This window comes from Vreelandella glaciei (genome assembly GCF_013415125.1).
Taxonomy (GTDB): Bacteria; Pseudomonadota; Gammaproteobacteria; order Pseudomonadales; family Halomonadaceae; genus Vreelandella; species Vreelandella glaciei.
In genome coordinates this window covers 1-57,005 of record NZ_JACCDE010000019.1, presented here as the reverse complement: position 1 = coordinate 57,005, position 57,005 = coordinate 1, and the positions used below count along the sequence as shown (strand labels likewise).

Here is a 57,005-nt window from a genome sequence, read left to right as displayed (position 1 = left end):
TGGTGGGCTGGGGCGCGCAGATGGAGGTAATCGGCAAAGCGGTCGAGTTAGCCGAAGAGCAGGGCATCGCCTGTGAAGTGATCGACCTACGCTCACTGCTACCCTGGGATGCGGATACGGTAGCTGAATCGGTGTTAAAAACTGGTCGCCTCGTGGTGAGTCATGAAGCGCCGTTAACCGGCGGTTTTGCCGGTGAAATTGCCGCCACTATTCAAGAGCGTTGTTTTCTCTACCTGGAATCGCCCATTGCCCGGGTGACGGGTCTGGATACGCCTTTTCCGCTGGTGCTGGAAAAAGAGTATCTGCCTGATCACCTGAAGATTTTTGAAGCGATTCGCGAAAGCGTCAACTTTTAGCGCCAGGAGAAAAACAATGAGCGATTTTTTACTACCGGATATTGGCGAAGGTATTGTCGAGTGCGAAGTCGTCGAATGGCGCGTCGCTGAAGGCGATCAAATTGAAGAAGACCAGCCTATCGTTGAGGTCATGACCGACAAGGCTCTGGTGGAGATTACCGCCCCCGAAGCAGGTGTCGTGACCAAACTCTATGTGGCCCAGGGTCAAATTGCTAAAGTCCATGCGCCGCTGTATGCCTATCAAGTGGATGGGGCCAGTAACACTATGAGCGAGGCCGAGCCAGAAACTGCGCAATCGGCCTCCAGCGATAAGCCAAAGACGCCGGAACCGTCCACTACTTCAGGTACTTCGGCGGCTGGCCGCTTATATGACAAGGTGCCAGCCAGCCCTGCCGTTAGGCGCCTAGTGCGTGAACACTCGCTACAGCTTACGGAGATCGCTGGCAGCGGCAAAGATGGCCGGGTGTTAAAAGAGGACGTGCTGGCGCATCTTGATCAACCAGCGCAAATAGCAGCGGCACCAAGCCAGGCAGGCGTTAAGCGCTCAATCGAAAGCAAAGCGCCAAGAGTAGAGCCCCTCCGCGGCGTGCGGGCCGTCATGGCCAAGCGTATGGTCGAGGCAGCCAGCACTATTCCGCATTTTCACTACGGCGAAGAGATCGATGTTACCGTACTGCTGGCGCTGCGAGAGCGCTTGAAAGCGGTGGCCGAGGCCCAGGGCGAGCGGCTGACGCTGATGCCATTTTTTATGAAAGCCATGGCGTTAGCTATCGCCGAAGAGCCCATCGTTAATGCCCAGCTAAATGCCGCGGGGGATGAGCTGCACTACTACACCCAGTGCAATATCGGGATGGCGGTGGATAGCAAAGCGGGCTTGATGGTGCCCAATGTCAAAAACGTTGAGCGCTTAACCCTATTGGATATTGCCCGGGAAGTCGGCCGTTTAACAACATCGGCGCGGGAGGGGCGGGTAGATCAGGCGGATCTAAAAGGCGGCACCATTAGTATTTCCAATATCGGTGCACTGGGAGGCACCTACGCCGCGCCGATTATTAACGCGCCGGAAGCCGCCATTGTGGCGATTGGTAAAACCCAATGGTTACCGCGCTTTGATGAGCAGGGTGAGGTGCAGCGCCGCGCGATTATGACCATCACCTGGGCGGGCGATCACCGCTTTATCGACGGTGGTACCATTGCGCGTTTCTGTAATGCCTGGAAGGGCTTTCTGGAAGCCCCAGAGACCATGCTGCTTCACTTGGGCTAGCAGGGCGACTTATGTCCCAGGCACCGCTTCAGCAGTTTTACATACCCGAAGAGCAGTCGGTATATCTGCTGAGTCATCACGATGCCCGCAAGCTTAAAGACTGGGTGGCGCTGTGCCAGGCGCAGCTCTCCCAGTTGGGCTATCAGGGCATCGAGCTCATTGGCAAGGGTGCCTACGGTTTTGTATTTGCTGGCAGCACCGTCCACCAAGGTGCTGTAGCGCACTATGTGTTTAAATTCTCGCGCATTACCCTACCCACGCACTTGCAGGAACGCCTCGAAGAGGAGGCGTTTATGCTCGAGCAGGTGTCCCATCCTCGCATACCAGGTCTCATTGCCTACCAGCGTTCCCGGGGGCAGTCCATTCTGGTGATGGAGCGTGCCCCCGGCTGGAATCTAGAGCAGGTATCGCTTAAACAGGGGCGCCTCTCACCCCGCTTGATTGTGCGCATGGCGGCGCAGTTGGCCGACATCCTGCTTACCCTGCGCCGGGAGTCAGGCTCCCAGGCACGGCCGGTAGTGCATGGCGATATTAAGCCTTCTAACTTGGTATATGACGCCGAGCAGGAGTCTATTGCGCTAATCGATTGGGGCTCATCGGTATTTGCCCAATTGGATGCTCAACTGCAGTTTGTGGGCGCCAACGTCATGGAGCTGATGTCGGATAATCTGCAGCAAACCAATGCCCGACTGGGCGATGTTTACTTTATTGGCGAAGAGCAGTTAAACGGCGCACTGTCATCGCCGCGATTTGATGAGCAGGGCGCAGCAGGCACCCTGTATGCGCTGGCGTCGGCGCAGTCGTGTCGATTTGGCCATCGGGCGATTCCCGCCAGTTCGCTGGGGTTACCGATGGAGTTTGCCCGCACCCTGGATGGAATGCTCGACCCCGACCCTCTGGTGCGGCGCAAAGCAGGCGACTACTTTCTAAACCACATGTCGCGTATGGCCAGAGTCGTAATGATCGATCTGCCCGCATCGCACAATGTACCGCTGGTGCCGGTATGGGCGCGCCCCGCGCATCAGGAGATCGATACCGTGGTCTATAGCTCGCGCAAAGCCTTCCTGCGCGAAGCCTTTTCACAGGAAGAGCATGCTCAAGAAACCCTGAATGATGTCAATGACGTACAACTCGATCGCTATTACAAACAGTTTATGCAGGGTATGGGTGAAACCGAAAAGGCCTTTTTGGCGTCGGTGAGCCGCTTGGGCAAATATCCGGTGGTGGGGGGCTTGGCGGTACGCTGGGAGCGGGAAGGGGTATATATCGACTCGTCGTTAAATTTACACGACCCGACGCTGAAACCTGCGTTTATCGAAGCGGTCAATAATATGGTGCACTTGGCGCGGGCAATTCACCGCCAGGGCGTGTTTAAAAGCTGCTTGTTTAACGCGCGGCAAACACTGCACTTAGAACGAGCTTCCGTGGATGAAGCTTTCGTTAGCGAACCCAGCATGGCGATAGGCTATGAGTTGAGCGCAGTACCGGAGCTCGAGGATCGCACCCGTCAGCACAGCTACTTTGAGGATGGCCCCGACCCAGAAGAGCTGTTGGTACTGCCCGAGGCGATTATGCATGTGCTGCAGCAGCTCAATGATATTCACCATACCGGCATGATCATTTTTGAAGCGCTGCCACAGCACCTCAAAATACACAGCTACTACCGCCTGCTGGATCCGGCTCGAGAGGGAGAGTTCCGCACGCTGCTGGCGCGCATTCTCGCCTCGGTAGACCAAATAGAGGGTCTAGGCGTCTCGGGCTACATGAAGATGCCCTACAAAGACACCCGTTATTTTACTCATCTTGAAAGCCAACCCGAACGCTACTACCCCCGCGACCCGCGGGAGTATGTCCGAAGGGCAACAACGTCCTAATCACGCTGGCTTAGTCACTGCTAGCTTAATCAAGGGGATTAGCTTCCTCCTGATTGGCCAGCCAGTTGACCAGTTCCTCAGCAAGCTCGTCGCTAGCGATACCAAACGCATTAACCACATCAGGTATATCGGTGCTTATTGATTGCGCGCTGGTGGTGAAGCTTTGAGACGCGATTGAAGCGCGGTTTTGAGTGCTGACGAGCTGAACATCGAGCTGAACTTTCACCGTGGGCGGACGGGTAGCGTAGTCGCTCTGAAAGTGACGTAGTTCGCTGAGCAGCAGTTGCTCGGAAGGCAGGCTATCGCTACCCACGCTGGCGAATAGGCGGCTCTGCTGTAACCCAGTGATCAAGCGCGATTGGAGTAAAGCAGGGGCATTCTCTTGCCAGCGGGCAGCTTCGTACACATTAACCACATTACCCTCTGGGTAAACCACAATACGGTTGCTACTCAGTAAATGCCCCGCCTGCGGAGCAGCCACAGCAAGGCGTTGGCGGGTGGTCATAGAATCTGATGTGACGGGCTGTATATCGCTACTGGGCAAACGATACAGCGTCGCTGGCTCACTTTCGGGCAATATTGAACAGCCACTACTCATCAGCAGTACGGCAGTAACGCAGACAACAGAAACGAAAACAGCGGGGCGTAACTTCATGGGCGGAACTCCTCTACCTGATCACGGCCCAGAAAAAAGTCTGTTGGGCTCTCCTCTAGCTGGCGGGTAATACGATCCAATGTATCGAGCGTGGAGCGCAGCGAAGAGAGCGCTGGGGCAATATCTTGCGCGCCCTGCAGGCTGCCCTCGATGGCACCAGCGTTAGTTTCCACTAACTGCTCAATGCGTTGAGCCGCCCGGGCGACATCGCTACTCGCATCAGCGGCGCTCTGCATTACCAGCCGGCCCTCTTGACGCAGCAGCTGTGTCGCTTCCTGGCTAAGTGCGTCGATGCTGCTAAGCGTGTTAGTTGCTTGGCGAGTGGCTTCGCCGAAAAGCGCCATATTTTGATCCAAGGCGTTCTGCTGGGCGGCAATCATCTCGGTAATCTGAGCAATGTTGGTTAAAATATTGCCTGCCTGATCACGGTTATTATCGTCAAACAGCTCGTTAACGTTTTTCAGGATTGAGTTGATGTTCTCGATCATATCTTCGCCTTCATCGAACAGCGTGGCGATGGGCGAAGGGTCTGCGCTTATAAACGGCGCTTCGATATCGGTTTGGTCAATCAGCAGCGGGGCTTCAGGGGTGCCGCCGTGGAGTTGCACAGACATGCTGCCGGTGATGCTGGCAAAGGCAAGTTTTGCCCGCGTGTCCGTCTTGATCGGTGCGTCATCGTAAACGCGGATATGGGCAATCACCTGCCGAGGGTCATCAGGATTAAGGTTAAGCTCGGTGACGTCCCCCACCTCAATACCGTTATATTGCACTCGGCTGCCGACCGATAAGCCGCTAACGCTGCGCTCAAATAGAATGCGGTAAGGCTGGTAGCTACGTTCACCGGCTGCGTAGCTCATCCATAGTGCAAACAGCAGCGCCGCGACGGCGGTTCCCAGTGTGAACAGACCTATCAAAACGTGATGTGCGCGGGTTTCCATCGACCCTCACTCCTGAGTGTAAGCATTCGTTGAAAAGGCGGCATGAGCACGCTGAGCGGCTCGACCACGCGGCCCGTGAAAGTAGTCTTGAACCCACTCGTCGTCGGTATCCGCCACTTTATCAATGGTATCTACGACTAATACGCGTTTTTGCGAGAGTACCGCTACCCGGTCGCAGGCGGCGTATAGCGTATCCAAGTCATGGGTAACCAGAAATACGCTGAATCCCAGCGCATTGCGAAGGGTGACTAGCAACTGATCGAAGGCCGCCGCGCCGATAGGGTCAAGCCCAGCGGTCGGTTCATCAAGGAATAGAATCTCAGGGTCAAGCGCTAAGGCGCGGGCGAGGGCGGCGCGCTTGACCATGCCACCAGATAGCGACTCAGGAAACTGCAGTGCTGCCTGTGGCGGCAACCCGACCAGCGCAAGCTTGACCCTGGCAAGATGCTCGGCGTCTTCACGGGGTAGCCTGGCATGTTCAATTAGCGGTAGGGCAATATTCTCTTGTAGGTTCAACGAGCTAAACAGCGCACCGCGCTGAAACAGCACGCCAAAGCGCCGCTCTATTTGGCTACGTTGCTTGTCGTCTAGCTCGTTAAGCGTATTGCCAAGCACTTCAACCGCGCCGCCATTGGGTCGTTTCAAACCAACGATACTACGCAGAAGCACTGATTTACCGGTACCTGAACCGCCCACAACGCCAAGAATTTCTCCGCGCTTAAGGGTCAAATCCAGGTTTTCATGAACTACATGGGCGCCGAAACGGTTAACTAATCCCTTTACCTGAATCACCGGTTGATCGGGTTGTGGTGTCGATTTAGCTGAATCTATCACCAGCCCATCTCCATAAAGAACAGCGCGGCGACGGCATCAATCAGAATCACCATAAAAATCGATTGAACGACGCTTGACGTGGTGTGTTCTCCCACCGACTGCGCGCTGCCGCTGACCTTAAAGCCTTCAAGGCAGCCAATAACGGCGATCACAAAGGCAAACACCGGTGCTTTGCTAAGGCCTACCAAAAAATGCGTCACCGATACGTCTTTTTGCAACGTGGCCATAAACTGGGTAAGTGAAATATCCAGTGATAGGGAGGTGACCATGGCGCCACCCGCTAAGCCGCTGAGCATACCTACAAAGGCGAGCATGGGCAGGCTAATTAACATCGCCATTACCCTTGGGAGTACCAAAAGCTCGATAGGATCTAGCCCTTGGGCCTGCAGGGCATCAATCTCTTCGTTGGATTTCATGGCGCCGATCTGGGCAGTAAAGGCGCTGGCGGTTCGTCCTGCGAGTAGGATCGCAGCAAGCAGAACGCCGAACTCCCGCAAGAAAGAGAACGCAACAAGATCGATGGTATAAATGGTGGCGCCAAAATCCTGCAAAACGGTAGCGCCAAGGAAAGCCACGACGGCACCCACCATAAAGGTTAGTAGTGCGACGATGGGTACGGCGTTAAGACCGCTCTGCTGAATATGGGCAACGGTGGCCGTTAAACGCCAGTGGCGTGGCCGCAATGCCAGATGGAAGAGGGTGGCCATGACAAGACCAATAAAGGCCAGCAGCTGGTGCTGCTGAGACCAAAGCCCCACCATTTGTTGGCCCACACTGGCAAGCGCTTGGCTAATACGTGAATAGGAAGGAGGAGCAACATCAAGCGGCGCTTCCATGGCTTCGGCAATACGCACAAGCAGTGCCTGCTGCTCTCTCGGCAGCTCTGCTGCCCAGTCGGCTACTGCACGCGCTTTCTCAACGCCAATCAGCTCAACGATGAGTATGGCACCAGCGGTATCAAGGCGCGTGATCGCGTCTAGCGAAACTGTCGCACCCGTTGGCTTGCCGGGCTCTGTGTTAATGAGCTCTGTGTGAATAAGCGCCGTTTTGATATGCCGGTAGTTGGCAAGCGTCCACTCGCCTTTGAGGGTTACTGTTTGATCATGACGCGCTATCCACTCGCTTGGCATCCCCACTCCTTGGCGTTCTTGGTATCGATGCGCTTGCTTAGAAGTCTATGATGCATTCAAACGGGCGTTAGTTAAAGTCTCCCTAGCTTGAATTTACCGTGCCGAGCGGTCTCTTGGCGCTAGTTCCTGCTTAATCTGATTAGCGACTTCCTTGAGACGAGGGCCTAAGTTATTAACCAAGCGGTCGTGATCCAAGCGCAGGCTGGAGCCGCCGCAGTTAATCGCCATGACCTCGGCGCCATCTTCCAAAATCAGCGGCATCGCCACGGCGCTAATATCGCGCTGCCAATCCTGCTCAGAGAGGCAAAAACCGTACTGCGCATAGTCTTTAAAGCTCTGTTGTATACCCGCTTCATAACGCGGCCAGTCACTACCATACTCGCTGGCCAACTCCTGGAGCACCTGCTGGCGCCGTTCGTCAGACAAGCCGCATAGCCAGGCACGGCCAATCGCAGAAGTGGCAATGGGCAGGCGGGAGCCCGTGTCCAGGCGAATGATTAGCGGCCCATGGCCGTGGCAGGTTTCCAGGTAGACCATGTCGCTGCGGTCGGCCCCACCCAGGCTAACGTTACAGTCGGTAGCATCGGCAAATTTCTGCAGATGCGGGCGAGCAATTTCGCGAATACCCATATTGGCAAGAAAGCGATACCCCAAGGCCAAGACACCTGGCCCAAGGCGGTACTTTTCCAGGTGGGTATTGTGCTGGAGATAGCCCAACTGGGTCAGGGTATAGGTTAACCGTGACACCGTCGGGCGAGGAATACTTGTACGGTTGGACAGCTCAGCATTGCCTAAATACTCTTCACCTGCGCCAAAGGCGCGCAGCAACTCTAAGCCGCGCGCGAGCGCAGTCACAAAGTTGCGATCTTTTCCGGGCAACTGCAGGTCGTCAGCATCAGTGTCGGTGGGGTGCATTCAATATCCCAACAATAGGTGGCTTATGGCGCCCAGTATCGCATATCTACTTAGACGCAGCGTTCATGCCTATCAACGAAATAGCGGCTGTTTGACACTAAATCAGCTGTCCAGACGCTCGATAATTGTGGCAATGCCCTGACCGACGCCGATGCACATGGTAACCAACGCATAGCGCCCACCGGTCGTTTCAAGCTGTCGGAGAGCCGTAAGCGCCAAGCGTGCTCCTGAAGCCCCTAGGGGATGGCCAATGGCGATAGCGCCGCCGTTGGCATTCAAGCGTGGATCGTCGACGGAGAGCCCCAACTGCTGCACGCAGCCAAGCACCTGAACGGCAAACGCTTCGTTAATTTCAATCACATCCATCTGCTCAAGGGTAAGCCCGGCACGCGCCAGCGCTTTTTGTGAAGCGGGTACTGGCCCTAACCCCATCACCCGCGGCGCAACACCGGCAACGGCGCTGGCAATAATGCGCGCGCGTGGGGTTAAGCCTACACGCTCACCGGCAGCCTGGGTGCCCACAATTAGGGCGGCGGCGCCATCGTTAAGGCCTGAGGCGTTGCCTGCGGTCACTACGCCGCCCTCAAACAGTGCGCCTAACTTGGCCAGCTTATCTTCGGTGCTTTGCGGGCGTGGATGCTCGTCTTTATCTATCAGCAGGGGTGGCTGTTTGCGGCCTTGAGGCACTTCTACACCAAACATCTCACCGTCGTAGAAGCCGGCTGCTAGTGACTGGGCGTAGCGCGCCTGGGAGCGGGCGGCAAACGCATCGCTGGCATCGCGGCCTATGTTGAGATCATGGGCAATGTTATCGGCGGTTTCCGGCATGCTGTGGCTGCCGTACTCTTTGGCAATCCAGGGGTTGGGGAAGCGTGAACCTATCACCGTGTCGAACATCGGCTGGTTGCGGGCAAAAGGGGAGTCTGCTTTACCCAATACATAAGGTGCGCGGGACATGGACTCAACGCCACCGGCCAAAAACAGCTCGCCTTCACCCAGTCGAGCTGCCCGGGCAGCATCCATCATCGCCGCCAAGCCACTACCACAAAGCCGGTTGACGGTTTGGCCCGCCACTTCAATAGGCAGGCCTGCCAACAATGCACCGTGGCGGGCCACGTTACGGGAGTCTTCACCTGCCTGGTTGGTGCAGCCTGCCAACACCTCTTCATAGCTTTCCGGCGCAAAGGGGTTGCGGGCGACCAGCGCTTTCAGCGTCAGCCCCAGCAGTTCATCGGGGCGAATAGCCGCCAAGCTGCCACCGTGGCGGCCAAAAGGGGTGCGTAAACCGTCGTAAATATAGGCGTCTTGCATGATGGTTTTCCTGTTGTTGTTAAGTTGTTGTTAAGCAGTCGTTAGCGACATTTGCAGAGCGGCACGACGGCGCAGCCATGGGCTAGGGCGATAGCGTGGGTCACCGGTGGCCTCGAGCAGGTTATTGAGTATCGTCATAATACGCGTGGCGCCGTAATGGTCACCCATAAGTAGCGGGCCGAAGGGGTAGCCCAAACCCAGCTCAACTGCGCGGTCGATAGTGGCGGGTTCCGCGACGCTTTGCTGGGCAATCTCGGCACCAACGTTAACGATGCAGGCAACAACGCGTTGAAGAACAAAGCCGTTACTGTCTTGAAGCGTGCTCACCGGGGTGCCGTCGTGGTTGAGTAGGCTTTGCGCTGCTTGAATGAAGGTGTGCTGAGTTATCGGTGTGGTCATCATGCTGCGGCGTTTATCTAGCCCCGCGAGCATATCCACCGCCACGCACTGTTTGGCGTCTAGCCCTTGGCGCAGCGCACAGCTAGTAGCGTCTTCACCAAAAGGCGTCAGCAGGCAGAGCGCTTGCTCAGTGGGCTGTGGGCCGGTCTCTAATGGCCAGCCCGCCGTGTTGACCAATTCAGCGAGTGCTGCGGCGGATTCGGGGTCGTCTTGACTGATCCACACCGGGCAAGGAGACACCTCAGCGATAGCGGGCTCATCCGCCATTTGTTGCTTGCCTTCCACATAGCGGTAAAAGCCTTCGCCGGTTTTACGCCCCAGCAAGCCTGCAGCCAAGCGCTGCCGCGTTAGCGGTGAAGGGCGGAAGCGCGCTTCCTCATAATACTGGTGATACACCGATTCCATCACCGCGTGGGAGACATCCAGTCCGGTAAGGTCCAGCAACGTAAACGGCCCCATTCGAAAACCACCCTGATCAACCATAATGCGATCAATGGTGGCTGGGTCGGTAACGCTTTCGCCTAGAATACGCAGCGCTTCGGTGCCGAAGGCGCGCCCGGCGTGGTTGACTAGAAATCCAGGCGTATCGGTAGCCTGGGCAGTAAAGTGGCCCATGGCTTTGCCCAGAGCATTCACCCGCTGGGTGACCTCATCGGCGGTGCGTAAACCAGGAATGACCTCGGCAATCTTCATCAGTGGGACGGGATTAAAGAAGTGGAAACCAATCACTCGCTCAGGGTGTTGGCAGGTAGCGGCAATGGCGGTGACGGATAGTGAAGAGGTATTGGTCGCTAGCACGGCCTGCTGGCTGACAATCGTTTCTAAATCACTGAACAGACCCTGCTTGGCCTCAAGCTTCTCGACAATGGCTTCTACGACGATATCGCAGGGGGCCAGCGCGGCGAGTTCGCTTGCCTCTGTTAACTGCTCACTATAATGCTGCGCCTGCTCTTTAGTGATGCGCTGCTTATCAGCACTTCTCTCCCATAGGCCGTTAATAAACGTTTTGGCTTCTTTTACAGCACCCTCCTTAACATCGAACAGTATGACCTTTAGGCCTGCTTGGGCCGCCAGTTGAGCGATGCCACGGCCCATGGCGCCAGTGCCGACAATGCCAAGCGTGGTGAAGGGGGAAGGTGTTGATTCGCTAGCCATACGCCAAATCCTCGCTGCAAGTGAGTGCTTTATAGATTTTGATTCTGCATTGCAGAACTGTGTTTCAATTATTGACTGCCATCCTAGGCTATGCAAAAGTGCCTGACAAGAATAGTGAACAATAGTTTTGCTATGCAAAATATGCGCATTGTCCATGCTCAGCGCTACTTCTAATGATAACGCTAACTATAAAACCCGTTGCCACCAGGAGCCGTCATGATTCGCGATCCCGAACTGATTAACCAGCTTGTCGATACCATCGCCCGTTTTGTCCGTGAACGCCTAATTCCCAATGAGGCGAGACTGGCAGAGGAGGACGCGGTACCGCCGGAAATCCTTGCTGAAATGAAAGAGATGGGGCTGTTTGGGCTTTCGATTCCAGAAGAGTACGGCGGCCTGGGGCTGACCATGGAAGAAGAAGCGTTGGTGGCGATGGAGATAGGTAAAACGTCGCCCGCCTTCCGCTCGGTGTTTGGTACTAACAACGGCATTGGTGCCCAGGGCATTTTGATTGATGGCACCGACGAGCAGAAAGCCAAGTATGTGCCGCGTTTGGCAACGGGGGAGATTCTTAGCTCGTTCTGTTTGACCGAGCCGGATTCAGGCTCCGACGCGGCCAGCCTGCGGACGACCGCGGTGCGCGACGGCGACCACTACATCTTGAACGGCACCAAGCGCTATATCACCAATGGCCCCGAAGCTGACCTGTTCACTGTGATGGCACGCACCAACCCGGAGAATAAAGGCGCGGGCGGTATTTCTGCGTTTATTGTTGAAGGCGACACCCCTGGCTTAGTGCGCGGCGCGGCGGATAGCAAGATGGGCCAAAAGGGGGCTCACACCTGCGATATTATTTTTGATAACTGCCGGGTCCCCGCCGAAAACATTATTGGCGGTAAAGAGGGGCAAGGTTTTAAAACGGCCATGAAGGTGCTGGACCGCGGACGGCTGCACATTTCTGCAGTCTGTGTCGGTGTGGCTGAACGCTTAGTGGAAGAGTCTTTACGCTACACCATGGAGCGTAAGCAGTTTGGTGCTGCCCTTGCCGAGCACCAGTTGATTCAAGCCATGCTGGCAGATAGCAAAACCGAAGCCTACGCAGGCAAAACCATGGTAATGGATGCCGCGCGGCGCAAAGATGACGGCGAAAATGTTTCGACGCTGGCCTCCTGCTGCAAACTGTTCTGCGCCGAAATGGTAGGCCGTGTGGCCGACCGCGCCGTGCAGGTGCACGGCGGCGCGGGCTATATGTCCGAGTACGCCGTTGAGCGCTTCTACCGTGATGTACGGCTATTCCGTATTTACGAAGGTACTACGCAAATTCAGCAGATCGTGATTGCTCGGAATATGGTGCGGGAGGCGTCCTAATGGCTTTGTCGGTACCTTACCAAGCGCCGGATGAAAGTATTTTTGGACGTCTCGCTAGCGAACTAGTGGCTGAGCTTCCCGAGCGGCTCAGCACCCGCGTGCTTGAAAATGCCAAACGTATGGGTGATCAGCCCGCCATTGTGGATGGCAGTGTGCGTTGGAGTTATGCAGAGCTGGGTGAAGAAATACACGCCGCCTGCGACTGGTTAAGCGCGTTGGATATTCGCCCAGGCGACCGGATTATGACGGTGAGCGAAAACTGCCGCGCCCTGGTCGTGCTATTGCTGGCCGCCAGCGAGATGGATGTGTGGGTAGCGATTGTGAATTCGCGCCTCTCAGCTCAGGAAGTTGACCTGATCCAGGGCAACTGCTTGCCCCGGCGCGTGTTCTATACCTGCGATGCGTCGCCAGAGGCGTGCCAGCACGCCGAGCGCCACGCCGCCGACCGCTATCAGCACCCTCAGTTGGGTGGGCTGGCGATTTCTTCTCTATACGAGAGCGAACCCGAGCCGGTCTGCGCGAGCGGTGCCGAACAGGTGGCCGCCATGATCTACACCTCGGGCACGACCGGCACCCCTAAAGGCGTCATGCTGACTCATCGTGGCATTCTCTATATCGCCTCAATCTCAGGCGGCATGCGTCACTTAAGCGAAGGCCAACGGGTGTATGGCGTGCTGCCTATGTCTCACGTGTTCGGTCTCTCATCGGTCTGTATGGGGTCGCTGTATAACGGCGCCTGCCTCTATACCGTGCCGCGTTTTGATGCAGCGCATATGCTGGACACACTAAAGCAGGAGCGAATCACCGTGCTCCAGGGCGTGCCCGCTATGTATGCCCGGGCGTTAGAGTTTTTAAAACGCGAGCAACGCACTCTTGAAGCGCCTGAGCTGATTTACATGTCTGCGGGTGGTTCGCCGTTGGATAGCGACACCAAAGTGCGGGTGGAGGCAGCCTTTGGCCTAACGCTACATAATGGCTACGGATTAACCGAGGCCAGCCCCACCATCAGTCAAACCCGTATTGATGATCGCCATACCAACAGCACTGTTGGTCGTGTATTGCCCCTGTTGGAGTATCGTCTGGAACCGCTAAGCGATAGCGGCACTGCCGAGCAGCCCGGTGATGAAGTGGGTGAACTGTGGGTGCGCGGCCCCAATATTATGAAAGGCTACTTTCGCCAACCGGAAGCCACCCGCGCTACTCTGACCGAAGAGGGTTGGCTCAACACCGGCGACATTGCCAAGCTCGATCATGATGACCAGCTGTATATCGTGGGGCGTAGCAAAGAGCTGATTATCCGCTCGGGCTTCAATATCTACCCACCGGACGTGGAAGCGGTGATCAACGAGCACCCGGCAGTAACACTGACTGCCGTGGTAGGGCGCCAGATCGCCGGTAACGAAGAAGTCGTGGCCTTTGTGCAGTGTGAGCCGGGCGTTGACGTTGATATGGCGGAGCTCAAGGCGTTTATCGCCGAGCGGTTGGCGCCTTACAAACGGCCTACTCAAATTGTATTGATGGATACGCTACCTTCCACCGCCAGCGGCAAAATTCTTAAAGGGCGGTTGCGGGATTTAGCACAGCAGGAGAGCGGGTTATGAGCCCTTCGCAAATACATACGTCAGATACGTCTCAACAAGCGCTGATGGGCTATCACGAACTGCTGGGCATGCAGGGGCAGCCAGACCGCGCCGTGGTGGAGCTCACTATCGAGCCCAAACATCTAAACCGTAGTGGTAATGTGCACGGTGGCGTATTGGCCTCGATGCTGGATAGTGCGCTGAGCTTGGCAGGTCTGCACTGTGACGTACCCGGCAATATTCGCCGGGGAATGACGCTGTCACTGACTACCACCTTTGTTGGACCCGCTCGGCAGGGCGTGCTAAGGGCAACAGGCAGTGTGCGCGGTGGCGGTCAGAAGACTTATATGAGCAGCGGCAAGATCGTCGATGAACAGGGCACTTTAGTGGCCATGGGTGAAGGTTCATTTCGCCGTCGCAGAGGTAGCGAATCGCCTGAGGGCTTTGCGGATAACAACCCCGGGGAGCCTGCTGAGTGAGCCCAGCCCGTCTGCGGGTCTCGCTACTGCTGCTAGTCACTCTGGCAACGCTATACCATCTGGTGGTCGGCAACCTATTTTGGCAGGCGGTTGGCATTGGCGCATTGCTGCTCTATTTAGCAACGCTGGTGGGTCAGCTTACCCGTATGGCCAAAGGGTTGCTGCTGGTGGCGGGCGTGTTGACGCTAGTCGCGTTGTGGCGATCGCCAAACCCCGCTCAACTGCTGTTTGAGGCCAGCGGGCGTTTTGCTTTTTTTGCCACCTTTGTGGTGGCGCTGAGTATGCTGCGCTTACCTGCCTATCGTTCCCGTTTGGTGCGCCGATGCGGTCAGAGTATGTTGCATCAACCCCCCAGCCGCCGCTACCCCATTTTGTCGTTAGGTTCGGCACTGTTTGGAATTATCCTTAATATTGGCGTGCTTAATCTGTTCGCCGCCATGATCGAAAAAAGCAACACGCTAGGCGCCGCCCAAGGGCGCGCCTGGGTTCGCGAAGCTCGCCAGCGGCGCATGATGCTGGCGCTGCTGCGTGGGTTCTCCCTGGCGCCACTTATTTCGCCCATGGGTATCGGCGTCGCGGTCGTGCTGTCGAGCCTTCCTCAAGTCACCTGGCTTGAGCTTGCGCCGTATATTTTGGGCGCCGCAATGCTGATTTTTCTAGCGGGTTGGGCAGTGGATTACTTAACCGGTCCGCATCCGCCTGCCAATAAAGCACAGGCAACTTCACCTTCTTTACGCCCGCTGGCGCAGTTTAGCGTGTTGCTTGTCGGTATTGTCGCGCTGGTGTTCTCTATTGCCTGGCTGCTTGATTTACGGCTGCCTATTGCCGCGCTGTTGGGCGCACCTACCGGTGCATTTCTATGGCTTGCCTGGCAGCGACGCAGGCTCGGCTATGGCGGGCTACCTGCGGCAATGACGGTGGTGCATCGTCAGCTACCTTGGTTGCTGTCGCCCAGTGCCAATGAAATCGTGGTGTTGGGAGCAGCGGGCTATTTAGGCCACTTATGCGTTGGATTAGTGGATACACAACAGTTGGCACCGCTATTAACCGTGTTAAATCAGTGGGGCGCCTTTAATGCCGTGCTGGCTATGCTAATGGTGGTGGGGCTTGCCCAAATAGGCGTTAATCCGATTGTAACGGTGACGCTATTGGTGGGCTTACTGCCACAATTAGCTATTGAGGGCCTGACGCCGCCGCTAATTGGCGCGTCACTCATGGTAGGTTGGGCGCTGGCGCTAATGTCGTCGCCGATGACGGCATCCATGCTGATTTTATCGCGGTTTACCGGGGTGCCCGCCACACGCATTGGCTACCGTTGGAACGGCCGATTTCTGGTAACCTCGATTCCACTGTTAGCGGGGTGGTTTGTCTGGTCACCTTTTTAAGGGGCGCCACAATAAAGAAGCGCTTGACCTTTGTCCGGCGTTTTTTTATTGTTCTTGTTATAAAGTGAAACAATATTCTGCTATGCGAAACTGTATATTTGTTAATCGCATGAAGTATTTATTAATCGCCTGGAGCACGCCTTATGAAAATTCTCGTCGCGGTTAAACGCGTTATCGACTACAACGTCAAAATTCGCGTTAAAGCGGATCACTCGGACGTGGATCTCACTAACGTCAAAATGGCCATGAACCCGTTCTGCGAAATTGCCGTGGAAGAAGCGGTACGCCTGAAAGAGAAGGGTGTGGCCACAGAAGTGGTTGCCGTCACCGTTGGCCCCAAAACCGCCCAAGAGCAGCTGCGTACGGCACTGGCGCTGGGCGCGGATCGTGCCGTTCATATCGAAACCGATGAGCGCGCCGAATCCCTGGCCGTGGCCAAGCTACTGGCTAAAGTGGTCGAGGAAGAGCAGCCGGGCTTAGTGATTCTCGGCAAACAGGCCATCGACACCGACAACAACCAGACCGGCCAGATGCTTGCCGCGTTGACCGGCCTGCCCCAGGGCACGTTTGCGTCAGAAGTGGCGGTCGACGGTGACAAGGTGCATGTGACCCGTGAAATCGACGGCGGTCTGCAAACCATTGCCCTGACGCTGCCGGCGATTGTGACCACCGACCTGCGCCTCAACGAGCCGCGCTACGCCAAGCTCCCCGATATCATGAAGGCCAAGAAAAAGCCGCTGGATGTCAAAACCCCCGCCGATTACGGTGTCGAGGTTGCCTCCAAGGTGAGCCTGCTAAAAGTCGAATCGCCAGCGGAGCGCAAGGGTGGCGTTAAAGTCGCCTCGGTAGACGAACTGATCGATAAACTCAAAAACGAAGCCAAAGTACTTTGAACAAGGTGCTTTAAAGAGGAGCTGATTCCATGAGCATTCTGGTACTTGCTGATCTACACGAAGGCCAACTGGCTGGCACCACCGCACACGTTGTGGCGGCCGCCCAAGCCATCGGCGGCGATATCGACGTTCTCGTTGCCGGTGAAGAGGTGCAAGCCGCGGCCGAGTCTGCCGCCAAGCTTGACGCCGTGAGCAAAGTGCGCGTCGCCGATAACGCCGTTTACGCCCACCAACTGGCCGAGCCCATGGGTGCGCTACTGGTTGAGCTGGCTGGTGATTACACCCACGTGCTGGCCAGCGCCTCCACCACCGGCAAAAACGTGCTGCCACGCCTGGCGGCCCTGAAAGATGTTAGCCAGCTGTCGGATGTGCTTGGTGTGGAGAGTGCCGACACTTTCTTGCGCCCGATCTATGCCGGTAACGCCATCGCCACGGTTAAAAGCGATGACGCGCTGAAGGTCATCACCATCCGCACCACCGGCTTTGACGCGGTAGGCGCTAGCGGCAGTGCACCAATTGAAGCGGTCGACACCGTGGTGGAAAACACCCAGTCCAGCTTTGTCAAAGAGGAGCTGGCGAAATCTGATCGGCCTGAGCTGGGCGGTGCCAAGGTGGTGATCTCCGGTGGTCGCGGCATGGGCAACGGCGAAAACTTCAAGCTGCTTGATGGCATTGCCGACAAACTAGGCGCGGCCATTGGCGCTTCTCGCGCCGCGGTAGACGCAGGTTTTGTGCCCAACGATATGCAGGTTGGTCAGACCGGTAAGATCGTTGCCCCGGATCTGTATATTGCCGTGGGTATCTCCGGCGCCATCCAGCACCTGGCGGGTATGAAAGACTCTAAGGTCATCGTTGCGATCAACAAAGACGACGAAGCGCCGATCTTCCAGGTTGCTGACTACGGGCTGGTGGGCGATCTATTCGAGATACTGCCGGAGCTTGAGAGCAAGCTGTAAACGCCCTTAAGAGAGTCTCGTAAAAGCCCCGTAAGGGGCTTTTTAACGACCATAACAATAGTGAGTGGCCCTATGCTAACGTGCCTAACCGCTTCGTTAACTCTGCCGGTGATCGGCTCTCCGATGTTTATCGTCTCAGGCCCGGAGTTGGTGATTGCCCAGTGCCAGGCAGGCATTATTGGCGCTTTTCCAGCGCTCAATGCCCGCCCAGCGGAAGCCCTGCGCGAGTGGCTGCAGCAGGTCACGCAAACCCTGGCGGAGTATGATCAGCATCACCCAGAACAGCCTTCGGCGCCCTTTGCGGTTAATCAAATCGTTCATCCTACCAATGACCGTTTAGCGCACGATATCGCACTGTGCGCCGAGTTTAAGGTGCCGTTGGTGATCACCAGCCTGCACGCGCCTAATCAAGTGGTGGAACAAGTGCATGCCTATGGTGGGCTGGTCTTTCATGATGTCACCACACTGCGCCATGCCAAGAAGGCCGTTGATGCTGGTGTCGATGGCTTAATATTGGTGTGCCACGGTGCGGGCGGCCATGCCGGACGCTTAAACCCTTTTGCGTTTGTGGCCGAGGTGCGGCGCTTCTACGACGGGCCGCTGGTGCTGGCGGGGGCGATTACCCAAGGCGAACAGATCGTTGCCGCTCAAGCGCTAGGCGTTGACTTGGTGTATATGGGCACGCGCTTTATTGCCACCCAAGAGGCAAACGCTCAAGCCGCCTATAAGCAGATGGTGTTAGACGCCGCCGCGGGGGACATTGTCTATACCAACCTGTTTACTGGGGTGCACGGTAACTATCTACGTCAGAGTATTGAACAGGCAGGATTGGACCCGGATGCGCTGCCTGAAGGCGATAAAAGTGCTATGCGCTACGGCTCGGGGGGTAGCAGCAAAGCCAAAGCGTGGCGGGATATCTGGGGGGCGGGGCAGGGCGTAGGCAGTATTTCCACACTTAATAGCGTGGCAGAAGAGATAGACACGCTGCGCCAGGACTACCAGCAAGCGCTGAATCATTTACGCCGGCTTTGACGAAACGCCGCCAGGCGTATCTGGAAATCTTCAGAGGCTTTGCACTGATCCTGTAACTCGCCCTCCAACGCCATCGTGTCATTCAGCGAGCGTTGTGCGGCTTCACGCAGGGCGCGTTTGGTAGCGCTTAATGCCTGGGACGACTGCGCGACCAGCGCTTGGGCCAGCGAACGCGCCTCCGCTAGCACCTGGTTATCTTCGACGACGCGGTTAGCCAAGCCGAGTGCGACGCAGCGCTCACCCGCAATGGGGGTTGCCAAGGCGGCCATTTCAAACGCCTGAGCATGGCCAAGCTTGCGTACCAGATGCCAGCAGGCGCCCCCGTCGGGAATCAAACCAATATTGATAAAGGCAAGCTTGAGATAAGCAGAGCTGCCCATCACCACCATATCGCTGGCGAGCACATAAGAAACGCCTATACCTGCAGCAGCTCCGTTAACGGCCGCTATCACCGGCTTATCCATCGTCATTAAACTGCGCAGGGCGGGTAGAAAGAGCGTTTCCAGCCGCTCGCTGGCGGGCTCAGCCGTGGCTTTCTCAAACTCCGCCAGATCAGCGCCAGCGCAAAACGCGCTGCCTTCCCCACGCAGAATCACGCAGCGAACCTGTTCATCAATTGCCACTGCCGCTAGCGCCTCATTGAGTGCCAAGGCGGTGGCTTCATTGAGGGCATTACGTACCTCTGGGCGCGCAATCGCTACTTCGACGATGCCATCATCAATAGCGCTAACAGTGACTAACTCGCTGAGAGGGTCTGGCATATAGCGCTCCACTTTAACTTTTCAAGGCAACATGTTAGGCAATATCGTTAGGCAACCTTTAATAGCTCGCTGACCGTTTCAAAATGGTAGTCGCTGTCGCCTAAATGGTGATCGAACATTACCAGATGCTTGGCGTAGCTGGCGACATAACACTCTTCGGACATCCCCATACCGCCGTGGAGTTGGATCGCCTGTTCGGCAATAAAGCGCGCCGATTCGCCGCAGTACGCCTTGGCCGCGGCAATTTTATAATCCCGCTCACTGGCTGGCAGGATCAGGCTAGTGGCAGCTAATATCGCCATTGAGCGCGACTGTTCCAGGTGCAGATGCATATCCACCATGCGGTGCTGAAGCGCCTGGAAGGTAGATAGCGGCAGGCCAAACTGCTTGCGCTCTTTTAGGTAGGCCAGGGTCTGATCGCAGGCCTCTTCCATTGCACCGATAGCTTGGGCACACAGTGCGGCACGACCAAGGGCGAGAACCTCGGCCAGCGCATCGCCGACATCGTCACTCAGGCAGTTGGCTGGCGGCAGCGTGACGCTGTCCAGGGTCAAATCACCGGCGGGCTGATCGTCGATAGTGCAGTAAAAGTGCGACGATGTGCCCGGTGCATTCGCAGGGACGATAAATAGTCCTAGCTTGCCGTTATCCAATCGAGCGGTAACCAGATTAGCCGCTGCTGCTTCAAGGTTTAGGACGACATCTTTTCTGCCGCTTAACTGCCATTGCCCATCTTGCTGGGTCGCTTGGGTAGCGATCGCCAAGGCGTCGTAACGGGCGTTGTGCTCTTGCCATGCAAGGGCTAGCTGGTGTTCGCCTTCAAGCAGCGGGGTTAGCCACTGGGTTTGCTGATCGCTATTGGCAGTTAACGCCAGCAGTTGACCTGGCAGCACCAGACCGGCCAGATAGGCTTCTGGCACCAAGCCGCGTCCCAGCGCCTGCATGATAATCATCAGGTCGGTGCCGTCGCCGCCTAATCCGCCGACGTCTTCGCCAAAGGGCATATGCAGCAGGCCCAGCTCGGCAAAAGTGCGCCATAGCGCAGAAGCACCATTGGGAGTAGCGGCAAGCATAGTACGGCGCTGTTCGGGCGAAACCTGGTCGGCCACCAAACGGGTGAGCGTCTCTTCGAGCATGCGCTGCTCGTCGGTTAAAGCAAAATCCATGGTGACCTCACATGTTTAAAATGGTTTTGGCGACGATACTTTTCTGTATCTCGTTGGCACCGCCATAAATCGACAGCTTGCGACGGTTGAAGTACTGGGCGCTGGCGGCCGCGCTTTGGGCGCGCTCGTCATCCAGGCTGCCTTCGCCATGCAGGAAGTCGGGGAAGAATGGCAGTGCGGCGGGGCCAAGGGCTCGGCGGGTGAGTTCGCTTAGCTCCTGGCGAAGCTCTGAGCCACGTACTTTGAGTAGCGAGCTTTCTGCACCGGGTACGCCGCCATCCCGGGCCGCGGCAATCACGCGTAGGTTGGTGACTTCCAGCGCCATCAATTCAAGCTCGGCTTTGACGACACGGTGGCGAAAGCTGGGCAGCTCCAGCAGCGGCTTGCCGCGATGCTCGATTCGGCTGGCCAGTGACTTTAAGTGACGCAGCGCCTGCTTGGCGTGGCCAAGCCCTGCAATGCCGGTGCGTTCGTGGGTGAGCAGGAATTTGGCGCAGGTCCAGCCCTGGCCCTCTTCACCGACACGGTTTTCAACCGGCACTCGAACGTTATCTAAAAAGACTTCATTAACCTCATGGGCGCCATCCAGGGTAATAATGGGCCGCACGGTAATGCCAGGGGTTTGCATATCAATCAGCAGAAAACTAATGCCTGCCTGCTTTTTCGCCTCTGGGTCGGTACGTACTAAGCAAAACAGCATGTTGGCGTGCTGGCCTAGGGTCGTCCACGTCTTCTGGCCATTCACGATATAGTGGTCGCCATCGCGCACCGCGCGTGTATTCAGTCCCGCCAAATCAGACCCTGCGCCGGGCTCAGAGTAGCCTTGGCACCACCAATCCTGGTTGCTCAAAATACGCGGCAGGTAATGCTCCTTTTGCTCAGCGCTACCGAATTTCATAATCACCGGCGCCACCATATTAACGCCAAAGGGCACAACTGTCGGCGCGTGGGCCGCGGCGCACTCTTCATCAAATATATGCCGCTGCACGGGCCCCCAGCCTGGGCCGCCATGCTGTTTAGGCCAGTTAGAGGCTAGCCAGCCCTGTTCGCTGAGGAGGTTCTGCCAGCGCAGGTGATCATCGGCACGCAGGTGGCGCCCTAGGCGCACGCGTTCACTAATATCGCTGGGCAGCGCATCGGCTAGAAAATGGCGAACCTCTGCGCGAAAGGCCTGCTCTTCGGGGCTAAAGGTGAGGTTCATCGGGGGGTGTCCTTTAGGGTTGATTGACGGTGAGGCCCACCTAAGTGACGCGGGTATCCCAGTACTTCCACCGCCAACAAATCGATATCGCTCTCGCGGTAGCAGAAGCCGTTCTTTGCGATGCCGACGCTCGCCTGTTCAAGGGCAGTTTGTCTGTTGCTCGCTGTAGCCTGCTGGCTAGCAAGTTGCAGCGTATTCAGAAGGCTTTGCTGTCGGCTGACCACAACGTTTAACCGCAATGCTTTAAGAGTGAGTGCCGCTCGCTGTTGGGTAAGTGGCTCTGCGCTTAAGTTGACCAGCTCTACCATGCTGCCGTTTTCAGCAACGATAAGGCTTAGCGCGCTATCGCTGCCGCGGCTGATGCCAATGTTTTCTAGTGCGATGGTAGGGAGCGCTGTGCCTGATTCCCTCGCTGCATTTGGCGCCAACAGACAAAGTTCAGTAGCGTTGTCTGGTGCACTGGTTAGGGTAATGCCCGCCTTTTGTGCGGCTTTTTGCAGGCGCTCAAACAGTGGATCTTCGCCGATTAGCGCAACGTGTTTAAACGCGTCGGCTTTCTCAACCTCAGGCACCATATGAGGGCTACGCGCAGCGAAAAAGAGATGAATCAGTCCGGCGCGTTGAGGGGAGTCCATACAGGCCAAAAACAGCTCCCGCTCACGGCGCAGGCCGTCTTGGAGTGATTCAGCCGTCACAGAGGCCTCCACAGCTTCCACAATGCGAAACGGTGAGAAGAGCTCGGCAGCGTCTTGATGCAGCCGTTCCAACATAGCGGAGATTGCCTGGGGATTAGCCGCTGGCGCTGGCAATTGGCCCGTAACACGTGCCATTGAGTTGTCTGCAAGCACTGCTTGGGCCACAGCTAAACCCGCTTCAAACGGTGTTTCAGCACTGCTAATGGCGTCGATAATGCCTGCCTCAAGTGCTTCTTCTGCTTCCACAAAACGCCCGCTGGTGATCATCTCTAAGGCGCGCTCAACGCCTACTAAACGCGGCAAACGCTGGGTGCCACCAGCGCCGGGCAGTAGACCCAGCTTAACCTCCGGAAGACCCACCCGGGTTCCCGCCAGTGCCACTCGATAGTGGCAGCCCAAAGCCACTTCCAATCCACCGCCCAGGGCTGTGCCGTGCAGGGCGGCAATCAGCGGTTTTGGGCAGGCTTCCAGTTGGTTAATCACATCGGGCAGCAGAGGGGCTTGAGGCGGCTTACCAAACTCACGAATATCTGCCCCGGCAACAAAGGTGCGGCCATCGGCGAGCACGACCAGCGCTTTAGCATCTGCGTCAGCAACACCCTCTTTAAGCGCATCGACTAAGCCACTGCGTACCGCGTGACTTAAGGCATTGACCGGCGGATTGGCTATTTGAATAACGCCTATATTGCCGTGACGCTGATAATGAACGGACATAGTTAGGCTCTCGTATTTCGCATGATAGTGAATTGAAAAGAGTACGCTTGGCGCCCCATCTGTTACGCAACAGAGGCGCTTTGCGAACGCCGATGGTGGCGCTGGCTTAAGCGTGCCATCAAAACACCGGGTACCAGCGCGGCTGCGGCCAGACCGATCAATTCCCACTGGCTAAGCGGCACCATCCCACCACCCGGTAGCGCCAGTAGTAGGCCAGCGATCAGTATCAAGGCACGAATCACGATCTCTTGCAGTGCGCCATAGCCCAGTCGACCAACCCCCATCAGGTAACCCTGCATGGCAGAGGCAAACAGGATGATGCCGATGACCGCCTGGATAAAGACAGCCACGATCATCAGCGGCGCGCCCTGCATAATCAGCGCGGGGTTGAGTACGAATAGGAAAGGAATAAAGTAGATCACGCTACCCAGACGCATCGCCTGCAGGCCCGTTTCCATGGGCCGGGCACCGGCCACGGTAGCCGCGGCAAAGGCACCCAGTGCCACTGGCGGGGTAATAAAGCTCAGCATGCCCCAATAGAGAATGAACATATGTACGGCCATGGGATCCAGTCCGCCGCCTTGAATCAGCGCAGGGGCTAGAGCAACGGCGAGGAAGATATAGGCAGCCGTCACGGTCATGCCAATACCCAGCACAAAACTGGTAACCGCTCCCATAATCAGCAACAGCGGCACGCTGCCACCGGCAATATTGATAAAGTCGTTAGCGATGGTGCCGGAAAGGCCTGTCATCGAAAGTGCACCCACCAGCATGCCCACGCCAGCCAAAATAGCGATTAACTCGGCAAACAGCTTGGCCGCAGACGACAGCGTATCGGCTACATCCTTCCAACCCCAGCGGTTATGTTTGGAAAGCTGGTTGAGCACCAACAGCAGCGCGGTGGCGTAGAAAGGTGCCACGGCTTCGCGCTGCATAATCAGCAGCATCCAAACTAATAAAGCAAAGACAAAAATAAAGTACCAACCCTCTTTGATGGTTTGCCATAGCGAAGGCAGCTCAACGGCGGGTAGGCCTTTAATGTCGTGGCGAGCTGCATAGGCATCGATCTGAATAAACAGACCCAGGAAATACAGAATTGAAGGAATGACGGCAGCCAGCGCTACCGCGGAATAGGGAATGTCGAGAAACATGGCCATGACGAAAGCGGTTGCGCCCATCACCGGTGGCATCAATACACCGCCGGTTGAGGCGCAGGCTTCCACACCGCCAGCAAAGGAGCGGCTCATACCGATACGACGCATGGCGGGAATTGACAAAACACCGGTGGTCAGTACGTTACTAATAACGCTGCCGCTCATCGAGCCCATCAGGCCGCTGGAGAAAATCGACACCTTCGCGGGGCCGCCGCGCACATGGCCCAGCAGCGCAAATGCCAGGTTGATAAAAAACTTACCGCCGCCGCTTTTTTGCAGCACGACACCAAAGACCAAAAAGCCGATCACCAGGCCCGCGAACGCCTGCAGCGGCACCCCCATGATGCTTTCGGTACTCATGGTGTGGTACATAGCGGTCTGTTCAAGAGTCGAAGGAAACGCCTGGATAGGGCCGGGGACGATATCCGCCACCAGCGGGTAAAGAGAGAAGACCCCCGCAATGATAGCAATCGGTAAGCCGCCTGCCCGGCGGGCCGCTTCGATAATGAGCAGCCAGTAGGCATAGCTGGCATAAATAGCGATCTCAGGCGCAGAAAACGCCCAGCCGCGCTCTAAAATAGGGACTGCGTTATAAACAAAATAGCCGCCAACGATTAGCGTTATAGCGCTCAATAGGTAGTCGTACCAAGGGATAGGCTGTTCTTGTTGGCGACTGCGCATGGGCCAAAGCAAGAAAACCAGCGGTAGCAGTAGTGCCACAACGGCATAGTAGAACTGCGTTTCCAAGCCGGTTACGAACGTCAGTAAGCCAACGTTGAAAAGATAATCCAGCGTCATCGCCATCAAGATGACGGTGACCGTGGCGGGGATCCAGCGCAGCGCAGGGGGAAGCTGACGAATTTGGCTGATTTTTTCTTTAACCTGCTGATTATTGGCAGGTGAGGTATCTGTGGTCATGAGGGCATCCGTCAATCAGCAGGGGGCGGCAAGTGCCGCCCCGTGGCGTATTACTCGAAGATCGGTTCGAAACCGGCATCGCTAAGCGCGGTGGCTCGGGCTTCCATCCAGTCGGCAGTAAACGCCTCGTCATCACTGGGGGCGTCTTGCATAAAGCTTTCCCAGGCGCTTAGCAATACATCCTGACGTTCAACCAGCTCATCCTGATGGGCCTGCATTTCATCAGTCCATACGTCGATCTCTTTGTAGTACTCCACGACCGCATCGTGAAACGGCACTACCCATTGAAGATCTTGCTGTTCCAAGGCATAGCCAAGCGCCCCTGGGGCGTTATCTTTGTAGTCGTCGAAATTTTCCTGCATGGCTTTGATTAGGCCATAAGCGACATTGTCATCCAGGTCTTGGTTGGCTACCACAATGGGGTATGGGTAGCTAGCGCTGGGCACCGGGTTTTCGGCGCTGATGCCACCAGCCCCAGACGTGACTTCGTGCGGGCGGAAGTAGGGCGCAACGGCGGCCATGCGCTCCCAGCCTGCTTCGTCGTTGGGGTCTAGCACTGGCCAGCTAATGCCGCGCGGACTACTGGCCAGCTGCTGGGCTGGCGGGGTCACCGTGGTGGTAAAGGAGGCATCCACATCGCCAGCGATAATGCCGTCGAACGAGCGCCCGTAGCCGGGGTAATCAACCCGCTCTACGTCATCCCAGGTCAAGCCACCAAAGGCAAGGTAAGCTTCGGTGCCTTTATTGAGCGCATCGTCACCGCGGATATAGGCGATGCGCTTGCCGGCCAGGTCAGCGGGCGTTTCAACGTCCAGGTCGCCCGCAACCGCAAGGGAAAGACCAAAAGAGGCAGTGGAAGTGGTAATGACGCGTAGTGGCTGAGGACCCCAGTCGCGGTCGGCAAACATCATTACCCCTTCAGCGCCGTAGTAGCTGGCGATCCCGCAGGCGCAAAGGTCAACGCGGCCCTGCTTAAGCGGCGTCATCCGTGAAACATCGTTGTCCCCCGGCAGGATACGCACTGATGAATCGTATTTGTTCTGCAGCATATTGCCGATGGCGACGGCTTGGGCATAGCCGCTTGAGTTAGTGCCGTAGGCCGTCCAGGCCATGGTACCGGGGAGTTCAATGTCACTGGCGTGGCTGACTGCTGCGCCGAGTAGCGATAAAGGTAAGGCGGCGATGAGTAGGCGGTGAGCAAATGGATGCATTGGGATGCTCCTTTATTGTGGTTGTGCTTAAGGTTTTAGTTACGTTTGGCTACATAGTGTTTTGCTATGCGGTACTTGATTTTGCTAAGTGGTCGGCTGATAGTAGAGAAGCCGCTGGGTGGCTGTCAATGCTGTTGTCAGCAGCGGTGCCCGTTGGTAAACAACAGGCATAAAAAAACCAGGCAAAAGCCTGGTTTTTCAGAGCGGTAGCGAGAGCAATGCAGTTAAGAAAATTCACGCCAAGCGGCGTAGGTGCTTAAAAACACCCGCCCGGTAAGCGCATCCAGAAAGTCACTCTTCTTTAGCTGATCCATCACCGGGCCTTTGACCTCGGATAAATGTAGTTTTACATCGGAGTCTTTTAAGCGGGCGTTGATGGCATCCAGGCTTTCTAGCGCCGAGGCATCAATCAGGTTAACCGCCGAACAGATCAATACAACGTGCTCAAGCTCGGGGTGGCTCGCTACCAGGTTATAGACGGTGTCTTCCAAATAGCGGGCATTGGCAAAATAGAGGCTCTCATCAATGCGCAGCAGGGCAACGGTATTGACCGTCTCGACATCGTGGCGGGTAGTATTTCTAAAGTGTTCGGTGCCGGGGACGCGGCCTACCAAGGCGCTATGAGGGCGGCTGGTGCGGTACAAAAATAGCGCAATAGAGAGCGTTACCCCGCTGATGATGCCCGCCTCAACGCCTTCGCATAGTGTCAGCAAAATCGTCACCGCCATGGCGGCAAAGTCGCTGCGGGAGTAGCGCCAGGTTTGCCGCAGCATGGGGATGTCCACAAGCGTCAAAATCGAAACGGTGATCGTTGCGGCCAGGGTCGCGATGGGCAGGTAGTAGAGCCAGCCGGTGAATGACATAGTGACCAGCGCAATACCTAGCGCCGCAAAGGCACCTGCCGCAGGCGTTTGTGCGCCTGCATCGTAGTTGATGACCGTGCGGGATAATCCCCCAGTGACCGGCATGCCGCTGGAAAGCCCGGCGGCTAAATTGCTGGCACCAAGGCCCACAAGCTCCTGATTGGGAGAGATACGCTGGCGCCGCTTCGCGGCCAACATCTGGCCCATGGAAACCGACTCCACAAAGCCGACCAGGCTAATCAGCAGCGCGGGGATCACAAGTGCCCGCCACAGTGAGTAGTCTCCCAAAGGGAAGCTCAGTGCGGGTAACCCGCCTGGAATTTGTCCCACAACGCTGACGCCTTTATCGCCCAACTGCCAGTACCAGGTAACCAGGGTGGTAATCACGACGGCAAAGACCGGCCCTGCTTTGGCAATCAAGTCTGCCAGGGTGCGTGGCAAGCCCATTGAGTGCAGGGCGGCTTTACCATGGCGTCGCATAACGATCAAAAACAGCAGCGTTCCACTGCCGATCAGTAAGGTGGGTAAGTTGAAAGTGGCTAAATTAGGCACCAGGGTGACAAGGCGTTCCACCAGGGTAAAGCCACTACTCTCAACCCCCAGCAAGCTGCCCAGCTGGCTAGCAGCGATCAATATGCCCGACGCCGTTAAGAAGCCGGAAATAACCGGGTGACTGAGAAAATTGCTGAAAAAGCCCATTTTAAGCAGCCCCATGATTACCAGCATGCCACCGGAAAGCAGGGACAGGATGAGCGCGGCCTGTAAATAAGTCTCTGTGCCTGTGACCGCCACGGAGGAGAGTGCGGCACCGGTCATCAACGCGATGATAGCGACCGGCCCGACGGCAAGGGTCTTGCTGGTGCCAAACAGGGTATAGACCAGTTGTGGCAGGATGCTGGCGTAGAGGCCTACCACGGCAGGCAGTCCGGCTAGCAGCGAATAGGCCAGCGACTGGGGAATGACCATCACCGTGACGATCAAGCCCGCCAAGAGATCGGCCCCAAACAGGCGTTTATGGTAGTGGGGTAGCCACGTCAGGATCGGCAAATAGCGCTTTAGCATGGGTTCCAGGTGTTATCGGAGTGGCAGAATAAAGAGAGTAAGGGATATTCCATTTCATTGCAGTGCTTATGTTCATTTGCACGGCGGTAACTCCATGATGACGAAGCGCTTAATACTTTGCGTCTTCCCCCCAAAGTGCTACTTCTTTCATTAGCATAACCCGTTAAGCATAGGCATAAAGGACATTTAAACCTTCTTACTAAGACTGTTTGATACTCAACAACATCAATAAATGGGTGCTGCTCATGAGTGTACTGCTATTGCTAGTTCCAGTGCTGATGGTGGCGTTGTCGGTTGGTCTTGCCACTCAAGGCGGCGTTTGGATTTATGTCGCTCTGATATGTGCCGCATTGGGGGGCGGTGCTAAAAAGCCGCTGTTGCTGCAGACCTACAAGCGGGACACCGAAGAAATCATGCACGACCTTTCAGTGCCAGTGTATGTGCAGGAGCAAGCATTGGGGTGGCTTCCGAGTGGGTTATCAGCCGGAACGGGATACAGCATCGACGCCTACGCTGAAAGGCGCCGCAGACACCGTCTCATCACCACTTGCTTAACTAGCCGCCGCGTAGCGCGAGCGTGACTGCCACGCTGACCAGGAATAGAGCGCAAGCCCGCTCCAGATAAGCACAAAGGTCACCAACTGGATAAGCCCAAGGGGCTCACCGAAAACGGTTAACGCGATCAGGAATTGAATACTCGGGTTGATGTACATCAAAAAGCCCAGGGTCGCCAAACGCAATCGGCGGGCTGCGCCTGCAAAGGCCATTAACGGCAGCGCAGTTAAAGCCCCACTGGCGACCAGTAAGCTGGTGGTTGAAGTATTTTGTAAAAAATGTGAGGTGTCGTTCCAGCTTAACCAGGTCAAGGCGATCAGGGCGAGAGGAAATAGCAACAGGGTTTCCACAAACAGCCCTGATAGGCCGTCTAGCGGCACTTGCTTACGAAACAGGCCGTAACTACCGAAGCTTAACGCCAGCAGTAAACTAATCCAGGGCAGCTCACCCAGCATGACAAACTGCGTGGCAATAGCAACGCTGGCCAAACCCAAGGCGACCAGCTGCAGCTTGGCCATCACTTCCCGCAGTACCAACATGCCTAGCGCGACGTTCACTAGTGGTGTTAAGAAGTAGCCCAAACTCGCCTGTAACACCTGCTTCGACTCCACCGCATAAATATAGATACCCCAGTTAAACGCTATTAATAGCGCGCAGGCCAACACACGGCCTAGTCGCTTAGGTTCGCCCAGCGCTGCAACAACGGGCGGCCAGCGGCGTAATAGGGTAATCAAACCGATCAAAAACAGACACGCCCAAATGATCCGATGAATCAATATTTCAAAGGCGGGGACGCCCTCAAATAGGGCAAAAAATAGCGGAAAACAGCCCCACATCGTATAGGCTGTTAGGCCAAACATAACGCCTTTGACTGCGTCGGGATCGCGTGTTGGAGTAGGAAGCATAGCAGCCTCATTATTTAAAGATGCTAATCTAGCATAAACATTGCAATAACTCTGGCGGAACGGAGGTGTTTAATGACTAAACTTAGATCCAGCTTGGTGCAGTGCGATCTGCGCTGGGAAGACCCACAAGCCAACCACGCTCATCTTGAGAAGTTACTCGGTGGGCTGGATAGCCGTGATACCGACCTTATTGTTTTGCCTGAAATGTTTGCCACCGGCTTTACCATGAATTCCCGTGAAATGGCTCAGCCGATGGCCGAAAGCCAAAGTGTGACTTGGTTGCAGACTCAGGCGCAGGCCCGTAACTGCGTGATGACCGGCAGCGTGGCGATCGAAGAGGATGGCGAGTTTTATAACCGCTTGATATGGGCAACGCCTAAGGGCGACTTAACCCACTACGATAAGCGCCACTTATTCCGTATGGCCGGTGAGCATGAGCGCTACGGCATGGGCAGTGAGCGTAAAGTGGTAGAGCTTAATGGCTTTAAGTTGTTGCTGAGCGTTTGCTACGATCTGCGCTTTCCGGTCTGGATGCGCCAGCAGCCAGCAGAAGGTGAGCATTTCGAGTATGATGCGCTGCTGTGTATCGCCAATTGGCCAGCACCGCGTCGCCACCCTTGGCGTACGCTGCTACAGGCCCGCGCGGTAGAAAACCTAAGCTATGTAATTGGCGTTAATCGCGTTGGAGAGGATGCCAAAGGACTTGCCTATAGCGGCGACTCCTTATTGGTCGACTTCAAAGGCGAAGCGTTAATTGATAAACCTGCCCATACCCCGTTTATAGAAACGGGCACGCTGGATAAAACTGCCCTTGATGCTTTTCGTGAAAAATTTCCTGCCTGGCAAGATGCCGACCATTTTAAGCTGCTGCCAGGAGTCGGTTAATGATGCGCCTTGATCGCTTTTTGAGTGAAACCTCACCGTTAACCCGCAGCCTCGCCAAGCGGGCACTCAAAAATGGCGAAGTGACCCTGAACGGTGAGCCGATCAAACAGTCGGCGACCCAAATCGATACCGATAACGATGTGGTGGTACTCAACGGCGAGCGGCTAGCGCTGGTAGGCGTTCGCTACATTATGCTGCACAAGCCCGTCGACGTTGAATGTAACGCTCGCCGCGGTCTCTACCAAAGAGCAATCGATCTAATTGATCTACCCAAAGCGGATCGGTTACAGCCGGTAGGGCGGTTAGATGTGGATACCACTGGCTTGCTGCTATTAACCGATGATGGTCAGTGGTCTCACCGCGTCACATCTCCGCGCCATCGCTGCGCCAAGGTGTATATCGCCGAGCTAGCCGAGCCTATGGAAGGCGCCGCGGCGGAGTGGGCGATTGGCCAAGTCGCCGATGGCCTGATGCTGGATGGGGAGGAGACGCCGACGCAGCCCGCAACACTTCGGCTGCTGTCGCCCACCCAGGCAGAACTCACTATTACTGAAGGGCGCTATCATCTGGTGAAACGTATGTTTGCTGCCTTGGGTAATCACGTGAACTCACTGCATCGCAGCTCTATCGGTGACTTAGCTTTGGATGCCAACCTGGCGCCCGGCGAATGGCGAGAATTAACCGCCGACGAAGTCGCGCTCTTCTGAGTCCTTGGTTAATATCTCCATTAGCCGCTTCCCAGCAGGGTAAGCGGCTTTATTTTATCTGAATTTTTATACCGTTATCTTTATGGCTGCCGTCAGCAATATTAAGTATCGTGGCTCAATAAAGTTAGTAAATAAGAGCTGGTAAGTCAGAACTAATGAGTCAGATGCGCAGCGGCAATTAGCGCTTGGGTATAAGCATGCTGTGGCGCTGAAAGCACCTCTAGGCAGGGGCCTTGTTCGACCACTTCGCCATCCTTGAACACCATAATGCGGTGTGCCATGGCGCGCACGACGGCTAAATCGTGGCTAATAAATAAATAGCTTAGCTGACGGCGTGCCTGCAGATCGCGCAATAGGGTGACTAGCTGCTTCTGCACGGTACGGTCTAACGCAGAGGTTGGCTCATCCAGCACCAGTAATTCTGGTTCTAAGATAATCGCTCTTGCTACGGCAATGCGCTGGCGTTGACCACCGGAAAACTCATGGGGGTAGCGCGCAGCACAGCTCTCGGGCAAACCCACTTCGTGAAGGGTTTGGTTAACCCGCTGGGAAACTTCTTTGTCAGTCAGGTGTGGGTAATGAAAGCGCAGCCCCTCACTGACAATATCAAACACCGGCATGCGAGGCGAAAGGGCGCCATAGGGGTCCTGAAACACCATCTGAAAACGGTGGCGCTGGCGCCGCAAATCATCCCCAGACAGGGAGCTTAGTTTATCGGTGCCAAGGGTAACATCACCTTGGCTAGTGACCAGCCGCATGACTGCTGACGCCAGCGTGGTTTTACCCGAGCCGGACTCACCCACAATGCCCAGGGTTTCGCCCGGTGCTATTTGGAAATCCGTCGGGTGTACCGCCACAAAAGCGGGGGGCTGGCGCTTAAATAAGCCGGTCTTTGGGCGCTTAAAGCTCACGCTTAACTGGCGAGCCGTTAATAGCGGCGCTGTTTGCTCAATGGCTTGGGGCCTACCTTCCGGCTCAGCGGCGAGCAGCGCTTTGGTGTAATCACTTTGCGGGTGTTGAAAGACCTGCTCAACCGGTCCGATTTCCTGTATCCGCCCCTGATGCATGACGCAGATGCGATCCGCGTGACGGCGCACCAAGTTCAAGTCATGACTGATAAACAGCATGCCCATGGCGTGGTGGTCGCGCAGTTCACGCAGCAGGGCAAGTATCTCCTGCTGCACCGTCACGTCCAGGGCGGTGGTGGGCTCATCGGCAATCAGCAGTGAGGGGTTATTGGCAATTGCCATGGCAATCATCACCCGCTGGCGCTGTCCGCCCGAAAGCTGATGAGGCCAAGCATTCAGTACCTCTTCCGGGCGCGGCAGTTTCACTTGTTCGAGTAGCGTTTTGCAGCGTTGGCGAGCCGCCTGGCCGCGCAAGCCTTGATGCAAACGCAATGCTTCGCCGATCTGCTTGCCAACTCGATGGAGCGGGTTAAGCGACGTCATCGGCTCCTGGAAAATAAATCCGACACGATTACCGCGCACGGTGTTCCACTGGTCCTGGGTCAATGTCGACAGATCGGTGTCACCCAGCCAACGCTCCCCCTTGACGGTGGCATTGCTGGGCAAAAGGTTAATCATCCCGAGCGCAGAGACTGATTTGCCTGACCCCGATTCACCGACGATTGCCAGGGTTTCACCCGCATTGAGGGTGAGCGATAGCGCATGCACCACGGGCGTATCATCGAAGGCAATGTTGAGATTCTCGATGCGCAGGAGTGAGTTAGGCATTTTGTGTCTCCTGGGCAGGGCCTACTTGGCGCTGTTGTACGTGACGGGGGTCGAAGGCGTCGCGCAAGCCTTCGCCAATGAACACTAATAGCGAAAGCATGATTGCCAGCGTCATGAACGCCGTGATGCCCAGCCAGGGGGCATGTAAGTTGTTCTTGCCCTGCGCTGCCAGTTCGCCCAGCGAGGGCGCGCCGGGAGGCAGGCCGAAACCGAGGAAATCCAGCGCGGTCAGGGTGCCGATGGCACCGGTAAACAGAAACGGAATGAAGGTTAGCGTCGCGACCATGGCATTGGGCAGCACGTGGCGCCACATGATCAGGCGCGAGGGCAATCCCATCGCCTTGGCGGCACGCACGTACTCCAGATTACGCGCACGCAGAAACTCGGCGCGCACGATATCGACCAGGCCAAGCCATGAGAAGAGCAGCATGATCCCCAGCAACCACCAGAACCCCGGCTGAACAAAGCTGGCTAAAATGATGAGCAGGAACAGCACCGGAAGGCCCGACCATATTTCAGTCACTCGCTGACCGATCAAATCAATCTTGCCGCCAAAGTAGCCCTGCACACCACCAACCACAACGCCGATCACCAGCGAGCCTGCAGTGAGCACCAGTGCAAAAGCAACCGAGAGGCGAAAGCCATAAATGACACGTGCTAATACATCACGGCCCTGATCATCGGTGCCCAGCCAGTGGCGGCTATCCGGCGGTGCCGGGGAAGGGCGGGTCATGTTCATGTCCAGGGTTTGGTAGGAATATGGGATGGCTGGCCACAGCGCCCAGCCGTGCTCTTTAATCTGTTGCTGAATAAACGGATCCAGATAATCGGTACGCGTGGGAAGAAACCCGTTGAACTCGGTTTCGGGGTAATCCACCAGCAGCGGCACGTACCATTGGCCGTCGTATTGCATGACGATGGGCTTGTCGTTGGCGATCAGCTCGGCAAACAGACTAAACACAAACAGAGCCGTAAACAGCCAAAGCGATACGCGGGCACGCCGGTTGGCTTTAAAGGCCGCCAGCCGGCGGCGGGTAATGGGCGAAAAATAAGAAGAAAGAGAGGCCATGATCATGACTCCCGGGTCGAAAAGTCAATACGTGGGTCAACCCACACGTAGGTCAAATCGGAAATCAGCTTAAGGATCAGACCGATCACGGTATACAAAAACAGCGTACCGAAAATAACCGGGTAATCCCGCTGCATCACCGCCTCAAAACCGAGCAAGCCGAGGCCATCCAGGGAGAAGATCACTTCTATCAATAACGCACCGGTAAAGAAAATTCCGATCATGGCGGCAGGTAGACCGGCGATAATAATCAACATGGCGTTCCGGAAAACATGACCATAGAGCACCCGTCGTTCATCGGCGCCCTTGGCGCGTGCGGTAATCACATACTGCTTGTGAATTTCATCCAGAAAGCTGTTTTTGGTCAGCATGGTGAGTGTGGCAAAGCTACCGATTGCCGCGGCGATAACCGGCAGCGTGATATGCCAGAAGTAATCTTTGACCTTGCCCCAGGCCGTAAGCTGGTCGAAGTTAGGCGAGGTCAGGCCGCGGAGGGGAAACACGTCCCAGTAGGTGCCGCCGGCAAATAGCACGATCAGCAATATCGCAAACAAAAAGCCCGGAATGGCGTAGCCGACAATCACTAATCCCGACGACCAGACATCGAAACGGGAACCGTGGCGTAGCGCTTTTTTGATACCTAAGGGGATCGAGATCAGGTAGACCAGCAGCGTGGTCCATAGCCCCAGCGAAATGGACACCGGCAACCGCTCAATCATCAGTTCGGTCACTGGGCGGTCGCGGAAAAAACTGGTGCCGAAATCGAGCGTGAGGTAATCCGCCATCATGCCAATAAAGCGCTCGTGGGCGGGTTTATCAAAACCAAACTGCTGTTCTAGCTGTTCGATAAAGCGTGGGTCGATGCCCCGAGCGCCACGAGAATCGTCACTTACCTGCACATCGGCACCGCCCATATCCAAGCGGGTGCTGGCCATGGCGTCCGCGCCCTCAAAACGTGCCAGCATCTGATCAATCGGCCCGCCCGGCGCCGCCTGAACAATAATAAAATTGAGTAGCATGATCCCAAAAAGGGTCGGAATCATTAGCAGCAGTCGGCGTAGGGTGTAGCGGGCCACAGAGCACTCCGAGGTTTATAACGATGAAACCGTTGAGGATAAGCCGTTGCGAATAAGTCGCTGTAATTAAGACAGTCTCAGCGGCGCTGGCGCTGCAGTTCTGCTTCACGCTCGGTATCCACCCACCATGCATCCAGATCCATCGCATACTCCGGAAAGGGCTCGGGATAGCCAAACTTGTCCCAGATCGCAATGCGGGTTTCGCCGGAGTGGTAGTGAGGAATGACGTAAAACCCCCAGCGCAGCACCCGATCCAGCGCCCGCGTGGCGGTATCCAGTTCCTCACGACCATCGGCACTAATGATCGCTTCCACCAGCGCATCGACCGCTGGGTGGGCGAGCGCCATCCGGTTGCGGCTTTGCGGCGCCTCGGCGGCGGCGCTGGTCCAGAAGTCGCGCTGCTCATTACCCGGGTTGTTCGACTGGGGGAAATGGCTAATCACTATGTCATAGTCGTAATTGCGCTGCCGGTTTAAATATTGATTGATATCAACGATGCGCAGCGAGGTCTGCACTCCTAGGCGGGCCATGTTACGCAGCATGGGTTGAACCACTCGCTCAAGACCCGAATCGTAGAGCAGCACTTCAAGGCTGAGTGGCTGGCCGGTGGCTTGGTTGACCAGTACTCCCTCTTCAACGCGATAGCCCGCGTCGCGCAAAAGCGCCAGTGCCTTGCGTAGACGCTCACGCAGATTGAGGGGTTGATCAATGGGCAGCGGCTCGGTGAACAGGCGGTCAGACCCATGTGAAGCGATTAACTCTTCCCTAAACGGTTCGAGCAGCGCCAGCTCTTCTTCCGAAGGTAGCCCGGTAGCTTCCATCTCCGAATTTTGAAAAAAGCTTTCGGTACGCCGGTAGGTGTCGTAGAAAATATTGGTGTTGAGCCACGGAAAATCGAAGGTAAGGCTTAACGCTTCGCGTACCCGTGGGTCTTGAAACTTCTCTTTGCGCAGGTTGAACACAAAGGCCTGCATCATGGAAGGGTTGACGTCAGGTACCGTCAGCCGCTTCACCAAGCCCTCTTCATAGGCAGGAAAGTCGTAGCCAATCGCCCAGGTGGCCGCGCGGGCATCCGTACGAAAATCTGTTAGGCCTGCTTTGAACGCTTCCCAGGCGATATCGCGGTCGCGATAGTAGTCATAAACGATGCGGTCAATGTTGTAGCGGCCAACATTAACCGGCAAGTTTTTTCCCCAATAATCCTCATCGCGCTGGTAAACAATTCGCCTGCCTGGGTCAACTTCACTGATGAGGTAGGGGCCGGAGCCGGGGTGAGCCGCCAGGGTAGGCGATGTGAACTCGCGTGGCTCCCAGTAGTGGCGGGGGAGGATAGGCAGTTGAGCAACGATTAGCGGCAGTTCTCGGGAATTGGTATCGCTGAAGGTAAAGCGCACTTGATGTTCGTTGAGGGCGATCACTTCGCTCACACCCGCATAATAGCTGGCATAAAACGGATTGCCTTCTTCTCTGAGCAGGTTAAGTGAGAACACCACATCGTAGGCGGTGACGGGTTCGCCGTCCTGAAAGCGTGCTTCAGGGCGAAGGTCAAACTCAATCCATTCCCGGTCGGGGTCCAGGCGCACGCCTTCAGCCAATAAACCATACAGGCTAAAGGGCTCATTGGGGTTGCTGGCCATCAAGGTGTCATAAATTTGCGAAACGCCAGTGGCCGGTGTGCCGCGAATAATAAACGGATTCGTTGAATCGAAGCTGCCCCCAACGGCGGTATGGGTAATAGTGCCGCCTTTGGGGGCTTGTGGGTTTACATGGGGGAAGTAGGGGAAGTCTGCCGGTAGCTCTGGGCTATCGTAAAGCGATACCCCGTGGACTGTTTCAACCGGCACCACGTTGTTGGCATCCGTATTTAAATCGCCCACCACGTTGTTGCCGACAGTGCTGTGGGAAGAATCGCTAGTGGTCGCTGCTTCTGACGCGAGTATCGATACATTTATTAGCAAGCCACTGATAAGTAGAAATGCTTTCGCAAAAAACAGACCTCGCGGCATTGGTGACATCCCATGTGAACAAAGCCAACTAGTAAACCCGGATTCAACGCCCTGAAAGTGTCAGTAACTGCCCCGGTTGTAAAGCGCTGGGGCGGTCAATCGAATTCCAGCGTATCAGGTCTTGTTGATCAATATTATAGCGGGCCGCAATCGCTGAGAGGCTATCGCCCCTTTCAACGCGGTGCGTATCTGCGCTGTTATTTTGCGCAAGCGCTTGGCTATTGCCCTGTGCCTGACTATTACCCTGTGATAATTGAGCCAGCACTTGTTTATCCACTTCTTCAGGTACCAGCAGTGTCTGCGCGCTGCGTGGATCGATGCTGCCATTCAGTAAACCCGGATTCAGCTCAGCCAGTGCCATTTTGCTGACATCCAGCATTTGCGAGGCTTCAGACAGACTCACTGCGTGGGCCAACTGAACTTTTGCGAAGGCAGGGTCGATGTGAATCTCAGGTAAGCTCACACCGTATTTTTCAGGATCGTTAATGATTGTGGCGATCGCCTTCAACTTGGGAACGTACTGCATGGTTTCGTAGGGCAGGGATAGGTCCCAATAGTCACCACTTAACCCTTGGCCCTGTACCTGACGCTGGGCGCGATTGACGGTGCCAGCGCCTGCGTTATAAGCGGCCAGAGAGAGCATGAGGTCACCCTCGTACCACTGGTCGGCCTGCATTTCCAGGTAGTCCAGCGCGGCCTCGGTAGAGGTCAGAACATCCAGACGGCCATCGTAATTACCATTACGTACTAACCCCAATGCGTCGCCGGTGCGGGGCATAAATTGCCAAAGACCTGCCGCCCCGCGGTGGCTTCGTGCACCTGGGTCGAAAGAGCTTTCGACAAACGGAATTAACGCGATTTCACCAGGTAGGCCGCGCTCACTGACTTGCTGAGTAATCCAGGCAAGCCAGGGAGTGGCGCGTTCGGTGATTGTGACAATGTTTTCAGGGCTTGAACGGTAGTGCTCAATCCATTCATCCACTCGAGCTTGAGCTTCTACTGGCAATGTTTTCTCTTGCCACTGGAAGCTTTTACGCAGGGTCGTCCAGGCATTCTGGGGTTCAAGCTCTAGCGCCTCCCAAAAATGGGTTTGGAAAGGCGTAGGGTAGGGCTTTGTATCGGTTGGTGACGTGCTGGTAACACCTTGAGGTAAGGCTGTTGCCGCACTTGCGGTGGTTTCGTAGGCTGGAGCAGAGGCTTGTGAGCTTGCCGCAGCGGCTAACATTAGGCCCATAATTACGGTACTGCCAGCGCTCAGCATCAAGCGCTGGCGAATCGTTCGATAGGTCATAGTTGCATTCGTTTGGTTTCGATAGCGTTCTTAAAAACGGTTCTTCCACTCGCGCAGAGTGGTAAACGTAGCGAGATCAGTATCATTAACACCCTGGGTGCCTGCTGCTTGGCGCACGCTATCTGTGCCCACGCGCAGGTAGGGATTAATTTTCAGCTCGCGTCCTATCGTGCTGGGTAAGGTGGGGCGATCCAATGCCCGCGCCTTTTCACACTCCTGCAAGGCGTGTTTAACGTCTTCGTTTTCAGGGTCCGCAGCACGAGCAAACGTCAGGTTCGCTTGCGTATACTCATGGGCTGCAAAGACCAGTGTATCTTCAGGTAGTTCCGCAAATTTGTTCAACGCGGCAAACATTTGCTCTGGGGTGCCTTCAAATAAACGGCCACAACCAGCGCAAAAAAGAGTGTCACCGCAAAAAAGAAGAGCAGGGATGCCCGCTGTGAAGTAGCTGATATGATCCAGCGTATGGCCCGGTGTCGCTATTACGTCGAATAAACGGCCCATAATGCGGACTTCATCGCCGTCGCCAACGGTCTCGTCAATCCCTTCAATGTTGGGGTTGGCTGGGCCGATAACGTGAGGCGAGTAGCGTTTAATTAATTCCGCTAAACCACCCGTATGATCATGGTGGTGATGCGTAATAAGGATGGATTTTAGCGTTAACGACTCACGCTCAAGAAACTCGATCACAGGGGCCGCTTCACCTGGATCCACCACGCAAACGCTTTGGCTGTTATCTTGTCTTAATAGCCAAATATAGTTGTCGCTTAGAGCTGGGATCGGTGTCACGCTCATCATCGGCGAGATCCTTTAAATTGCGAAAATACAGAATTCAGTAACCAACATGCGTAAACACGCAAAACATTGCGCTTCTTAACTTAATTAAAAAGTGGCGCTAAATCAGTGTAACCAAGGCGTTGAAAAGCCGTTACTGTGGAGGGAAGCGCTGTTCATGTCAAATTCGACAACGGCCACGACACTCGCCAAGCGCTTAATAAATTGCCAACCGTATTGGCAATCAGAGGCCGGGCGTTCGCTATGGGAAACACAACGTGCCTGTTTAGGTCCCGTGGTGGAATCGCGCGTGGGTGGCCACAGTTTGGAATTGAGTATGGGGCCAGCTTTAATGACCATGTCGGCGATTCCTCATTCCATTCGCTGGTCACCCACAAGGCCAATGGCTGAGAACGAGAACACTTTGATATGCCCGCCGGATCAGTTAGCGCTGCCGGATCGCTGCTTAGATGTCATGGTTATTCATCACTGGCTGGAGTATTTAACCGACGCCCATTTCGCGCTTCAGGAAGCCGCGCGGGTCACCGCCGACAATGGGATACTGGTACTGTTTGGCTTTAATCCGATCGGTGTCGGAGGCCTTGCCCGCCAATGGCGAAAACGCCAACAGCAGTTCCCCTGGGATGGCACTTGGCGCTCTGTTAACCGCCTACGCGACTGGTTGGCGTTTGTCGACTTCGAGGTAGAGCGCGTAGACTATTGCTGTTTTCGTGGACGGACGAGTGCTAAATGCGGTGAATATTGGGAGTCGCTGGGGCGTAGGCATAACCTACCGCTAGGCGAGAGCTATATGATTCAAGCCCGCAGGCGTCAACGCCAAGCGCCAGTGCAACGCCTGAAGTTTGGTTTAAAAGCGCCTACGTCTCCCGCTTCATTAGGCGTTACCCGCTCAGGTTCATCGGCTCACTATCAATCCTATCAAGAGCTCCCAACACAAGCTCAGACGCATCAATCAAAGGATCAAGAAATTGACTAAAGAGGCTGCCGGGCAACTGCCTCGGGTAACGGTGTATACCGATGGGGCTTGTCGGGGCAACCCAGGCCCCGGCGGATGGGGTGTGGTGCTGGCGAGCGGCCAGCATGAGAAAACCTTGAAAGGCTATGAATCAGATACCACTAATAACCGTATGGAGTTGATGGCTGCGATTATGGCCCTGCGAACGCTAAACACTCCCTGTGAAGTCGCGCTATGGACCGACTCACAATATGTTCGACAGGGCATAACCCAGTGGATTCATAACTGGTTAAAGCGCGGCTGGAAAACCGCCGCCAAGCAACCCGTCAAAAATGCTGAGTTGTGGAAAACCCTGCACGAAGAGACCCAGCGACACACAATAGAATGGCACTGGGTGAAAGGGCATAGCGGTCATCCCGGCAATGAGCGTGCCGACGCGTTAGCCAATGAAGCCATTGATGAGCATCACAAGAGGAGAGCATGATGCGCCAGGTGATCCTAGATACTGAAACCACGGGTATCGACCCTAAAGATGGTCATCGTTTAGTAGAAATTGGCGCGATTGAGATGGTCAACCGCCGTTTTACTGGCCGCACCTACCATCAATATATCAACCCTGAACGCCATATCGACGCAGAAGTCGTTGCCGTTCACGGGATTGACGACGCTAGAGTCGCCAGTGAGCCGGTTTTCGCGAAAATAGCCGACGAGTTTTGGGCCTTTATCGAAGGCGCCGAGCTGGTGATTCATAACGCCCCCTTCGATGTGGGTTTTATCGACCACGAACTGGGTATGCTTAATCAGCAGCGTAAAGCTCCCGCATTGGGGCCGGTGCGCGATCATTGCGCGGTATTAGATACCCTGACGATGGCCCGAGCCATGCACCCCGGCCAGCGTAATAGCCTGGATGCATTGTGCAAACGTTACGATATCGATAATGGCCACCGCGTACTGCACGGCGCGCTATTAGACTCTGAAATTCTCGCTGAAGTTTATTTGGCGATGACCGGCGGGCAAACCGCGCTGACGTTAGACGCGGCCTCCGCAGCAGAACAGGAGCAGGCGGATACCTCCAGTGAAGGTCTGTCGATTCAACGTATGACGCTTACTCCAGGTCAGTTGCGCGTTGTGCGCCCAACCGACGAGGAGCAGGTGGCCCATAAAGCCAAGTGTGAAGCGCATCAATTGAATTGGTTTGAAGGTATGGCAAGCGATGCTTAGGCGAGAAATCCCCCATCATGAACAGGCCGGGCGGGTTATTCGCCTGTCGCGCAGTATGCTGGCGCCTGCACCGCTAAGCGGTAGTGATGAGCTAACGCCGCTACAACCCTTTCAGCCCTGGACAGAACAGATGCAGCCGCTGTGTTATTGGGATGATGAGCCGGTCGCACTGTTGGTTGAGTCCCAAGCGGAAAGTAGCTGGATCGATGGTCGACAGTGGATGAGCGAGCTTTCTACCGGCTGGTTCAGCCTACTTTCAACGGCGTTGCAGGTGGGTGCCTGGTTGGAGAATCACCGTTTCTGTGGGCGCTGTGGTGCGCCAGCTACCAAGCTTACCGCGGAATTTGCAATGCATTGCGATGCCTGCGGGCACCGCAATTATCCGCGTATTTCGCCCTGCATTATTACGCTGGTGACTAGCGGCGAGGCGATGCTGCTAGCGCGTAGCCCGCGTTTTCCGCCAGGCCGTTATTCAACCTTGGCCGGCTTTATTGAGCCGGGCGAGTCCGCCGAAGAGGCCGTTCACCGGGAGGTGTTTGAGGAAGTGGGCGTGCATATTGACCAACTGCGTTACCACCAGAGCCAGGCTTGGCCGTTTCCCCATTCGCTGATGTTTGGCTACTTTGCTGAAGCGACAACCCGGCGTATTCGCATTGACGGGGTAGAGATCAGCGATGCTGCATGGTTTTCACCTCGCCAGCTACCATCGCTACCGCCACCTTATTCAATTTCACGCGAACTAATCGAAGCTCATTTGGCACGCTGGCGCTAGACGGCGCCGTGTGCCGATATGTCATTACTCGCTAGGGAATAGGCTGGTCAGCTTGGTGGCCAGCATGACATTGCCGGTTGCTTTTAGCTTGCCGGTCATGAATGCCGTCATGCCATTGATATCGCCACTCATGATGCCTTTTAGCGTGTCAGTCGTTAGGCTTAAGCTAACGGAAGGATCATCGTGTTCACCCTCTTGTACATCCAGCGTGCCATCTTGGATATTTAAGTAGTAGCTACCCGCGTCTGAGAAGTGGAACTGGAACACTTCGTTCATGCCCTTTGCCGCTTCAGGATTAAAGCGCGCTTTCAACTTCTCAAGGGTGTTGTTAGACATAACATTTCTCTCAATTAGGTAAATCAGACCCAGGCTAGCGATAATAGCCCAAAGAAACAATCGTGATGGCGAGTGAGATTATTTCATACACGCGTTTCAATCAAGCGTCGTGGTCAAACCCGCAACATCTTATCGGGGCAGAGCGCCCATCCTAAAAGACTCAAGCTGACCAATGGAGAACGTCGATGAATGAATGGATAGCGGAAATAGGTACGTTTGTCGTGCAAACCACCATCGTTATGTTGCTGATAGGCATTGGTTTATTTTTGATGGCGCGAACGAAACAAGACAAAGAGAGCGACTTAAAACTTCACATTGAGCCGCTGAATGAGCAACGCCGCCGTCGCGGTCGTCGTCTGCGGTTGACGGCCACGTTACCAGGTGCCCGTAAAAAGCTGCTAAAGACGTTTCGCAACGAAGATAAAAAACGCCATAAAGCGCAAAAAGCTAACCATGATACTACCCATGAACCACGGGTTTGGGTGCTCGATTTTCACGGTGACCTGAAGGCATCGCAAACTGAGCGCTTTGGTCAGGAAGTATCCGCTATTATTGATGTCGCCGCCGAAAATGACGAGGTGGTGATTCGGCTCGAATCCGCCGGTGGCCTGGTACACGCTTATGGGTTGGCAGCCGCACAGTTAGACCGCTTGCGTACGGCAGGGCTCACCACAACCGTATGTATTGATAAGGTGGCAGCGAGCGGTGGCTACCTGATGGCCTGTACCGCCCAGCATATCAAGGCAGCCCCCTTCGCTGTGATCGGCTCTATTGGGGTGGTGGCGCAAGTGCCCAATATTCATCGCTTGCTAAAACGCCACGATATTGACGTGGAGCTCCTAACCGCCGGTAAATACAAACGTACCTTGACCGTGTTGGGTGAAAATACCGAAGAGGGAAAAGCAAAGTTCCTCGAAGATTTAGAGAATACTCACCACTTATTCAAAAGCTATGTGGCTGAGCGGCGTCCCAGCATGGACATTGAAACGATTGCGACAGGTGAGATTTGGTACGGTAGCGAGGCCTTGCCCCAGCTGCTTGTTGACAGTGTGGGCACCAGCGAAGCTTATCTGGTTGAGCGCATGGCCGAGGCGCGTGTCTTTACAGTCAAGCTTGAGCCCCCTAAAACAGTGACTCGTAAACTTGGTTTGGCAGTGTCGGAAGGCGTTGAAAAAGCAGCCCTCAAAGCGCTTGGCTTGATCGACGCCGCTGGTTGGCAGCGGCGCTGAGCATCGTTCTGGGCTATGGTTAATAGCTAAGGTTAACAGCTACGGTTATTTTGTATGATTTTTAGCGATGTTGAAAACTATAAAGAGCTTTATGCTGCGTAGTGGTGTGCCAGGGTAGCAATCACTGCCTTGGCGCTCTCACTGCTCAGCGAATAATAGATGGTTTGTGACTCCCGCCGGGTATCGACGAGTTCATCACGTCTCAAAATGGCTAAGTGTTGTGAAAGCGCCGACTGGCTTAATGCAAGTTGTTGATTAATCTGCGTCACTGACAGCTCTTTTTCGGCAAGTAGGCAGAGTATTTGCAGGCGTTTTTCATTGGCCAGCGCTTTTAGCAGGTTAGTCCCTGCCTCAATAGCGCGACAGTTATGTTCAAGCAGGCGTGTAGCGGCGCTTGTAGAAGCAGACATAATGATCTCCTTGCCTACACTGTTACTTCAGCGTTTTTATGAGCATTGTTATACGTTGTAGTGGCATCGTCGCGTCGCGAGGATCAAGTTGTTTAATGATCTTTAATTTAGCGAGTTTTGTCCAAGTCGCTGTTTAACGATTAATCAATGGTAGGCCGGAGGTCGCTTTCTTGTCGACAATGCTGCTGAGCAGGCTGCTACTTTAGTCGCTTTTTAGCCCATAGTATGAGGGTGGGCGGGCGATTTACTTTATACAGTGTCAACAATCATCTTGTATCCTCATTACAATAAAGACAGAGACATCATGAGCCGCTACCAACATACCTTCCAGCAGTCGATAGAGCATCCAGAAGCGTTCTGGGCCGAGCAGGCCAAACGAATTCCTTGGTATACGCCGCCTCAAACCATCCTCAGTTACGATGAGCAGCAGCATGCGCGATGGTTTAGCGATGGTGAAATGAACCTTTGCTTCGCCGCACTTGATTACCACGTTGAAAATGGCCGCGGTGACCAGGCAGCGATTTTCTGGGACTCGCCCGCCGCCCAAGCCAAACTCACCATTAGCTACCGGGATATGCGCGACAAAGTGGCTTACTTTGCGGGGGCGTTGACGCAGTTAGGGGTGGAGAAGGGGGATCGGGTGGTGATTTACATGCCAATGATCCCCGAAGCGCTGGTGGCTATGTACGCCTGCGCCCGGCTTGGTGCCATACACTCGGTGGTATTTGGTGGCTTCGCCCCCCATGAACTGGCGGCACGGATTGAAGACGCCGAGCCTAAAGTGGTGGTTGCCGCTTCCTGCGGTATCGAGCTGGGCAAGGTATTGCCCTATAAGCCAATGGTAGACCAAGCCGTTGAATTAAGCGCCCATAAGCCGGATGCCTGTGTCGTTTATCAGCGGGAAGCGCACCGAGCTGAATTGGAGGAGGGCGACTACGACTGGGAAGAGCTGGTTGCGAAGGCGCCATTTGCTGAGTGCGTGCCGGTGAAGGGAACCGACCCGCTGTATATCCTCTATACTTCAGGCACCACCGGAAAACCCAAAGGCGTTATGCGCGATACCGGTGGCTACGCGGTGGCGCTGGCTTATTCGATGCACGCGATCTACGCCATGGAGCCCGGTGAAGTGTTCTTTACCGCTTCAGATGTGGGCTGGGTCGTCGGGCACTCCTACATTGTTTACGCCCCCTTGCTACTTGGTTGCACCACGGTGGTATACGAGGGCAAACCGGTAAAAACCCCCGATGCGGGCAGCTTCTGGCGGTTAATCGAGGAGTACCGGGTGAAGAGCTTCTTCACCGCGCCGACGGCGTTTCGCGCGATTAAGAAAGAGGATCCCGATGCCAAACTGCTACAGAACTACGATATCAGCAGCCTAAAGCATCTTTACGTGGCCGGTGAACGCCTCGATCCACCCACGTTTCACTGGCTGGATGACCTTTTGGACGTGCCGGTCATTGATCACTGGTGGCAAACTGAAACTGGCTGGCCCATCGCCGCTAACTTGCCCGGCTTAGAAGCCGTGCCCACCAAGGCAGGATCCGCAACGTTCCCCGTTCCTGGCTTCAATGTGAAAGTGCTCAATCGCGATGGCGAGCAAGCCAAACCCATGGAGCAGGGCAGTGTGGTGATTAAACAGCCCATGCCGCCTGGTTGTTTGACCGGCGTATGGCGCGACGAGAAGCGCTTTCATGGTGCCTATATGGCTGCATTTCCCGGCTACTATTTAACCGGTGATGGCGGTTATTTTGATGAGCAGGGCTATCTGTTCATTATGGGCCGCACCGATGACGTCATTAACGTGGCAGGGCACAGACTCTCGACCGGCGAAATGGAAGAGGTGGTCGGTGCTCATCCTGCAGTTGCAGAGTGCGCGGTAATTGGGATTCATGACGATCTTAAAGGGCAACTGCCGATTGGCCTGGTGATTCCTAAGGATGGTTTTAATGGCGATGAAGCGACACTGGAGGCCGAGCTAATTGCGCGGGTTCGCGAGCATATTGGCCCTATTGCCTGCTTCAAGCAGGTGTTAGTGGTCGAGCGCTTACCCAAAACCCGCTCGGGTAAAATTCTGCGCAAACTGCTGCGTACGATTGCCGACGGCAAAGAGTTTGGTATTCCCTCGACCATTGATGACCCCACCAGCCTAGCCGATGTTCACGCCGTCATGCGCGAACGCTCGGTAGGTGCCGCTGATAGAGCCACACCACTGGATTGATGCGGCTACTTTTTATTAGCCAAGTGCGAGTGCATGCAGATTACCAGGGGGTGGCAGCTTTCATTGCCTGGCTTTTAATGTCATGTAGAAGCCGTATAATGCGCTCCCGAGAACAGCGCCAGCTTTATCAACGTTGATGTAGCTATGCGCTTACTACCCGAGGGTTCCCTAACCCCTCTTATCTATTAAAAAAAGGTCGACCCGCATGTTTGCATTGAGTGAGACTCAGCACCGCCGTTGCCTACTGGTGATGGTGGCTTTTCATATTGGCATTATTGCCGCCAGTAACTATCTTGTTCAGCTACCGTTTACGCTGTTTGGCTTTCATACCACCTGGGGCGCGTTTAGCTTCCCGTTTATCTTTCTAGCCACTGACCTAACGGTTCGCCTGTTTGGTAAAGGGCCGGCTCGATCGATTATTCTGCGCGTTATGCTTCCCGCGCTGTTGGTCTCCTATGTGGTATCCGTGGTATTTCCCCGCGGCAGCTTTGCCGGGATTGAGGCTCTTTCGGAGTGGAATCTATTTGTCGCCCGTATCGCCCTCGCCAGCTTCTTGGCGTATGTGATTGGACAATTACTGGATGTTCAGGTGTTTGACCGCTTGCGCCAGTGGGCCTGGTGGGTGGCGCCTGTTTGTTCGACGGTGCTGGGTAATCTAGCGGATACCTTTGCGTTCTTCTCGGCAGCGTTCTATAACAGTCCAGACCCGTTTATGGCCGCCAATTGGATGGAAATTGCCGCCGTGGACTATGCGATCAAACTCGCCATTAGTCTGCTGTTCTTCCTGCCGCTGTATGGTTTGTTGCTGGCCTGGCTTACGCGCCGCTTGGTGGTCTGGACAGGTCAAATGGATACTGCACCCCGTACGGCCTAATCGTATAAAGTCCACCATAATCGCCAAGGCTTAGGAGCAAGCATGATGAACGTTGCCACTGTTGATTTGCACTTTATCGATATGCCCGCCGACGATACCGTGACGGATGCCACGCCGCTAGTCGTGATACATGGCTTGCTGGGGAGTGCTGATAACTGGCGTTCGCACTTAAAAGTATGGCAGCGTGGCCGCCGAGTGATTGCGCTTGATCTACGTAACCATGGCCGTTCCCCCCATGCCGAGGGAATGCGTTACGCCACTATGGTGGATGATGTGCTTGCGCTAATGGATAAGCTCTCGATTGAGCGCGCGCATGTGCTTGGCCACTCCATGGGCGGCAAGGTGGCGATCAGTTTGGCACGCTTGGCGCCTGAGCGAGTGGCATCATTAATCGTGGCCGATATCGCTCCGGTGGCTTACGAGCACGGTCACGATGATGTGTTTGCTGCGCTGGACAACGTGCGGCAAGGGCAGCCCAAAAATCGCCGTGAAGCCGATAACCTGCTGGGCGAACACGTCGATTCCCGGCCGACACGCTTGTTTTTAGCCACCAACCTGATGCGCAATGAGGACAACGTGATGGCGCTACGCGTTGGGTTGGATCATATCAAGCAGGGCTATAGTGACATTATTGGCGTGCCCGATGGCGAGCAGCCGTACGATGGCCCGGCGCTGGTGCTGCGCGGCGGCGATTCCCACTATGTGGCTGACGATATGGTCCCCGCTCTGCGTGAGGTGCTGCCCCGTGCCCGCGTGGTAACGCTCAAGAACGCCGGTCACTGGCTACATGCTGACCAGCCAGAAGCGTTTCAGCAAGCCGTCATGGCGTTCATTGACGCTCAATAGGGCAGTCTTAACCGAGCGGGATGACCGTTAGGCCATGTTGTTCCGGGGAACGCAAAAAGCGGTTCAATATACGGTAGCTATCTACATCAAAGCTTGCGGACGCATCGGCTAGGGTTTTGGCCTTTTTAAGGCTTGCCGCACTGCCCAGGTAGCACCATTGGCGAACCACGTGCCAAGCAGGCGTGCTATCCGCTGCTTGCTCTTCAATGGCAATACTGCCTGGCCAGGGCCACACATTAACCTGTAGCTGCATGAGCGCCGCCTTGGCTCGCTGAGTGTGCTGTGCAATCGACTCCTGGCCATGACAGGCGCCAAGGCACTTACCCACCTGATTGGCAAAACAGCGGCCCTTACCTTTTTCAAGCCCCAGTACTCGCGGGCAGAGCTTTTGTTCTTCAGCAACAGCTCTTAATGTGTTCTTAGCCTCTCGTGCATTGCGGAACAAACCGTACAGTGCGCCACTGATTGGCAGGCTCATGGCACTTCTGCTAAGCAGTTCCGGGTGGTTGGCTTCTGCCTCCCAGTGCCAGGTGGTCAGCTTGCGCTGCTTGCGTAGCTGCCGGTTCATAATCGGCATTAACGTTTTCACCAGTTGCGCCTCACGCAACTGGGCGCCTAAATCGCCAGCGGTTTCCTCCCATTCGATATGTTGCACCTGCTGAGCTAGGCGCATCTCTTTATCGTCCTGGTGATCACGCTGAAAGTGGCCTAGTACGCGGCTGCGTAGATTGACGCTTTTGCCCACATACAACGGCAGCCGATTGTGACCGTAAAACAGGTACACGCCAGGGCAGGTGGGCAGCCCTTCAAGCTGAGCGCTGTCTAAATGGGCGGGCAATGTTCGGTGGCGTCGCTCATCACCCAGCAGGTTCTGCCATGCTTCTTCACTGTGCTCAACTTGCCACGTTTGCCAGAGTGACCACAGGGCATCCACATCATCACCAGCCCGGTGGTGGCGGATAGGTGAAATGCCGTAGCGGTTAAGTAACGCTTTCAGATTGTGCTGACGCTCCTGGGGAGCTATCCGCCGCGATAAACGCAGCGTGCATATCAATGAGGCGCGAAAATCTTGCCCCGCGCGCTTAAACTCATTGCGCAAAAAGCTGTAGTCAAAGCGCGCATTGTGAGCAACCAGTTGCCCGTCGCCAAGCCACTCACGTAGTGATTCGGCGATGTGGGTAAACCGTGGCGCCTCCCTCAGCATATCGTCACGAATCCCGGTGAGCTGGGTGATTTGCGCGGGCACTTTACATTCTGGGTATATCAAGCTCGACCAGCGATCAACCAGCTCACCGTTAACGACTTTCAGGGCGGCGATTTCGGTAATTCGATCGCGAGTTGCCCGGGTGCCGGTGGTCTCAACATCGACAAAGATTAATACTGTTTCGCTCATGCGTCGCCAACGTAGTGAGAGAGCTATCGGTATGTGATTACTGATTATAACGTGTGCGGATCTACCGCTAAACGCGATACCGGCAACACATCGCTAGTAATGCCCGTTTGCTGCAAAAAAGTTTCAAAGGCGGCATAACGTCGGCTATCTAGTGCTGCTGGGTTAAGCGCCATGCGTCGCAGGATGTCCTCCCAGGCCCCAGCATTAATGTCATTATCGAGCACCGGGTGGGTACTAATGAGCAGCTCCCAGGCAGCATCAGGATTGTCGACGATCCAGTGACTCGCCTGCTCAAGGGCAAGCACAAAGCGAGACCACGTATCGGCGCGGCGGGCAAGGGTATCGCTATTGGCCAGCACTACTAAGCCGTCACTACGGGGAATATCCAGCTCATCGAAACGAATGATGTGGGTGTTAATCCCTTCCGTTGCTAGCTGCTGGGGAAGGTAGTGATAAAAACCATCCGAGACTGCGTCGATTTGGCCTTCCCGCATTGCTCGTATTGGGTCGAAGTGTAAGTTGACCGGTGCTGCGAAATCATCGGTTTGCTGTACTGAGCGGGGTAGTAACCGAGGAATACTCAGGTCGCGGCCTTCTCCAGTGGTATAACCGTAATGTAACCCTGCCAAAGTATTTTCAGTTTCCGCTTGTTCTTCCCCCGCCACAATGACCGCCGTAAGCGACGTTTCAATCAGTGTCGCAATCCGGATAATCGGTGCGCCGTTATGGGCTTGTAGATGAAGCAGCGGCTGGCGCGTTAACGCTAGATCAACCTCGCCTGCGGTTAGCAGCTTGATGGCGATGGAAGGGTCGGCCGGTGACTGAATCTCTACCTCAAGCCCTTGGTTAATATACAGGCCTCGTTCTTTCGCAATCACCAAGGCAGCGTGCTGTGGGCTTAGGTACCAATCCAGCATCAGCGTCAGGTGTTTAACCGGCGGTGGCTCAAGAGGCGGGGCTGGGGAAAGTGCCATAGTGGGCGCTGCTTCGGTATCACTTTCACTTTCCCTTTCAACGGGTCGCCATAAGCCATCCGGCACCTCAACGTCGGTATCCAACGTTAGGGGGGCGGTTTCATGACTGCTTACTTCATTCTCTTCATTTGCGTAACTAGCTGAATTAAAAAATAATAACGTAAAGATGAGGCTCAACAGGGTAGGGTGCCAATAGCGTGACAGGCAGCGCAACATAGTCAGTAACTCCAAATGTTGTAACGGCGAAGTGTAGCCGCCCGGGAAAGCTTCTGACTAGCCCTTTAACCACAAGGGCGCGTGGAGAAGACACAGTAAATTCAACGGTTACATGTAATAATAGCGCTGTATTGATGTAGAGACGGAGAGTCATGGACGCAATTTATATGTTCTTTTTGGTAGGCGGCTCGCTGATGGCGCTCAGTATCTTGGCCAGCCGCTTATCGTCAATGATGGGTGTGCCACTACTGCTGATCTTCCTTGGGCTAGGTATGCTAGCAGGTGAAGAAGGCGTGCTAGGCGTTGTGTTCGATGACTACTCCATGGCTTTTGCAATCGGCCATCTCGCGCTCGCCATGATTTTGTTAGACGGTGGCCTACGTACTCGCCTCAAAACCTTCCGGGTAGGTTTTAAGCCCGCGCTCTCTCTCGCGACCTTTGGGGTCTTTATCACCAGCGCTATTGTTGGCGTGATCGCGATGTGGATTTTTGATCTCACCATCGTGCAGGGTCTGTTGGTCGGTGCCATTGTTGGTTCTACCGATGCCGCTGCGGTGTTCTCCATGCTCAGTGGCCGCGGGGTCAATCTTAACGAGCGGGTAGGCGCCACGCTTGAAATTGAATCGGGTACCAACGACCCGATGGCGATTTTCCTAACCTTGATGCTGGTAGAGCTGTTAGTTGGCGATATTGGTGGCCCCACCGAAACGCTGCTGTTTTTTATTGCCCAGTTCGGCATTGGCTTGATTGTCGGCCTGGGTGGCGGCTGGCTGAGCGCTAAACTGCTGCGCTGGCTAGACTTGGCACCCGGCCTATATGCGATGTTGGCATTAGCGCTTGGCTTCAGTGTGTTTGGCCTAACCAGTGTGCTGGGTGGCAGCGGCTTCCTGGCTATCTACTTGGCCGGTTTGATGATTGGTAATCAGCCGGGTCGCCATCTCAACTTTATCCTCCCTGTTCACGATGGCCTCGCATGGCTTAGCCAGATTGGCCTGTTCCTGGTGCTTGGCCTGCTGGTGACGCCGAGTGAACTGTGGGACGTGGCACTACCTGCCGGCTTGGTGGCGCTGGCGCTTATCTTTGTTGCGCGCCCCTTGGCCGTGCTGATCACTATTAAACCGTTCTTTAAATTCCGCTGGCGGGAAACCTTCTTTATTGCCTGGGTCGGTTTAAGAGGGGCGGTTCCCATCGTACTGGCTATCTTCCCGGTGATTGGTGGGGTTGAAAACGCTTCACTCTACTTTAACGTCGCGTTTGCCGTGGTATTGATGTCGCTGCTAATTCAAGGCGGCTCGCTGACGCTGATGGCCAAGTGGTTGAAGGTAGAAGTACCGGTAGGCACCGTGCCTAACCGACGCGGCCCGCTGGGCATTTTGCCAGAAAACGATTTTGAGCTATTTGTTTACGGCGTAGAGAACCAGGATTTGGAGGACGTGCCTATCCGGCTTCTCCGCTTCCCATCCGGGGCGCTGATTTCGGCGCTGTTCCGCAACCACACCATGCTTCACCCCAAGGGCAGCACACGCTTAAAACTTGGGGACGTGATTTGCGTTATCGGCCGCTCGGAAGACCTATACTCCCTTAACCGGCTATTCAATGGCGATGCCAAACTCAAGCAGGAACGTGCCTTCTTCGGCACCTTTACCCTGGATGGCAGCGCACAAATGCAGGATATCGCCCAGGCCTATGGCCTAACACTAAGCCCCGGTGAGCAAAACATGACCCTGGCTGAGTTTATTGCCCTACGCGTGGGTGGGCACCCGGTCGTCGGGGATGATGTAGATTGGCACGGTATTCATTGGGTAGTCAGCGATATGGAAGGCGGCAAGATTACCCGTGTCGGGTTACGTTTGTACTAAAGGCGTTGACTTCCAAGGGAAAGCTGTTATTATACGCACCCATAAGCCGGAGGGATGGCAGAGCGGTTGAATGCACCGGTCTTGAAAACCGGCGTAGGTGAATAACCTACCCAGGGTTCGAATCCCTGTCCCTCCGCCACATATTACGAATAAGCCGCTGATTTCAGCGGCTTATTCGTGTCTGTAATTTAATCAGCCCATACTTTGGTTTTGGCTCTCATTGGGCAAAATTGAACTGTTTTGGACGCTGACTCCCTTACTGCTGATTCTTTGTCATTTACCCTCGAACCATAGGTAATCCCCCCATTTTTAGAGGGCTTCAAAAGTAGACCTCAGGCCATCATGGCCAACTTCTGTTGAGGAGTGATTCCTCCGAGTCCCATATTGGGTCGTTCGTGATTGTAGTGCCAGAGCCAGCGAGTAGCATAATCCTGGACTTCTTCGGTGCTGTCGAACAAATACTGTGCCAGCCAATCGTAACGCACCGTGCGGTTGTAACGTTCGATATAGGCATTCTGCTGGGGTTTGCCGGGCTGGATAAACGCCAACACAATGCCTTGGTTTTCCGCCCAGTTCGCCAACTTGCCGCTGATGTATTCAGGGCCGTAGTACTTGCTGAATAAGCGGGTTGGAGCCAGCCATCTGTACCAAAATCTCTGATGCCAATCAGTGGATTTAGGAGATGTGCACATGGCTGACAACGTAAAGAATAGCTCTGTGAAGGTGATGATCGCCATCGACATTGCTAAAACGTCCCATGATGCGGTCATTTTATGGCCGTCAGGTCGTACCAAAACGTTTAAGTTTCCTAACACGTTAGTGGGTTATCAGAACCTCATTCATGCAGCAGAAGCACCTGCTGAAGATATTTTGGTGGCCTTTGAGCCAACGGCTGACTTTCATCGTAATATTGCCTATTGGTTAAGGTCTCAAGGCGCCTTGTGTCATATGGTGTCGTCTTTAGCCTGCGCCAGAGCGCGTGAAATGTTGTTTAAAAGCTGGAATAAAAACGACAAGAAAGACGCGCGGGTTATCATGTACTTGATGCAGCAGGGCATGATGCAACCATTTTACGATCCGTTAGTGAATGAAATGCTAGATATTCAGGAGCTTGCGAATACGTATTATCAAATCTCACTCGCTAGATCCCGCTGTCAACATAGTTTATTTAATCATTACCTCACCCTCTTTTTTCCAGAAATGGAGCGTTTTTTTAATAGCACCCGTGCCGTATGGTTTTGCCGCTTCTTGCTGAAATTCCCTACTCCACTAAGTATCACGCGCTATAAAAAAACGACCTTCGTGCAACGTGCTTGGGAGGTAGTGGGGAGGAAGGTGGCCAAACAGCGCTTTTTAGAAGAGATGTATGAAGTGGCAGAGCAGTCGATAGCGTTACCCGTACCGCTTAATAGCCCCGCAATTGCCACCTTCAAATTGCAGATCAGGCGTTATTTGAAGCTAACCGAGCAACGGCAGCAAATCGAAGAAGCCGCTGACCAGTTGATATCTCACCGCGATGATTACCAGCGACTTCGGACATTGCCTGGTATTGGTCCTAGCATTGCGTTAGTTATTATTGCCGAAAGTGGTGACCTAACGCGTTTTTGTCATTATCGCCAATACCTTAGCTTTTGTGGCTTCAACTTGTCGGCAAGTCAAAGTGGTAAACAACAAGGGCATTACCGCTTATCAAAGCGAGGCAATGCACGTTTACGGTACGCCTTCTGGTTGGCAGCCACGGTCGCCATCAGACAGCGGGAAAATACATTTCGACAGAAATACGAGCGCTATATTCGGGCAACCCCTGATGATCCTGATATCAAGCGGAAAGCCCGTGTGGCAGTGGCTGTTAAATTAGCCCGCGTCGCGCATGCTTTAATAAAGACAGGTAGTGATTATCGAGGCTATTATGAGTTTGGTTGTGAGACGTAAATCTGTGCCGTTAGGGCGCCCAGTGACCCTGTAGATAATGCTCAACGCTCACAACCGTTCCAAAATGCTTTGTTAAGTCCTGTTGGGCCATTTGGACCCTTGTACACTATGGTGAGCACCCTTTAGATCTGGTTGCGACGTATGAGCCTGAGTAGTGAGTAAGTGTTCCGATGCCGAGCACGAAGTGAGATTTTGTGTGCATATTGAGTGGGTTCCGTAGGTAGTCCGTTGTCACAGCGAATAGAGCGCGGTTTGCCCCGCCACTCAATGATCTGCTCCAGTGATCGGATAACACGCTCTGCCGGAAGCGAGAAGTCTACTTCGATGCCAAGGCCTTCGCGGTTGAAGTCATCAATCACATTCAGCAGCCGGTAGCTGCGACCATCGTTGAGCTGGTCGTGCATGAAGTCCATCGACCAACTGTCATTGATCATTTCCGGCACGGCCAATGGCTCCGGCTTTTCACGAACCAGGCGTTTCTTGGGTTTTATCCGCAGGTTCAGTTCCAGCTCCCGATAAATTCGGTAAACCCGTTTGTGATTCCAGCCAAACCCTTTGACGTTTCTCAGGTGCAAAAAGCACAGGCCGAAGCCCCAATTTCGCTGGTTATGGGTCAACCGGGTTAGCCAATCGGCGATCTCGGCATTCTCGCTGCTGAGCTTGGCCCGGTAGCGATAGCAGGTCTCGCTGATGCTGAACATCCAGCAAGCCAGCCGAATACTGATGCGCTTCTCATTGCCGGCTTTCTGCGCCATCTCACGGCGTCGAGACGGCTTCACCACTTTTTTTCGATGGCTTCCTTGAGGATGTCCGCTTTCACTCGTTCCTCAGCGTACATCTTCTTGAGCCGTCGGTTTTCATCCTCTAGCTCTTTCAGCCGGGCCATCATGGACGCATCCATGCCGCCGAATTTAGCTCGCCACTTGTAGAAAGTCGCACTGCTCATGCCATGCTCACGACATAGCTCTGGAACCGGTGCGCCGCCTTCGGCTTGCTTGAGAATTGACAGTATTTGGCTGTCGGAAAAACGTGATTTTTTCATGCAGAATCTCCCTGCGCTTAGCTTACGGAAAATTCTACTTTTGAACACTCTGGTTTTTCGGGGGGATTACCAAACCGTAAGGTGATTTCCAGCAGCAGAAAGCTGCAACCATGATGACGAGCCGATGTAGAGAGTGAGTATTGCCAGTGCCGGAGCAAAGCCTTCAATTGTGCCTAGCGTAAAAAGAGGGGCCATTTGAAGTCGCTAGTTTAAAGCTGAGTAGCCTCACAACTGAAAATTCCCACAGCGACTACCCTGCAATACAACCAAGCAGGGTGCCATCATCGTACTGCCAGGTGCGAGTAAACCGAATTGCCGCTTCTGGGTAACTAACCTACGGAGATGTTGACCATGTCAAAAAGTAAGACACCCATGACTTCAGCTGCTGCTTCACGAATCCAGAGCCACACAGCAAAATCAAATGGGGGCGCTGTACCGAAGGATTCCTTCAGCTCAAGAGCTAGCAGTGCAAGTACCCGCAACGCCCCACGAAATCAGGGGAAGAAGTAAATAATTCTATGGCTCAGGTTGATCAGTGGTCACCTGGGCCATATGCTCCCAGTATTTTGGGTATTCTGAAAATTTATTCACTAACCATTCCATGTCTATTAGCTCAGCTAGGGACGGAGCCCGCTGCATGAGACCTTGTAGTTGGGCACATTCGTACTCAATCCATTTCGTCCATGCGGTTGCTACACGGGTCATAACAAATGGTAGAAATGCGTCATATGCCTCACTGCTGAGGGATTCAAGAAACTTTGTAAGGTGCTCAGATTCTGGAATAGCACCTCTCCGCCATTGCTTCCAAAGAGACAGGCGAGAGTCATTGGCTGCGTCTGTAATTTTTTGAAGTGTATCTGCAGAACTATCATTGGAAGGGCACTGTTTAACACGTGTTTTCGGTAGGGCTGGTAAAGGCATGTGAAGTGCCATTCCACTGTTCGTCACTGGCTTTTCTCCAATATCCAAAAAAGCCCTTCGCCAGTAAGCGTACAGCCTTTCAGTAGGAGTGATCAGCTTGCCTTGTTTTATCAGTGGCAACATTCGGCCCATAGCACCATGGTTGACCAAGGCATCATCCAGGCTGACTGACAGTCTCAGGGATTTTCGAAGCGGCAACATATCAGCTATGAAGTTAGCCAGCAGTTGGTGGTAAAAATCCACCCGAAGACTAAAGGAGCATTTGAGTGCTTCTGCTACTTGCTTGAGCGTTCTGGTATGACCTGTCCTATTGGCGTCAATGATGACAATGCCATAAGACTGGATTTGTTGTGGGGAGAGGAGGGTGTAGTGTTGGCAGGCTTCGCAGAAGGCTGAACCGCCCCGGTTATTCCGGAGACCGGTTTGTTTGAGTCAAGCAGCTTCACCCGACTCTTCCAGTTGACGATAATACGTCCTTTCTCGTTCTGCTGGTGGAACGTTTCCGATGGGTTC

Annotated in this window: 48 protein-coding genes, 1 tRNA gene and 3 pseudogenes (1 of these 52 running past the window's edge); 24 read left to right on the top strand and 28 right to left on the bottom strand. The window is 54.9% G+C overall.

Annotated features, from left to right (window positions below):
• The 3 genes in view from HZS80_RS13625 to HZS80_RS13615 are tightly spaced (at most 16 nt apart) and all read left to right on the top strand, a layout consistent with a single transcriptional unit that may run on beyond the window.
• Positions 1-356, top strand: partial view of an alpha-ketoacid dehydrogenase subunit beta gene (locus tag HZS80_RS13625; RefSeq protein WP_179916390.1) — the final stretch only. Its footprint begins 622 nt before the window's first position; 356 of the gene's 978 nt are visible here — the last part of the coding sequence; its start codon lies off the left edge, out of view; the stop codon is at positions 354-356.
• 16 nt (positions 357-372) lie between these two features.
• Positions 373-1,620, top strand: coding sequence for a 2-oxo acid dehydrogenase subunit E2 (locus HZS80_RS13620; protein WP_179916389.1), 1,248 nt, complete (start codon positions 373-375; stop codon positions 1,618-1,620).
• An 11-nt stretch (positions 1,621-1,631) separates the two neighbouring features.
• Complete coding sequence (locus HZS80_RS13615; protein WP_179916388.1) at positions 1,632-3,494, top strand: protein kinase domain-containing protein; 1,863 nt, start codon at positions 1,632-1,634, stop codon at positions 3,492-3,494.
• Between the two features lie 25 nt (positions 3,495-3,519).
• Here the strand turns inward: HZS80_RS13615 and HZS80_RS13610 are convergent, their stop codons facing one another.
• The 7 genes from HZS80_RS13610 to HZS80_RS13580 form a co-directional block, all read right to left on the bottom strand.
• Complete coding sequence (locus HZS80_RS13610) at positions 3,520-4,149, bottom strand: ABC-type transport auxiliary lipoprotein family protein (protein ID WP_035555612.1); 630 nt, start codon at positions 4,147-4,149, stop codon at positions 3,520-3,522.
• Positions 4,146-5,087: an MlaD family protein gene (locus HZS80_RS13605; RefSeq protein ID WP_179916387.1), complete on the bottom strand. Its 942-nt coding sequence runs from the start codon at positions 5,085-5,087 to the stop codon at positions 4,146-4,148. The genes HZS80_RS13610 and HZS80_RS13605 overlap by 4 nt, the downstream gene beginning before the upstream one ends.
• Before the next feature lie 6 nt (positions 5,088-5,093).
• Entirely contained in the window at positions 5,094-5,918 is an 825-nt protein-coding gene (locus tag HZS80_RS13600) for an ABC transporter ATP-binding protein (RefSeq protein WP_179916411.1), read from the bottom strand.
• Complete coding sequence (locus HZS80_RS13595) at positions 5,918-7,051, bottom strand: MlaE family ABC transporter permease (RefSeq protein ID WP_179916386.1); 1,134 nt, start codon at positions 7,049-7,051, stop codon at positions 5,918-5,920. Before HZS80_RS13595 ends, HZS80_RS13600 begins: the two co-directional genes overlap by 1 nt.
• Positions 7,052-7,144: 93 nt before the next feature.
• On the bottom strand, positions 7,145-7,966 hold the full coding sequence (locus HZS80_RS13590; protein WP_179916385.1) for an IclR family transcriptional regulator: 822 nt from the start codon (positions 7,964-7,966) through the stop codon (positions 7,145-7,147).
• A 102-nt stretch (positions 7,967-8,068) separates the two neighbouring features.
• A complete protein-coding gene (locus tag HZS80_RS13585; RefSeq protein ID WP_179916384.1) occupies positions 8,069-9,277 on the bottom strand; it encodes a 3-oxoadipyl-CoA thiolase in 1,209 nt (402 codons plus the stop codon).
• Between the two features lie 30 nt (positions 9,278-9,307).
• A complete protein-coding gene (locus HZS80_RS13580) occupies positions 9,308-10,831 on the bottom strand; it encodes a 3-hydroxyacyl-CoA dehydrogenase (RefSeq protein WP_035555630.1) in 1,524 nt (507 codons plus the stop codon).
• Between the two features lie 216 nt (positions 10,832-11,047).
• Here HZS80_RS13580 and HZS80_RS13575 point away from each other — a divergent pair, with 216 nt between their 5' ends.
• The 7 genes from HZS80_RS13575 (at position 11,048) to HZS80_RS13545 (ending at position 18,524) form a co-directional block, all read left to right on the top strand.
• A complete protein-coding gene (locus tag HZS80_RS13575) occupies positions 11,048-12,199 on the top strand; it encodes an acyl-CoA dehydrogenase family protein (protein ID WP_035555633.1) in 1,152 nt (383 codons plus the stop codon).
• Positions 12,199-13,800 carry a class I adenylate-forming enzyme family protein gene (locus HZS80_RS13570; protein ID WP_179916383.1) on the top strand — a complete coding sequence of 534 codons (1,602 nt, stop codon included), beginning with the start codon at positions 12,199-12,201 and terminating at the stop codon, positions 13,798-13,800. Before HZS80_RS13575 ends, HZS80_RS13570 begins: the two co-directional genes overlap by 1 nt.
• Positions 13,797-14,258, top strand: coding sequence for a PaaI family thioesterase (locus HZS80_RS13565; protein WP_179916382.1), 462 nt, complete (start codon positions 13,797-13,799; stop codon positions 14,256-14,258). The genes HZS80_RS13570 and HZS80_RS13565 overlap by 4 nt, the downstream gene beginning before the upstream one ends.
• Positions 14,255-15,643 carry a hypothetical protein gene (locus HZS80_RS13560; protein WP_179916381.1) on the top strand — a complete coding sequence of 463 codons (1,389 nt, stop codon included), beginning with the start codon at positions 14,255-14,257 and terminating at the stop codon, positions 15,641-15,643. Before HZS80_RS13565 ends, HZS80_RS13560 begins: the two co-directional genes overlap by 4 nt.
• Positions 15,644-15,786: 143 nt before the next feature.
• Complete coding sequence (locus tag HZS80_RS13555; RefSeq protein WP_035555646.1) at positions 15,787-16,536, top strand: electron transfer flavoprotein subunit beta/FixA family protein; 750 nt, start codon at positions 15,787-15,789, stop codon at positions 16,534-16,536.
• Between the two features lie 29 nt (positions 16,537-16,565).
• Positions 16,566-17,492, top strand: coding sequence for an electron transfer flavoprotein subunit alpha/FixB family protein (locus HZS80_RS13550; RefSeq protein WP_179916380.1), 927 nt, complete (start codon positions 16,566-16,568; stop codon positions 17,490-17,492).
• A 72-nt stretch (positions 17,493-17,564) separates the two neighbouring features.
• Positions 17,565-18,524, top strand: a complete 960-nt coding sequence (locus HZS80_RS13545; RefSeq protein ID WP_179916379.1) for an NAD(P)H-dependent flavin oxidoreductase — start codon at positions 17,565-17,567, stop codon at positions 18,522-18,524.
• On the opposite strand, the gene HZS80_RS13540 is transcribed toward HZS80_RS13545, so the two are convergent.
• The 7 genes from HZS80_RS13540 to HZS80_RS13510 form a co-directional block, all read right to left on the bottom strand.
• On the bottom strand, positions 18,506-19,285 hold the full coding sequence (locus HZS80_RS13540; RefSeq protein WP_179916378.1) for an enoyl-CoA hydratase/isomerase family protein: 780 nt from the start codon (positions 19,283-19,285) through the stop codon (positions 18,506-18,508). The two genes, HZS80_RS13545 and HZS80_RS13540, sit on opposite strands and share 19 nt — an antisense overlap.
• A 47-nt stretch (positions 19,286-19,332) precedes the next feature.
• Positions 19,333-20,451, bottom strand: a complete 1,119-nt coding sequence (locus HZS80_RS13535) for an acyl-CoA dehydrogenase family protein (protein ID WP_179916377.1) — start codon at positions 20,449-20,451, stop codon at positions 19,333-19,335.
• A gap of 7 nt (positions 20,452-20,458) precedes the next feature.
• The gene (locus HZS80_RS13530) at positions 20,459-21,652 is read right to left on the bottom strand and encodes an acyl-CoA dehydrogenase family protein (protein WP_035579462.1); all 1,194 of its coding nucleotides are present in this window, start codon (positions 21,650-21,652) and stop codon (positions 20,459-20,461) included.
• On the bottom strand, positions 21,649-23,061 hold the full coding sequence (locus HZS80_RS13525; protein ID WP_179916376.1) for an enoyl-CoA hydratase/isomerase family protein: 1,413 nt from the start codon (positions 23,059-23,061) through the stop codon (positions 21,649-21,651). Before HZS80_RS13525 ends, HZS80_RS13530 begins: the two co-directional genes overlap by 4 nt.
• A 62-nt stretch (positions 23,062-23,123) precedes the next feature.
• The gene (locus tag HZS80_RS13520) at positions 23,124-25,133 is read right to left on the bottom strand and encodes a TRAP transporter permease (protein ID WP_179916375.1); all 2,010 of its coding nucleotides are present in this window, start codon (positions 25,131-25,133) and stop codon (positions 23,124-23,126) included.
• Positions 25,134-25,183: 50 nt separating this feature from the next.
• Positions 25,184-26,344, bottom strand: coding sequence for a TAXI family TRAP transporter solute-binding subunit (locus HZS80_RS13515; RefSeq protein ID WP_035579457.1), 1,161 nt, complete (start codon positions 26,342-26,344; stop codon positions 25,184-25,186).
• 224 nt (positions 26,345-26,568) lie between these two features.
• A complete protein-coding gene (locus HZS80_RS13510; RefSeq protein WP_035579455.1) occupies positions 26,569-28,269 on the bottom strand; it encodes a SulP family inorganic anion transporter in 1,701 nt (566 codons plus the stop codon).
• Between the two features lie 356 nt (positions 28,270-28,625).
• On the opposite strand from HZS80_RS13510, the pseudogene HZS80_RS13505 reads away from it, so the two are divergent.
• Positions 28,626-28,824: pseudogene (locus HZS80_RS13505) on the top strand (methyl-accepting chemotaxis protein); the annotation flags it as partial.
• On the opposite strand, the gene rarD reads toward HZS80_RS13505, so the two are convergent.
• Positions 28,821-29,729 carry an EamA family transporter RarD gene (gene rarD / locus HZS80_RS13500; RefSeq protein WP_179916374.1) on the bottom strand — a complete coding sequence of 303 codons (909 nt, stop codon included), beginning with the start codon at positions 29,727-29,729 and terminating at the stop codon, positions 28,821-28,823. The pseudogene HZS80_RS13505 and the gene rarD sit on opposite strands and share 4 nt — an antisense overlap.
• 72 nt (positions 29,730-29,801) lie before the next feature.
• On the opposite strand from rarD, the gene HZS80_RS13495 reads away from it, so the two are divergent.
• Together HZS80_RS13495 and HZS80_RS13490 are read left to right on the top strand one after the other, a co-directional pair.
• Positions 29,802-30,614: an amidohydrolase gene (locus HZS80_RS13495; RefSeq protein ID WP_035555676.1), complete on the top strand. Its 813-nt coding sequence runs from the start codon at positions 29,802-29,804 to the stop codon at positions 30,612-30,614.
• Between the two features lie 2 nt (positions 30,615-30,616).
• Positions 30,617-31,321, top strand: coding sequence for a pseudouridine synthase (locus HZS80_RS13490; protein WP_179916410.1), 705 nt, complete (start codon positions 30,617-30,619; stop codon positions 31,319-31,321).
• 152 nt (positions 31,322-31,473) lie between these two features.
• On the opposite strand, the gene HZS80_RS13485 is transcribed toward HZS80_RS13490, so the two are convergent.
• The 6 genes from HZS80_RS13485 to gloB form a co-directional block, all read right to left on the bottom strand.
• Positions 31,474-33,057, bottom strand: coding sequence for an ABC transporter ATP-binding protein (locus tag HZS80_RS13485; protein WP_179916373.1), 1,584 nt, complete (start codon positions 33,055-33,057; stop codon positions 31,474-31,476).
• Positions 33,050-34,126, bottom strand: a complete 1,077-nt coding sequence (locus HZS80_RS13480; RefSeq protein ID WP_035555682.1) for an ABC transporter permease — start codon at positions 34,124-34,126, stop codon at positions 33,050-33,052. The genes HZS80_RS13485 and HZS80_RS13480 overlap by 8 nt, the downstream gene beginning before the upstream one ends.
• 2 nt (positions 34,127-34,128) lie before the next feature.
• Positions 34,129-35,202, bottom strand: coding sequence for a microcin C ABC transporter permease YejB (locus tag HZS80_RS13475; RefSeq protein ID WP_035555685.1), 1,074 nt, complete (start codon positions 35,200-35,202; stop codon positions 34,129-34,131).
• Positions 35,203-35,279: 77 nt separating this feature from the next.
• Positions 35,280-37,208: an extracellular solute-binding protein gene (locus HZS80_RS13470; protein WP_179916372.1), complete on the bottom strand. Its 1,929-nt coding sequence runs from the start codon at positions 37,206-37,208 to the stop codon at positions 35,280-35,282.
• Positions 37,209-37,251: 43 nt separating this feature from the next.
• Positions 37,252-38,499, bottom strand: a complete 1,248-nt coding sequence (locus HZS80_RS13465) for a transglycosylase SLT domain-containing protein (RefSeq protein WP_179916371.1) — start codon at positions 38,497-38,499, stop codon at positions 37,252-37,254.
• A gap of 30 nt (positions 38,500-38,529) precedes the next feature.
• The gene (gene gloB / locus HZS80_RS13460; RefSeq protein ID WP_035555693.1) at positions 38,530-39,297 is read right to left on the bottom strand and encodes a hydroxyacylglutathione hydrolase; all 768 of its coding nucleotides are present in this window, start codon (positions 39,295-39,297) and stop codon (positions 38,530-38,532) included.
• Positions 39,298-39,451: 154 nt separating this feature from the next.
• Between gloB and HZS80_RS13455 the strand changes: the two genes are divergently transcribed.
• The 4 genes from HZS80_RS13455 to nudC are packed head-to-tail and all read left to right on the top strand — an operon-like array spanning position 39,452 to position 42,242.
• Complete coding sequence (locus HZS80_RS13455) at positions 39,452-40,270, top strand: class I SAM-dependent methyltransferase (RefSeq protein WP_179916370.1); 819 nt, start codon at positions 39,452-39,454, stop codon at positions 40,268-40,270.
• Positions 40,263-40,733, top strand: a complete 471-nt coding sequence (gene rnhA / locus HZS80_RS13450) for a ribonuclease HI (protein ID WP_008956920.1) — start codon at positions 40,263-40,265, stop codon at positions 40,731-40,733. Before HZS80_RS13455 ends, rnhA begins: the two co-directional genes overlap by 8 nt.
• Positions 40,733-41,470 (top strand): DNA polymerase III subunit epsilon, encoded by a 738-nt coding sequence (dnaQ, locus tag HZS80_RS13445; protein WP_035555700.1) that lies wholly within the window; start codon positions 40,733-40,735, stop codon positions 41,468-41,470. Before rnhA ends, dnaQ begins: the two co-directional genes overlap by 1 nt.
• Positions 41,463-42,242 (top strand): NAD(+) diphosphatase, encoded by a 780-nt coding sequence (gene nudC, locus HZS80_RS13440; RefSeq protein WP_179916369.1) that lies wholly within the window; start codon positions 41,463-41,465, stop codon positions 42,240-42,242. The genes dnaQ and nudC overlap by 8 nt, the downstream gene beginning before the upstream one ends.
• Positions 42,243-42,266: 24 nt before the next feature.
• Here nudC and HZS80_RS13435 read toward each other — a convergent pair whose 3' ends face one another.
• Positions 42,267-42,578 carry an SCP2 sterol-binding domain-containing protein gene (locus tag HZS80_RS13435; RefSeq protein ID WP_035555706.1) on the bottom strand — a complete coding sequence of 104 codons (312 nt, stop codon included), beginning with the start codon at positions 42,576-42,578 and terminating at the stop codon, positions 42,267-42,269.
• A gap of 185 nt (positions 42,579-42,763) precedes the next feature.
• On the opposite strand from HZS80_RS13435, the gene sohB reads away from it, so the two are divergent.
• On the top strand, positions 42,764-43,807 hold the full coding sequence (gene sohB / locus HZS80_RS13430) for a protease SohB (RefSeq protein WP_179916368.1): 1,044 nt from the start codon (positions 42,764-42,766) through the stop codon (positions 43,805-43,807).
• An 89-nt stretch (positions 43,808-43,896) separates the two neighbouring features.
• Here sohB and HZS80_RS13425 read toward each other — a convergent pair whose 3' ends face one another.
• Positions 43,897-44,217 carry an ArsR/SmtB family transcription factor gene (locus HZS80_RS13425; RefSeq protein WP_008956925.1) on the bottom strand — a complete coding sequence of 107 codons (321 nt, stop codon included), beginning with the start codon at positions 44,215-44,217 and terminating at the stop codon, positions 43,897-43,899.
• 304 nt (positions 44,218-44,521) lie between these two features.
• Here HZS80_RS13425 and HZS80_RS13420 point away from each other — a divergent pair, with 304 nt between their 5' ends.
• From HZS80_RS13420 to HZS80_RS13410, 3 genes are all read left to right on the top strand, one after another.
• Complete coding sequence (locus HZS80_RS13420; RefSeq protein ID WP_179916367.1) at positions 44,522-46,435, top strand: propionyl-CoA synthetase; 1,914 nt, start codon at positions 44,522-44,524, stop codon at positions 46,433-46,435.
• Positions 46,436-46,640: 205 nt separating this feature from the next.
• A complete protein-coding gene (locus HZS80_RS13415; RefSeq protein ID WP_179916366.1) occupies positions 46,641-47,309 on the top strand; it encodes a 7-cyano-7-deazaguanine/7-aminomethyl-7-deazaguanine transporter in 669 nt (222 codons plus the stop codon).
• Between the two features lie 42 nt (positions 47,310-47,351).
• Entirely contained in the window at positions 47,352-48,155 is an 804-nt protein-coding gene (locus tag HZS80_RS13410; protein WP_179916365.1) for an alpha/beta fold hydrolase, read from the top strand.
• A gap of 7 nt (positions 48,156-48,162) precedes the next feature.
• Here HZS80_RS13410 and HZS80_RS13405 read toward each other — a convergent pair whose 3' ends face one another.
• Both HZS80_RS13405 and HZS80_RS13400 read right to left on the bottom strand, forming a co-directional pair.
• A complete protein-coding gene (locus HZS80_RS13405; RefSeq protein ID WP_179916364.1) occupies positions 48,163-49,548 on the bottom strand; it encodes a 3'-5' exonuclease family protein in 1,386 nt (461 codons plus the stop codon).
• A 44-nt stretch (positions 49,549-49,592) separates the two neighbouring features.
• A complete protein-coding gene (locus HZS80_RS13400; RefSeq protein ID WP_179916363.1) occupies positions 49,593-50,738 on the bottom strand; it encodes an ABC transporter substrate-binding protein in 1,146 nt (381 codons plus the stop codon).
• Positions 50,739-50,890: 152 nt separating this feature from the next.
• Here HZS80_RS13400 and HZS80_RS13395 point away from each other — a divergent pair, with 152 nt between their 5' ends.
• Both HZS80_RS13395 and HZS80_RS13390 read left to right on the top strand, forming a co-directional pair.
• Positions 50,891-52,597 carry a potassium/proton antiporter gene (locus HZS80_RS13395; protein WP_035555732.1) on the top strand — a complete coding sequence of 569 codons (1,707 nt, stop codon included), beginning with the start codon at positions 50,891-50,893 and terminating at the stop codon, positions 52,595-52,597.
• A gap of 48 nt (positions 52,598-52,645) precedes the next feature.
• Positions 52,646-52,736 (top strand) — tRNA-Ser (locus HZS80_RS13390).
• Between the two features lie 193 nt (positions 52,737-52,929).
• On the opposite strand, the pseudogene HZS80_RS13385 reads toward HZS80_RS13390, so the two are convergent.
• Positions 52,930-53,202: pseudogene (locus HZS80_RS13385) on the bottom strand (transposase); the annotation flags it as partial.
• A gap of 85 nt (positions 53,203-53,287) precedes the next feature.
• Between HZS80_RS13385 and HZS80_RS13380 the strand changes: the two are divergent.
• The gene (locus tag HZS80_RS13380) at positions 53,288-54,529 is read left to right on the top strand and encodes an IS110 family RNA-guided transposase (RefSeq protein WP_179916362.1); all 1,242 of its coding nucleotides are present in this window, start codon (positions 53,288-53,290) and stop codon (positions 54,527-54,529) included.
• Positions 54,530-54,753: 224 nt separating this feature from the next.
• On the opposite strand, the pseudogene HZS80_RS13375 reads toward HZS80_RS13380, so the two are convergent.
• Together HZS80_RS13375 and HZS80_RS13370 are read right to left on the bottom strand one after the other, a co-directional pair.
• Positions 54,754-55,571, bottom strand: a pseudogene (locus tag HZS80_RS13375) (IS3 family transposase); the annotation flags it as partial.
• 516 nt (positions 55,572-56,087) lie between these two features.
• A complete protein-coding gene (locus HZS80_RS13370) occupies positions 56,088-56,735 on the bottom strand; it encodes a hypothetical protein (RefSeq protein ID WP_179916361.1) in 648 nt (215 codons plus the stop codon).
• Positions 56,736-57,005: the final 270 nt, after the last annotated feature.

What these genes read in the sequence shown, in the direction of transcription:
- HZS80_RS13530 (WP_035579462.1), bottom strand. Translation starts at nt 21,652, where the DNA reads ATGAACCTCACCTTTAGCCCCGAAGAGCAGGCCTTTCGCGCAGAGGTT.
- HZS80_RS13470 (WP_179916372.1), bottom strand. Translation starts at nt 37,208, where the DNA reads ATGCCGCGAGGTCTGTTTTTTGCGAAAGCATTTCTACTTATCAGTGGC.
- HZS80_RS13590 (WP_179916385.1), bottom strand. Translation starts at nt 7,966, where the DNA reads ATGCACCCCACCGACACTGATGCTGACGACCTGCAGTTGCCCGGAAAA.
- HZS80_RS13395 (WP_035555732.1), top strand. Translation starts at nt 50,891, where the DNA reads ATGGACGCAATTTATATGTTCTTTTTGGTAGGCGGCTCGCTGATGGCG.
- HZS80_RS13415 (WP_179916366.1), top strand. Translation starts at nt 46,641, where the DNA reads ATGTTTGCATTGAGTGAGACTCAGCACCGCCGTTGCCTACTGGTGATG.
- HZS80_RS13495 (WP_035555676.1), top strand. Translation starts at nt 29,802, where the DNA reads ATGACTAAACTTAGATCCAGCTTGGTGCAGTGCGATCTGCGCTGGGAA.
- HZS80_RS13400 (WP_179916363.1), bottom strand. Translation starts at nt 50,738, where the DNA reads ATGTTGCGCTGCCTGTCACGCTATTGGCACCCTACCCTGTTGAGCCTC.
- HZS80_RS13620 (WP_179916389.1), top strand. Translation starts at nt 373, where the DNA reads ATGAGCGATTTTTTACTACCGGATATTGGCGAAGGTATTGTCGAGTGC.
- sohB (WP_179916368.1), top strand. Translation starts at nt 42,764, where the DNA reads ATGAATGAATGGATAGCGGAAATAGGTACGTTTGTCGTGCAAACCACC.
- HZS80_RS13425 (WP_008956925.1), bottom strand. Translation starts at nt 44,217, where the DNA reads ATGTCTGCTTCTACAAGCGCCGCTACACGCCTGCTTGAACATAACTGT.
- gloB (WP_035555693.1), bottom strand. Translation starts at nt 39,297, where the DNA reads ATGATGAGCGTGACACCGATCCCAGCTCTAAGCGACAACTATATTTGG.
- HZS80_RS13570 (WP_179916383.1), top strand. Translation starts at nt 12,199, where the DNA reads ATGGCTTTGTCGGTACCTTACCAAGCGCCGGATGAAAGTATTTTTGGA.
- HZS80_RS13420 (WP_179916367.1), top strand. Translation starts at nt 44,522, where the DNA reads ATGAGCCGCTACCAACATACCTTCCAGCAGTCGATAGAGCATCCAGAA.
- HZS80_RS13510 (WP_035579455.1), bottom strand. Translation starts at nt 28,269, where the DNA reads ATGCTAAAGCGCTATTTGCCGATCCTGACGTGGCTACCCCACTACCAT.
- HZS80_RS13610 (WP_035555612.1), bottom strand. Translation starts at nt 4,149, where the DNA reads ATGAAGTTACGCCCCGCTGTTTTCGTTTCTGTTGTCTGCGTTACTGCC.
- HZS80_RS13405 (WP_179916364.1), bottom strand. Translation starts at nt 49,548, where the DNA reads ATGAGCGAAACAGTATTAATCTTTGTCGATGTTGAGACCACCGGCACC.
- HZS80_RS13605 (WP_179916387.1), bottom strand. Translation starts at nt 5,087, where the DNA reads ATGGAAACCCGCGCACATCACGTTTTGATAGGTCTGTTCACACTGGGA.
- HZS80_RS13550 (WP_179916380.1), top strand. Translation starts at nt 16,566, where the DNA reads ATGAGCATTCTGGTACTTGCTGATCTACACGAAGGCCAACTGGCTGGC.
- HZS80_RS13565 (WP_179916382.1), top strand. Translation starts at nt 13,797, where the DNA reads ATGAGCCCTTCGCAAATACATACGTCAGATACGTCTCAACAAGCGCTG.
- HZS80_RS13540 (WP_179916378.1), bottom strand. Translation starts at nt 19,285, where the DNA reads ATGCCAGACCCTCTCAGCGAGTTAGTCACTGTTAGCGCTATTGATGAT.
- HZS80_RS13490 (WP_179916410.1), top strand. Translation starts at nt 30,617, where the DNA reads ATGCGCCTTGATCGCTTTTTGAGTGAAACCTCACCGTTAACCCGCAGC.
- HZS80_RS13525 (WP_179916376.1), bottom strand. Translation starts at nt 23,061, where the DNA reads ATGTCCGTTCATTATCAGCGTCACGGCAATATAGGCGTTATTCAAATA.
- HZS80_RS13380 (WP_179916362.1), top strand. Translation starts at nt 53,288, where the DNA reads ATGGCTGACAACGTAAAGAATAGCTCTGTGAAGGTGATGATCGCCATC.
- nudC (WP_179916369.1), top strand. Translation starts at nt 41,463, where the DNA reads ATGCTTAGGCGAGAAATCCCCCATCATGAACAGGCCGGGCGGGTTATT.
- HZS80_RS13465 (WP_179916371.1), bottom strand. Translation starts at nt 38,499, where the DNA reads ATGACCTATCGAACGATTCGCCAGCGCTTGATGCTGAGCGCTGGCAGT.
- HZS80_RS13435 (WP_035555706.1), bottom strand. Translation starts at nt 42,578, where the DNA reads ATGTCTAACAACACCCTTGAGAAGTTGAAAGCGCGCTTTAATCCTGAA.
- dnaQ (WP_035555700.1), top strand. Translation starts at nt 40,733, where the DNA reads ATGCGCCAGGTGATCCTAGATACTGAAACCACGGGTATCGACCCTAAA.
- HZS80_RS13455 (WP_179916370.1), top strand. Translation starts at nt 39,452, where the DNA reads ATGTCAAATTCGACAACGGCCACGACACTCGCCAAGCGCTTAATAAAT.
- HZS80_RS13515 (WP_035579457.1), bottom strand. Translation starts at nt 26,344, where the DNA reads ATGCATCCATTTGCTCACCGCCTACTCATCGCCGCCTTACCTTTATCG.
- HZS80_RS13520 (WP_179916375.1), bottom strand. Translation starts at nt 25,133, where the DNA reads ATGACCACAGATACCTCACCTGCCAATAATCAGCAGGTTAAAGAAAAA.
- HZS80_RS13480 (WP_035555682.1), bottom strand. Translation starts at nt 34,126, where the DNA reads ATGGCCTCTCTTTCTTCTTATTTTTCGCCCATTACCCGCCGCCGGCTG.
- HZS80_RS13575 (WP_035555633.1), top strand. Translation starts at nt 11,048, where the DNA reads ATGATTCGCGATCCCGAACTGATTAACCAGCTTGTCGATACCATCGCC.
- HZS80_RS13555 (WP_035555646.1), top strand. Translation starts at nt 15,787, where the DNA reads ATGAAAATTCTCGTCGCGGTTAAACGCGTTATCGACTACAACGTCAAA.
- HZS80_RS13485 (WP_179916373.1), bottom strand. Translation starts at nt 33,057, where the DNA reads ATGCCTAACTCACTCCTGCGCATCGAGAATCTCAACATTGCCTTCGAT.
- HZS80_RS13535 (WP_179916377.1), bottom strand. Translation starts at nt 20,451, where the DNA reads ATGGATTTTGCTTTAACCGACGAGCAGCGCATGCTCGAAGAGACGCTC.
- rarD (WP_179916374.1), bottom strand. Translation starts at nt 29,729, where the DNA reads ATGCTTCCTACTCCAACACGCGATCCCGACGCAGTCAAAGGCGTTATG.
- HZS80_RS13615 (WP_179916388.1), top strand. Translation starts at nt 1,632, where the DNA reads ATGTCCCAGGCACCGCTTCAGCAGTTTTACATACCCGAAGAGCAGTCG.
- HZS80_RS13410 (WP_179916365.1), top strand. Translation starts at nt 47,352, where the DNA reads ATGATGAACGTTGCCACTGTTGATTTGCACTTTATCGATATGCCCGCC.
- HZS80_RS13545 (WP_179916379.1), top strand. Translation starts at nt 17,565, where the DNA reads ATGCTAACGTGCCTAACCGCTTCGTTAACTCTGCCGGTGATCGGCTCT.
- HZS80_RS13580 (WP_035555630.1), bottom strand. Translation starts at nt 10,831, where the DNA reads ATGGCTAGCGAATCAACACCTTCCCCCTTCACCACGCTTGGCATTGTC.
- HZS80_RS13585 (WP_179916384.1), bottom strand. Translation starts at nt 9,277, where the DNA reads ATGCAAGACGCCTATATTTACGACGGTTTACGCACCCCTTTTGGCCGC.
- HZS80_RS13595 (WP_179916386.1), bottom strand. Translation starts at nt 7,051, where the DNA reads ATGCCAAGCGAGTGGATAGCGCGTCATGATCAAACAGTAACCCTCAAA.